Source organism: Ensifer sp. Root1252 (assembly GCF_001425885.1).
Taxonomy (GTDB): domain Bacteria; phylum Pseudomonadota; class Alphaproteobacteria; order Rhizobiales; family Rhizobiaceae; genus Ensifer; species Ensifer canadensis.
In genome coordinates this window covers 169,557-226,290 of sequence record NZ_LMDT01000006.1, presented here as the reverse complement: position 1 = coordinate 226,290, position 56,734 = coordinate 169,557, and the positions used below count along the sequence as shown (strand labels likewise).

Below are 56,734 nucleotides of genomic sequence, written 5' to 3'. Positions count from 1 at the left end.
CGGTCAAGATCGATGCCGAGCATGTCGGCAAGGTTCTCCCGCATCGCCTGGCGATGCGGCCCGACTTTCGGGGCCTCGGCAATCAGCGAAATATCGGCATTGGTGATCGTGCCGCCGCGCTGACGCACAATGTTTGCCGCATGTTCGAGGAAGATGCGCGATGCGGCACCCTTCCACTGCGGGTCGGACGGCGGGAAGTGATCGCCGATATCACCGGCACCGCAGGTAGCAAGCAGCGCATCTGTGAGCGCGTGCAAGGCAACGTCGGCATCGGAATGGCCGGAGAGCTTCTTGGTGTGCGGAATAAGGACGCCACAAAGCGTAACGCCATCACCTTCGACCAGCTGGTGTACGTCATAGCCATTGCCGGTGCGAACGTCCGGAATCAGATGTCGCTTGAGTTTTTCGTCGGCCATGGCGATGTCCCTTTTCAGTGTGAGCTTGACGTTGTCGACCGTGCCTTCGACGAGGGTAACAGGGATCCCCGCCCATTCGGCGATTGACGCGTCGTCGGTGAAATCTGTGCGGCCGCTTGTCGCTGCGGCTCGGTGGGCGTCGAGGATGGTCTTGAGGTCGAAGGTCTGCGGTGTCTGTGCCGCATGAAGGTGATTGCGCGGAACGGTTTCGGTCACCATGCCGGCGGCATCGGCGCGCTTGAGCGTATCGGAAACGGCAAGCGCCGGCAGCACGGCACGCGCTCCCCTTGTCAGCGCATCGGCACAGCGCGACAGCAGGGCGTGGTCGGCAAAGGGGCGCACGGCGTCGTGAATCATCACGTTGCGTGAGCCGGTTGCCGCTACGGCTTCAAGGCCTGCGAGAACCGATTGCTGTCGCGTTGCGCCGCCGTGGACCACGATCAACTCGCGCGCCAGCGATCGCCTGCGTGCCGCTGCCAGCAGATCCTCGTCATCGGGGTGGATGACAACCACGATCGGGCCGGTCCCCGGCCATGTCGCGAAAGTGTCAAGCGTATGGGCGATAACGGGCTTGTCGCCGATGGTGCGGTACTGCTTCGGCCCTTCGGCCGACTGTCCCGCGCGCTCGCCGCGCCCTGCTGCAACAATCACGACGCCGCAGGAAAGCTGTTCTTCAGGCTGCATCTTCTGTATGTGGTCCCGGATTTCGCCAATCTTCGCCGTGATGTACCGCGAAGGTCCGTGCTTTGCCAGCCGAGCAGGGAAATTTGCCCGACGCATCGAAATCGCTTGGCAAGCCAAAGAACAATGTCTAAAAATAGTGCAAGAACAACATGTGCCTGAAAGATATGCATTTGCCAGCTCCGGCTCTGTCAACACCGCTTCGGATCGGGAATATCGAAATCCGCAACCGGGTGGCGCTCGCCCCGATGTCTGGCGTCACGGACCTGCCATTCCGCACCTTTGCCTGGCGCTTCGGCGCAGGGTTCGTCGTGACGGAAATGGTGGCGAGCCGCGAACTGGTCGGCAACGCGTCGGAATCCTGGGCCAGGCTGAAGAACTCCGGCATCAAGCCGCATATTGTTCAGCTTGCCGGACGTGAGGCCCATTGGATGGCCGAGGCGGCAAAAATCGCTGCCGCTAATGGCGCCGACGTCATCGATATCAACATGGGCTGCCCGGCAAAGAAGGTGACGGGTGGCTATTCCGGCTCGGCGCTGATGCGCGATCCTGACCATGCTCTGTCCCTGGTCGAGGCAACGGTCAACGCCGTGGATGTACCGGTCACGCTGAAGATGCGGCTTGGCTGGGACGAAAACTCGATCAATGCGCCGCTGATTGCAAGATGGGCGCAGGAGGCCGGTGTCCAGGCGATTACCGTGCACGGCCGCACCCGGATGCAGTTCTACACCGGCAGGGCCGATTGGGATGCGATCCGCGCCGTGCGCGAGGTCATTTCCGTGCCGCTGGTTGCCAATGGCGACGTCGATACGGTGGCGGATGCCGAAGAGATCCTCAGGCGCTCCGGCGCCGACGCCGTCATGGCCGGGCGGTCTTCGCAGGGCCGTCCTTGGCATGTCGGCGTTCTCGCTGGCGCGTCAAGCCATCCCGACCAGGCTGAGATCGCCGACATTTTCGTGGAGCACTATGAGATGATGCTCGAATTTTACGGTGCCGACACGGGCCTGAGGCATGCACGCAAGCATGTCGGCTGGTATCTCGACCGTTTCGCACCTGATCTTGCCGGGGCAGAGAAGGGGGCGATCCTGACATCGACCGATGCCAGATCAGTCGCCGCGCGCGCATCCGATGCAATTCAAAGTTCGCTTGCGACCTTCTCTGGCGAAGGGATCGCCGCATGACCGAAAAACCCAATCCGGAAGCCTTGGCTGCTGCCAACGGGCTGTCGATGGCGGTGCTGAATGCCATTCAAAATCCGGTGATCCTTGTCGATGAGAACGGTCTCGTCGCCTTCGCCAACTGGGAAGCGGAGTCCTTTTTCGGTGCCAGCGCCAATCATCTGGCCCGGCACGATATCAGCGCCTTCATTCCGTTTGGCAGCCCACTTCTGACGTTGATCGAGCAGGTGCGCGAGCGCAGGGCCCCGGTCAACGAGTATCGCGTCGATCTCAGTTCGCCGCGGCTGGGCGCCGACAAGCTGGTTGATCTCTATGTGGCGCCAGTCATTTCGGAGCCCGGCTCCGTCGTGGTCGTCTTCCAGGAGCGGTCGATGGCCGACAAGATCGATCGCCAGCTGACACATCGGACGGCGGCGCGGTCGGTCACCGGCCTTGCCTCGATGTTGGCGCACGAGATCAAGAACCCGCTTTCCGGCATTCGAGGGGCCGCGCAATTGCTTGAGACTTCCGTCAACGACGAGGATCGGGCGCTGACGCGGTTGATCTGCGACGAGACCGACCGGATCGTCTCGCTGGTCGATCGGATGGAAGTGTTTTCCGACGAGAGACCCGTCGATCGCGTGCCGCTCAACATTCACTCGGTGCTCGATCATGTGAAGGCGATCGCCAAGGCGGGCTTTGCGCGCCGGATCAAGGTGACGGAGAATTACGATCCATCGCTTCCGTCGGTCTTTGCCAACCGCGACCAGCTCGTGCAGGTGTTTCTCAATCTCGTCAAGAACGCAGCGGAAGCGATCGGTGATCGCCACGAAGGCGAGATCATGCTGACGACCGCCTACAGGCCCGGTATCCGGCTTTCGGTCGCGGGCACCCGAGAAAAAATCTCGCTGCCGCTCGAATTCTGCGTGCATGACAATGGTCCCGGCGTTCCTTCTGACTTGCTGCCGCATCTGTTCGATCCGTTCATTACGACCAAGACCAATGGTTCGGGCCTCGGACTGGCGCTCGTCGCCAAAATCATCGGCGGCCATGGCGGCATCGTCGAATGCGACAGCCAGCAGAACCGCACGACTTTCCGCGTCCTGATGCCGGCCTCCAAGGGGCAGGCGGCGGACGAAGACGAACTGCCTATGACAAAAGGAAACATTGCATGACGGGTGCCACCATCCTCGTCGCGGATGACGACGCAGCCATTCGCACCGTGCTCAATCAGGCGCTGAGCCGCGCCGGCTACGATGTCCGGATCACGTCGAATGCGGCCACGCTCTGGCGCTGGATTTCCGCCGGCGATGGTGATCTTGTCGTCACCGACGTTGTCATGCCCGACGAGAATGCATTCGATCTGCTGCCGCGCATCAAGAAGGCGCGTCCCGATCTGCCGGTTCTTGTCATGAGCGCGCAGAACACGTTCATGACGGCGATCAAGGCCTCCGAAAAAGGCGCCTATGATTATCTGCCGAAGCCCTTTGACCTGACCGAGCTGATCGGCATCATCGGTCGGGCGCTGGCCGAACCGAAGCGCCGCCCGTCCAAGGTCGACGACGATTCGCAGGATGGCATGCCGCTCGTCGGTCGCTCGGCAGCGATGCAGGAAATCTACCGGGTTCTCGCCCGCCTGATGCAGACCGATCTGACGCTGATGATCACCGGCGAATCCGGCACGGGCAAGGAACTGGTGGCACGCGCACTGCATGACTACGGCAAGCGCCGCAACGGCCCCTTCGTTGCGATCAATATGGCGGCAATCCCGCGCGATCTGATCGAATCGGAATTGTTCGGTCACGAAAAGGGCGCCTTCACCGGCGCCCAGACGCGTTCGACCGGTCGTTTCGAGCAGGCCGAAGGCGGCACGCTGTTCCTCGACGAAATCGGTGACATGCCGATGGACGCACAGACGCGGTTGCTGCGTGTGCTGCAACAGGGCGAGTACACGACGGTTGGCGGTCGCACGCCGATCCGCTCCGATGTGCGCATCGTCGCGGCAACCAACAAGGACCTGAAGCAGTCGATCAACCAAGGTCTCTTCCGCGAGGACCTGTACTATCGGTTGAATGTGGTGCCGCTGCGCCTGCCGCCGCTGCGCGACCGCGCGGAAGACATTCCCGATCTTGTGCGCCACTTCGTGCAGCAGGCCGAGAAGGAAGGTCTGGACGTCAAGCGTTTCGATCAGGAAGCGCTCGAACTGATGAAGGCGCATCCGTGGCCGGGCAACGTGCGCGAGCTCGAAAACCTCGTGCGCCGACTGACTGCGCTTTACCCGCAGGACGTCATCACGCGGGAAATCATCGAAAACGAGTTGCGCTCGGAGATCCCCGACAGTCCGATTGGAAAAACACAGGCGCGCAGCGGTTCCCTTTCGATCTCGCAGGCGGTCGAGGAGAACATGCGGCAATATTTCGCCGGCTTCGGTGACGCGCTTCCACCGAGCGGTCTTTACGAGCGTGTGCTTGCCGAGATGGAGTATCCGCTGATTCTTGCGGCTTTGACGGCGACGCGCGGAAACCAGATCAAGGCGGCCGATCTGCTCGGGCTCAACCGCAACACGCTGCGCAAGAAGATCCGCGAACTCGGCGTGTCAGTCTATCGCAGTTCACGCACGGCTTGACTTGGTCACAGCCACCGTTGCATTTTCGCCACAATACGTTGCTTGAACGTGTTATGACCGCCGAGTCGAGCGGTGTTGCGCTGCTTTGCCTGGCCGTTGGAGCTGTGGCTCATGCGCAACAGCCCCGATTGACGGTCCGGTCAATACCTTGACCCGGAATGTGAGTGAGAATTGCCGGTGCCCACGGGCGTCGGTTGGGGGAATGTCTTTATATGGTGGACGCAATGGCCTTGCCGCTGGGGACAGATGACGGAGTCGCGGCGCAGGACCGCCGCGCGTCCTTTGCCCTGCCGGGCCTCATGCTGGCGATCGGTGCTCTGGTCTGCGCAACCCTGTCGCTGCTCGTTTTGCTTGGGCTGACGCCGATCAGACTGGAGCGCAACGTCTTCATCGCCTGCGCGGCGATCAACGGCCTGTTCGTGATCGGCCTGATCTACCTCATCGTTCGCGAGATCCTCAGATTGCTTCGCGCGCGTCGCAAGGGCCGCGCTGCCGCACGGCTTCACGTGCGCATCGTCGCGCTGTTTTCGATCGTCGCCATCACGCCTGCCATTCTGGTCGCGATCTTCGCCAGCATAACGCTGGATGTCGGCCTTGACCGCTGGTTCTCGCTGCGGACGCAAGCGATCGTTCGCTCGTCGATCAGCGTCGCCCAAGCCTATGTGCTGGAAAATGCCAGCTATCTGCAGGGCCAGACCGTGTCGATGGCGAACGATCTGGAGCGCAATCGGCAACTCTACAGCCTCGACCGAACCGGCTTTACCGAGCTGGTGACGCGCCAGGCGAGGGGCCGCGGCATGCTTGGCGCCTTCCTCGTCCGTGCCGATGGTAGCGCCATTCTCCAGGCCAATATCTCGACGGAGAAGCCCTTGCCGGCCATCCCGCCGGACGCGCTGAAAAGCTCGGTTTCCGGCCAGCCGACATTGATACCACCAGGGATTACCAACCTGGTGGGGGCGGTGATCCCGCTTGACGACATTCCCGGCACCTATCTCTACACCGTTCGTAACGTCGATCCGGAAGTGATGCGTTCGCTGCGGCTGATGGAAGAAAACACCGCCGAATATAAGACCCTAGAGGCGGGCCGCGCCTTCACGCAGATCGCCTTCGGCGTTCTCTACATCGGCTTTGCGCTGATCGTGCTGCTGGCGGCGATCTGGACGGCAATCGCGGTTGCCGACCGTATCGTTCGGCCGATCCGGCAACTGATCGGCGCCGCCGACAGCGTTGCCTCGGGCAATCTCGACGTCGTGGTGCCGGTGCGTGCCGTCGACGGCGACGTCGGCAATCTTTCGCGCACGTTCAACAAGATGGTCTCCGAAATCCGCACCCAGCAGGAGCAGATTCTGGAGGCCAAGGATGAGGTCGATCATCGGCGGCGGTTCATCGAGGCCGTGCTTTCAGGCGTGACGGCAGCTGTCATCGGCGTCGGCCGCGATCGGCAGATCACCATTGCCAACTCTTCTTCAGAAGAGTTTCTGAAAAAGACAGCGCCGGATCTGCTCGGTGCCGATCTGCGCGCGGTTGCGCCTGAGATCGAGGAAGTGCTGGTCGAAGCTGAAAGCCGGTACCGCAACAACTTCCGCAAGCAGATCAACATCATGCGCGGCGGAACCGAGCGCACGCTGAACGTCCAGGTGACGCGTGAAGAGGGCGGCGAGGCAAACGAATCCTACGTCATCACCATCGACGACATCACAGATCTCGTAATCGCACAGCGCTCGACCGCCTGGGCCGATGTCGCGCGCCGCATCGCACATGAAATCAAGAACCCGCTGACGCCGATCCAGCTTTCTGCCGAACGTCTGAAGCGTCGCTACGGCAAGCAGATCGACCAGGAAGACAGGGTCGTCTTCGATCAATGCACCGACACGATTGTCAGGCAGGTCGAGGATATCGGCCGAATGGTCGACGAGTTTTCTGCCTTTGCCCGCATGCCGAAGCCGACGAAGGAGAAGGTGGATCTGCGCGCCATCCTGAAGGACGCGGTCTTCCTGCGCGAAATGGGCAACAACCACATCAGCTTCATTCGCGATTTTGGCAACGAGCCGCTTGAGGGCATGTTCGATGGCCGCATGCTCGGCCAGGCTTTCGGCAATATCGTCAAGAATGCCGTGGAGTCGATCGAAGCGGTGCCGACGGACGCTGTCCGTGGCGAGCCGAAAGTGCACGTACGGAGCCAACGGGACGGAACCAGCGGCCGGTTTGTCGTCGATGTCATCGACAATGGCAAAGGCCTGCCGACCGAGAACCGGCATAGAATTTTAGAACCGTATATGACGATGCGCGAGAAGGGCACGGGCCTTGGCCTCGCCATCGTCAAGAAGATCATTGAGGACCATGGCGGACAACTGGAATTGCACGACGCACCGGCCGATTTCGATGGCGGCGTCGGAGCAATGATCCGCGTGATCCTGCCGCCCGCCGGAGAAGCCGGGGGCGAAGACACTTTGAAGGGTAAGGGTACGAGCGATGGCCGCTGACATTCTGGTTGTGGACGATGAGGAAGACATTCGCGAGATCGTATCCGGCATCTTGTCCGACGAGGGGCACGAGACCCGAACGGCTTTCGACAGCGACAGTGCGCTCGCAGCGATCAGCGACCGCGTGCCGCGGCTCGTCTTTCTCGATATCTGGATGCAGGGCAGCCGCCTCGACGGCCTCGCTTTGCTCGACGAGATCAAGGGACGCCATCCCGATTTGCCTGTTGTCATGATCTCGGGTCACGGCAACATCGAGACGGCCGTCAACGCCATCAAGCGCGGCGCCTATGATTTCATCGAGAAGCCGTTCAAGGCCGACCGTCTGATCCTGATCGCCGAGCGCGCGCTCGAGAACTCCAAGCTGAAGCGCGAAGTCTCGGAGCTGAAGAAGAAGTCGGGCGACCCGGTCGAGCTGATCGGTACCTCCGTTGCCGTTTCGCAACTCCGGCAGACCGTCGAAAAGGTCGCGCCGACCAACAGCCGCATCATGATCCAGGGACCGTCCGGCTCCGGCAAGGAGCTGGTGGCGCGCATGATCCACCGCAAGTCGACACGCTCGACCGGGCCGTTCGTGGCGTTGAACGCTGCGGCGATCACACCCGACAGGATGGAGATCGCGCTTTTCGGAACCGAGGGAACGCCGGGGCAGCCGCGCAGAACGGGTGCGCTCGAAGAGGCACATGGCGGCATCCTCTATCTCGACGAGGTCGGCGAAATGCCGCGTGAAACGCAAAACAAGATCCTGCGTGTTCTCGTCGATCAGCAGTTCGAACGGGTCGGCGGCACCAAGCGCGTCAAGGTCGATGTCCGCATCATCTCCTCGACAGCCTACAACCTCGAAAATATGATCTCCGAAGGTCTTTTCCGCGAAGATCTCTTCCACCGGCTCGCGGTCATCCCCGTGCGGGTGCCGGCGCTGGCCGAGCGCCGTGAGGACATTCCGTTTCTCGTCGATATGTTCATGCGCCAGGTCAGCGAGCAGGCGGGCATTCGCCCGCGCAAGATCGGCGACGATGCGCTTGCCGTGCTGCAGGCCCACGACTGGCCGGGCAACATTCGCCAGCTGCGCAACAATATCGAGCGCCTGATGATCCTTGCCCGCAGCGACGGTCCTGACACGCCGATCTCGGCCGACATGCTGCCGACCGAGGTTGGCGATACCTTGCCGAAGATCTCCGCGCAGGGCGACCAGCACATCATGACGCTGCCGCTGCGCGAGGCTCGCGAAATGTTCGAGCGCGATTATCTGATCGCTCAGATCAACCGATTCGGCGGCAATATTTCCCGCACCGCCGAATTCGTTGGAATGGAGCGGTCGGCGCTTCATCGCAAGCTAAAGTCGCTGGGCGTTTGAGCGGTAAACTTCTTCCGGCTGGTGGCCGCCTGTTCCTGGGTGAAAGAACGACATGAAGGTGATCATTTGTGGTGCGGGGCAGGTCGGCTACGGCATCGCCGAACGGCTTGCTCAGGAAGACAATGACGTCTCGGTGATCGACACCTCGGCGGCGTTGATTGCCAACATTACCGAAAGCCTCGATGTGCGCGGCTATGTTGGACACGGCGCCCATCCGGATGTGCTGGCAAAAGCCGGTGCCGACCAGGCCGACATGCTGATTGCGGTCACGCTGTTCGACGAAGTCAACATCGTCGCCTGCGAAGTGGCGCATGCGATCTTCAGCGTGCCGACCAAGGTCGCCCGTATCAGAGCGCAGAATTATCTGGCGCCGGAATACGCCAACCTGTTCTCCCGCGAGAACGTCCCGATCGATGTGACCATTTCGCCCGAGGTCGAAGTCGGGCGATTGGTGCTTCGGCGCATTTCGTTCCCCGGCGCTACGGATGTTGTGCGCTTTGCCGACGACCGTATTGCCATGGTGGCGATCGAGTGCATGGAAGACTGCCCGGTCGTCGACACGCCGCTGCAGCAGCTGAGCGAGCTGTTTCCCGATCTGCAGGCAACCGTGACCGGCATCTTCCGCAACGGCAAGCTGATCGTGCCGCATTCGACGGATCAATTGCAGACCGGCGACCTTGCCTATGTTGTCTGCGACCGGGATCATGCGCGCCGGACACTGTCTCTGTTCGGCCACGAAGAACAGGAAGCGCGTCGTATCGTCATCCTCGGCGGCGGCAATATCGGCTATTTCGTCGCCAAGGCGATCGAGGAAAACCAGCCGAGAACCCGCGTCAAGCTGATCGAAAGCGACCGCGACCGAGCCGTGATGATGGCTGACAAGCTCAGCAACACGGTCGTCCTCAACGGTTCGGCGATGGATCAGCGCATCCTGATGCAGGCCGACGTGCAGGACGCAGACCTGGTCGTGGCGCTGACCAACAACGACCAGATCAATATCCTCGGCAGCATGATGGCAAAACGCCTCGGTGCCAAATCGACACTCGTCCTGATCAACGAGCCGTCCTACCAGGACTTCGCGGGAACCGCCGGCGTTGATGCCTATATCAACCCGCGTGCGGTCACGATCTCGCGCGTTCTCCAGCATGTGCGCAAGGGGCGCATCCGCTCGGTCTATGCCGTCCAGAAGGGGATGGCGGAAGTGATCGAAGCAGAAGCGCTGGAGACGTCGCCGCTGGTCGGCAAGGCGCTACGCGAGCTGGATCTGCCCGACGGCATCCGCATCGGCGCCCTCTACCGGGACCAGACATTCATTCGCCCGCACGGTGACACCAAGATCAAGGCCAAGGACCGCGTGGTGCTCTTTGCGTCTGCCGATTCGGTGCGCCATGTCGAGCAGCTTTTCCGCGTCAGCATCCAGTTCTTCTGAGGTCAAACAAAAGCCATGCCGAGAATTGCCTATGTCAACGGCGCCTACGTGCCGCACGCCGATGCTGCCATCCACATCGAAGACCGCGGCTACCAGTTCGCCGACGGGGTCTACGAAGTCTGCGAGATCCGTCATGGCTTCATCGTCGATCTGACCCGGCATCTCGACCGCCTCAGCAGATCCTTAAGCGAACTTCGCATCGATTGGCCGATGAGCCGAGCCGCGCTGATCCACGTTATCCGCGAGGTGCTGCGCCGCAACCGGGTGCGAAACGGCCTGTTCTACATGCAGGTGACGCGTGGTACCGCGCGCCGCGATCACGTGTTTCCGGCAAAGGGTACTGTGCCGACCATCGTGGTGACGGCGAAACGCACCGATGCCGCAGTGATCGCCAGGAAAAATGCCGAAGGCATCTCCGCGATCACGGTTCCGGAGAACCGCTGGGATCGCGTCGAGATCAAGTCGGTCGGCTTGTTGCCGAACGTGCTTGCCCGCCAGAGGGCCAAGGAGGAGGGCGCCCACGAGGCGATCTTCGTCGACCCCGATGGTACGGTGAAAGAGGGCGCCGCCACCAACGTCTGGATCGTCGATCGCGACGGCGTGCTGCGCACGCGCCCGGCCGATCACGGTATCCTGAGAGGCATCACCCGCACGACCCTGATGGACGTCGCAGCACCTCTTGGCATCAGGATCGAGGAAAGAGCATTCACCGTCGACGACATGCTCGCAGCCCGCGAAGTCTTCATCACTGCCGCCACGAGCATCTGTTTTCCGGTCGTTTCCATCGACGGCAAACCGATCGGCAACGGTCATCCGGGAAGCATAGCACAGAATATTCGTGAAGCCTTTTTCGGCGTTGCGGAAAAGACATTGATTTGATACCAAACTGACAGAGGTGTCGGGGGAAGCGTACTTGTGACGCCTCTGATTGAAAAAATAGACAAAATGCACCGGCGCGAGACGTCGGCAAATAAGAAAGAATCGGCGCGATGGCGGAACGTTCTCAGAACTTGCAGGATCTTTTTCTCAATACGGTCCGCAAACAGAAGATTTCTCTGACAATTTTTCTTATCAATGGCGTCAAATTGACGGGCGTCGTCACGTCTTTTGACAATTTCTGTGTGTTGTTGCGCCGCGATGGTCATTCGCAGCTCGTCTACAAGCACGCGATCTCGACCATCATGCCGGGCCAGCCGCTGCAGATGTTCGAGAACGAAGAAGCCGCATCCTGACGGGACGTTAGGCACATTACCAAACGGGATTCAAAGTCGTCGTCGATCATTCCGGAGCTTGAAACGCTCCGCGACGACATGCGCGCGGTCGTGATCGTGCCGGTTCTGAAAAAGACCGGCAGGCAGGCGGCTGAAACTCTCTCTGCAACCAGCACCCGCACCGACGAAAGTCGGCTGGAGGAGGCGACTGGCCTGGCTCGGGCGATCGACCTGAACGTCGTTCATGGCGCCATCGTTTCAGTGGCTCAGCCAAAGCCGGGGACGCTGTTGGGCACCGGCAAGATCGAAGAGATTGGCCACATCCTCGTCGAACAGGATGCCGGCCTCGTCATCGTTGACCATCCGCTGACGCCCGTGCAGCAGCGCAACCTGGAAAAGGAATGGAACGCCAAGGTCATCGACCGGACGGGCCTGATCCTTGAAATCTTCGGGCGACGCGCTTCCACCAAGGAAGGCACGCTGCAGGTCGATCTGGCGCATCTCAATTATCAGAAGGGCCGGCTCGTGCGCAGCTGGACCCACCTTGAGCGTCAGCGCGGTGGTGGCGGCTTCATGGGCGGCCCCGGCGAAACTCAGATCGAGGCCGACCGGCGCCTGCTGCAGGACCGCATCGTCAAGCTCGAGCGCGAGCTGGAGCAGGTTCGCCGCACCCGGCAATTGCATCGCTCCAAGCGCAGGAAGGTTCCGCACCCGATCGTGGCGCTTGTCGGCTACACCAACGCCGGCAAATCGACGCTGTTCAACAGAATGACCGGAGCCGGCGTGCTGGCCGAGGACATGCTGTTTGCAACGCTCGACCCGACGCTGCGGCGGTTGAAACTGCCGCATGGCCGCATGGTGATCCTGTCCGACACAGTCGGCTTCATCTCCGACCTGCCGACGCATCTTGTCGCCGCCTTCCGTGCGACGCTCGAAGAGGTGCTCGAAGCCGACCTGATCCTGCATGTGCGCGATCTTTCCGATCCGGACAATCAGGCGCAGGCAAGTGACGTTCTGCGCATCCTTGCTGATCTCGGTATCGACGAGAAGGAAGCGGCAGCGAGGCTTGTCGAAGTCTGGAACAAGATCGACCGGCTTGAGCCGGAAGCGCGCGAAGCCCTGACGAACAAGGCTGCAAGCACTGATAACACCGTGGCGGTCTCGGCGATTACAGGCGAGGGCGTCGACGTGCTGCTTGCCGAGATCGGTCGTCGTCTGTCCGGCGTCTTGACAGAGTGCACCGTCGTTCTCGGCGTCGATCAGTTGCAGCTTCTGCCCTGGGTCTACGAACACGCGATCGTCGATGGTCGCGAAGATCTCGAGGACGGCACGGTCAGCCTCGATCTGCGCCTGACCGAAAACGAGGCTGTGGACCTGGAGCGGCGTCTCGGCAACGGGCCGAAGCCGGTCGCCGAAGACTGGTAAGATCTTCTGCCTGAGGCGCTATCGCCTCAGGCCAATTGCCGTTCGATCGCCTTGGCCGCTTGCCAGAGTTCTTCCATCCGTTCCAGCGTTGCCGCCTCGAGCGTTTCTCCGTGAGCTTCAAGCTCATGCTCGATATGGGCAAAACGGCGGCGGAACTTGGTGTTGGTGCCGCGCAGCGCCATTTCAGGGTCGGCGCCGACATGCCGGCCGATATTCACCACCGCAAAGATCAGGTCGCCGAGTTCATCGGCTACCTTCGCACGGTCCTTTTCCCGCAGCGCTTGGCGCAGCTCGCCGATCTCTTCCTCGATCTTGTCGAGGATCGGTTCAGGCTCCGACCAGTCGAAACCGACTTTGGCGGCGCGCTCCTGAAGCTTCAGCGCCTCGATAAGGGCCGGGAAGCTGCGCTGGATCGAGCCCAGATGACTGGCAGCGCCGTCGGATGGCAGGCCGCGTGTGGCGCGCCGCGCCTGGCGCTCGGCCTTTTCAGCCTGCTTGATCTTGTCCCACTGGGTCTTGACCGTTTCCGGCGTGTCGGCGTCCGAACGGGCGAAAACATGCGGGTGGCGGCGGATCATCTTGCGCGTAACGGCCTCGACGACATCGCCGAAGGCGAATTCGCCGGCCTCTTCGGCCATGCGGGCGTGAAAAACCACCTGCAGCAGCAGGTCGCCCAGCTCGTCGCAAAGGTCATGCATGTCGCCGCGCTCGATTGCGTCGGCAACTTCGTAGGCTTCCTCGATCGTATAGGGCTTGATCGTTTCGAACGTCTGGACGACGTCCCAGGGGCAGCCGGTCTCCGGCTGCCTGAGCGCCTGCATGATGTCGAGAAGGCCCTTGATGTCGCGTGATGGTTCCATGGGATCAGTTCAACGGAATGGCGTTGTCGTTTTTGCCCGACTGGTAGCTGTCGGACAGGTGCTGATAGCGCTCGCGGATGCGCGCGTCCTGGGCCGCAAGCTTCTCTCGCGTTGACTGGTCGGCGTCCTTTGCGACCGCTGCGATCGACGACGACGTCCAGAAGGCGTTGTTCTGCGCGTAGCCGCCGGGTTCAAGCAGGAACACTTCCTTCAGGATCTTCAGGTCGTGCGGAATGGAGAAGCTGTCGCGCGAATCTTCGTGGCTGAAGAAATAGTAGAAATTGTCAAAGCCCGCCCAGGTGATCGCCGACAGGCACATCGAGCAAGGCTCGTGCGTGGAAAGGAAGATCAGATCGCGCGTGTCAGGCTTTTCTGCCATCTCGTAGAAGCGCTTGAGCGTGTGCACTTCACCGTGCCAGAGCGGGTTTTCGGTCTCGTTGTTGGTCTCGGCGAGAACGAGAGAAAGGTCTGTTTTGCGCAGGATCGCGGCGCCGAACACCTTGTTGCCTGCGGCGACACCCTTTTCCGTCAGGGGCAGGATGTCCTGCTCGATCACGTTGAGCAGCCGTTCGGCCAGTTCGGATTGTGTCATGTCTTCAGTCTCCGGCAGATGTGTTGCGGCATTTAACGGAGGTTGCCCCTTTGGCGCAATGGCCACCGACAGCGCCACCGGCCGGCCCTTCCGGAGATATTTGCTCAAAATGCTGCATGGCCGAGCAAAACAATACGTGACCCGAAAGCCATTGAAATTTCTGTTTCTTCAATTGCCGTGGGCTATGCGGGATATTCAGCGGAGCCTGTAGTAGGAACCGATTGCAAGAACATGGTGCAGCAGCTCTCCGTCTTTCCCGCATTCTTTCGCGTCGCGCAAAAGCGCGTGGCGGTGTTCGGCAATGGCGACGAGGCCTTTGCAAAGGTGCGGTTGCTGCTCAACACCGAAGCTTCGATCGTCGTCTACGCGGACGCGCCCGAGGCAGACTTCGCGGCATACCTCGGCGAGCGCGTGATTGAAACCGTGCGCGATACCTTCGCTCCGCACCAGCTTGAAGGCGTCATCCTTGTGTTTGCCGCGACTGGCAATGCGGCCAAGGATCGCCAGATCGTCATTGCTGCACGCGAACAGAAAATCCCGGCAAATGCCGTCGACCAGCCCGACTACTGCGATTTCTTCACGCCGGCGCTCGTCAATCGCGCACCAGTTGCCGTTGCGATCGGCACCGAAGGCGCCGGCCCGGTGCTTGCCCAGATGATCCGGGCACAGATCGACCAGCTGCTGTCGCCGTCGCTGGGGCTCGTTGCGTCGCTCGCAGCCAGCTATCGTGATGCCGTCGATCGACTGGTGCCGCGCGGCGTTGCGCGCCGCCTGTACTGGCGCCGTTTCTTCCAGGGGCCGGTTGCGGACAAGGTTGCGCTGGGTGATGTCGCCGCCGCGCGCCGCGAGGCTTCTCGCCTGCTTGATGCCGCGCTTGCCACCGCGGGCCACGTCTGGCTCGTCGGCGCCGGTCCGGGCGCCGAAGACCTGCTGACGCTCAGGGCGCAGCGCGTGATGATGGAAGCCGATGCGATCGTCTATGATGCGCTGGTGCCGCAGGCGATCGTCGATATGGGTCGCCGCGATGCGGAAAGGCTCTCCGTCGGCAAGCGCAAGGGTTGCCACACGAAGTCGCAGGACGAGATCAACCAGCTGCTGGTGGAGCTCGCGGGTGAGGGCAAGCGCGTCGTTCGCCTGAAATCCGGCGATCCGCTTGTCTACGGCCGTGCTGGCGAAGAGATGGCAGCATTGCGCGATGCGGGCATTACCTATGAGATCGTGCCGGGCATCACTTCCGCCTTTGCCGCTGCTGCCGATTTCGAACTGCCGCTGACCCTGCGCGGCGTCGCGTCGTCACTGGTCTTTACAACCGGCCATGATCTGACCGGTGAAGTGCTGCCCGACTGGGCGCGGCTTGCCGTCTCCGGCGCCACGATCGCCGTCTATATGGGCCGCACTGTCGCTGCGTCGGTTGCCGGTCGCTTGATGCAGGCGGGCTTGCCCGCAGAAACCACCGTGGCTGTGATCGAGAACGCCAGCCGTGCCGATCGCCGGCTGATGCATGGCACGCTGAAGGACTTGCCGGACCTAGAGGGCCGCACGGAACTTTCCGGCCCGGTGATGGTCATTATCGGTGACGCTGTCGCCGGCGCGAATTTCGAGCGTTCCGAGCCTCTGGTGGCGGGCAAACGCACCAACAAGCAAACGAAGATCGAAGCTGCGGAGCGCAGCGAACAGATTCTGAACTAAGGGAAACGTCATGGTGAACAAGGTTTTGACGGCAAATCGGCTTTCGGATGGCATATCCGTCTGGCTGGATGCCTCGGGCAACTGGGTCGAATCGCTCCAGCAGGCCTTCATCGCCCGCCATGCCGAGGCGGTCACCGCACTGGAAGCGACAGGCAAGGTTGCCTTCGACGACAACAAGGTGGTCGATGCCAATGTCGTCGACGTCGAGGAAGTCAACGGCACCCTGCGGCCCTTGCGCATGCGCGAGCGTATCCGGGCCGAAGGCCCTTCGATCCCCTATGCCGCCGGATACAATGGCCTTGCCGGCCCGAACTTTGCTGCCTGAGGAACCGATACAACATGTACCGTTACGATGAATTCGATCATGCCTTCGTCTCCTCGCGCGTCGACCAGTTCCGCGATCAGGTCGAGCGCCGCCTGAGTGGCGAGTTGGCCGAAGACGCATTCAAGCCGCTGCGCCTGATGAATGGCGTATACCTGCAGTTGCACGCCTACATGCTGCGCGTTGCGATCCCCTATGGCACGCTGTCCAGCCGCCAGATGCGTATGCTCGCCCACATCGCCCGCAAGTATGACCGCGGCTATGGCCACTTCACCACCCGTCAGAACATCCAGTACAACTGGCCGCGCCTTTCCGACACGCCGGATATCCTGGATGAGCTGGCAAGCGTCGAGATGCACGCGTTGCAGACGTCGGGCAATTGCATTCGCAATGTGACGGCCGATCATTTCGCCGGCGCTGCTGCCGATGAAGTCGCTGATCCAAGGCCTTATGCCGAAATCCTCAGACAATGGTCGAGCGTTCACCCGGAATTCTCGTTCCTGCCGCGCAAGTTCAAGATTGCTGTCACAGGTGCTGAGCGCGACCGCGCCGCGATCCAGGTGCACGACATCGGCCTGCACCTGAAAAAGGATGAGGACGGCCGCATCGGCTTTGCCGTTTATGTCGGTGGCGGACAGGGCCGCACGCCGATGATTGCCAAGAAGATCCGGGACTTCCTGCCGGAAGAGGACCTGCTGTCCTACACGACGGCGATCATGCGCGTGTACAACCTGCATGGCCGTCGCGACAACAAGTACAAGGCGCGCATCAAGATCCTCGTCCACGAAACCGGTGCCGAAGAGCTTTCCCGTCAGGTCGAGGTCGAGTTCGCGGCGCTGAAGGATACGGAGCTGAAGCTTCCAGAAGCTGATATTCAGGCCATCTCCACCTATTTCGCGCCGCCAGCGCTGGAGCCGCGTGCCGAGGGCTGGGAAAGTCTGGCGCGCTGGAAGAAGACCGATCCGGAATTCTCACGCTGGGTTCACCAGAACGTGCAGCCGCACAAGCATCCGGACTACGGCATGGTGACGATCTCGCTGAAGCCGATCGGCGGCATTCCGGGGGACGCGACCGACGCGCAGATGGAGGCTGTTGCAGACATCGCCGAGGAGTATGCCTTCGACGAGATCCGTGTCAGCCACGAGCAGAACCTGATCCTGCCGCATGTGGCTCTGGCTGATCTGGAGCCGATCTACCGGGCGCTCGTCGTTGCCGGCCTGGCGACAGCCAATGCCGGACTGATCACCGATATCATTGCCTGTCCCGGGCTCGACTACTGCGCGCTTGCAAATGCGCGCTCCATCCCGGTGGCGCAGGAGATCTCGACGCGCTTCGGCGCGCCTGAACGTCAGGCTGAGATCGGCGAACTGAAGATCAAGATCTCCGGCTGCATCAATGCCTGCGGCCATCACCACGTTGGCCATATCGGCCTGCTCGGCGTAGAGAAGAAGGGGGCGGAACTCTATCAGATCACGCTCGGCGGCTCCGGCGACGAGAACACGTCGATCGGCGAGATCATCGGTCGCGGTTTCGAACCGGAAAAGGTGACCGACGCGATCGAAACGATCGTCGATACCTATCTCGGGCTGCGCAATGACAAGTCGGAGACGTTCCTCGAAGCGTACCGTCGCGTCGGCCCGCAACCCTTCAAGGACGCGCTCTACGGCGGCAGCGCACAGGAAGCCGCTTGAGGCGCAAGGAACGGACATGACAAAAATCTGGAAAGAAACCGGCTTTGTGAGCGACGATCCCTGGATCATCGAAAACGACGAGACCAAAGCGGGTTCCAACGAGAAGGCGATACTCGGCTTCGAGACGTTTCTCGCCAAGGTGGCTGAGACGGACGAGGTGGGTTTAGGCGTAGTCGTCGCTCCTGCAGATGACGTTGCCAAGCTACAACCCTATCTCGATCGTATTGCGCTGGTCGCGGTCGCGTTCCCGGCCTTCAATGACGGGCGGGCTTTCAGCCATGCGTCGCTGCTGCGCGCGCGGCTTGGTTTTGCCGGTGAGGTGAGGGCTGTCGGCGACGTTCTGATCGATCAGATCCCGTTGATGCTGCGTTGCGGCGTCGACAGTTTCGCGGTAACCAATGCCACGGCCCTGAAGCGTCTGACGGAAGGCCGGTTGCCCGGTATCGCCAACCACTATCAGCCGACCGCGAGACCCTCTGCTGACGCCAGGTCCTATAGCTGGCGGCGCGTTTCTTGAAGGCAGTGCTGACCGCGACAGTGTGAAGCACGCCGAAATGCGCGAAAGCGACTATATTTAGAAGGGAATTCCTTCCCGTTGAGTGCGGCTTGGAATATCCGCGTATTGTTGATAGACAGGGTCATCATTTACAGGACTGTAGCCACGATGAATGCTCCGGCAAAAACGGAAGATTTCGCGATCCAGGCACCCGCCGGTGTCTTCGTTGAAACGGTGACGAGCGTCACCCACTATACGGATCGGCTCTTCCGCTTCCGCATGACCCGTCCTGCGGAGTTCCGCTTCCGCTCCGGCGAGTTTGCGATGATTGGTTTGATGGTCGGCGACAAACCCGTCTACCGCGCCTACTCGATCGCAAGCCCGGCCTGGGACGAGGAACTCGAATTCTTCTCGATCAAGGTTCCTGATGGCCCGCTGACATCTCACCTGCAGGCGATCAAGCCAGGCGACAAGGTGCTGATGCGCAAGAAGCCGACCGGCACGCTGGTGCTCGACGCGCTGGTTCCCGGCCGCAGGCTCTACATGTTCTCGACCGGCACCGGCATTGCGCCTTTCGCCAGCCTGATCCGCGACCCCGAGACCTACGAGAAGTTTGAGGAAGTCATCCTCACGCACACCTGCCGCGATGTGGCCGAGCTGAAATACGGTTTCGACCTCGTCGAGGAAATTCGCAATCACGAATTCCTGAACGAGATCGTCGGCGACAAGCTTCGCCATTATGCGACGGTGACCCGCGAGGACTATCCCTTCAAGGGCCGTGTGACCGACCTGATGGTCAACGGCAAATTCTTTGCCGATCTCGGTCTGCCGCCGCTCGACCCAGCCATCGATCGCGGAATGATCTGCGGCTCGACGGCAATGTTGAAGGACACCAAGGAAATCCTCGAGGCCGCAGGCCTGACCGAGGGGTCCAACAACAAGCCGGCCGAGTTCGTCATCGAGCGCGCCTTTGTCGGCTAACTGACGACAAGATACGAAACATCGTCGCAGCATTTGGAGGGCGCATCATCGGGTGCGCCCTTTTTCGCATCTGTGCGACAGTCGCGACCGGAGCATGAGCTATGCGTTTCCGGCAGCCCCGATCTGAGCAATCAGCGTACCGGCAGCCTTTCGCAGACACTATCGTTCCCCAGCATTTTCATATGTCGCTCGACCGCGTCCATGCGGAACGAACGGCCAAGAAGGAGTCCCCGCCGGAGATCGCCGGCGACAGCGGATCTTGCAGGGAGTGGCCCATGAGCCTTGAGACCAGAATTCGCCGCAAATCGTTGCATGACCGGATCGTCACGCCGGAGGCGGCGGCGGCGCTCATCGAGGATGGCATGACGATCGGCATGAGCGGCTTTACCAAGGCAGGCGACGCCAAGGCGGTGCCGTTGGCCATGGCGCAGCGTGCGGCGCAGGAGAAGTTTCGCATCACCTTGATGACCGGGGCCTCGCTTGGGCACGACATCGACAAGATCCTGACGGAAGCGGGTGTTCTCGCACGCCGGCTTCCCTTCCAGTCCGATCCGGCCCTTCGCGCGGCGATCAACCGCGGCGAGGTCATGTTCATCGACCAGCATCTGTCTGAGACCGTCGAGCAACTCCGCTCCGGCCAGATCAGCCCGATCGACTATGCCGTCGTCGAGGCCGTGGCGATCACCGAGGATGGCGGCATCGTTCCTTCGACATCGGTCGGCAACTCCGCAAGTTTTGCGATCCTCGCCAAGAAAGTGATTGTCGAGCTCAATCTCAGCCACAGCCCGGAGCTTGAGGGGCTGCACGACATCTACATCCCGGCGAAACGCCCATCGCGCACGCCGATCCCGGTCGTTGCCTGCGACATTCGCGTCGGCTCGCCCTATATCCCTGTTGATCCGGACAAGATTGCCGCGATCGTCATCACCGAAAAGCAGGACAGTGCCGCGCGCATTTCGCCGCCCGATGCCGAGACCAATTCGATCGCGGGCCACCTGATCGGCTTTCTTCAGGACGAGGTGCGCAAGGGTAGGCTCGACATGACGTTGAACCCGTTGCAGGCGGGTATTGGCGTTATTGCGAATTCGGTTCTGAGCGGCCTCGTCGACAGCCCCTTTCATGATCTGCGCATGTACAGCGAAGTGCTGCAGGACAGCACCTTCGAGCTCTTTGAGGCCGGCAAGCTCAGCTTCGCCTCGGCGGCATCGATGACGCTGAGCAGCGCCTGGGCCGATCGCGTCTTTCGCAACATCCGCGCCTACAAGGACAGGGTGATCCTGCGGCCGCAGGAGGTCAGCAACCACCCGGAAATCATCCGGCGCCTGGGCGTCATCGGCATCAACACCGCGCTCGAGTTCGATATCTACGGCAACGTCAATTCGACCCATGTCGGCGGCACCGACATGATGAACGGCATCGGCGGTTCCGGCGATTTTGCCCGCAACGCCTTCCTGTCGATCTTCGTCGCCAAATCGGTGGCCAAGGGTGGGGCGATCTCGTCCGTGGTGCCGATGGTTTCCCATGTGGACCACACGGAGCATGACGTCGATATTCTGGTCACCGAGCACGGGCTTGCGGATCTCCGCGGGCTGGCGCCGCGCGAGCGCGCGCCGATCATCATCCGCAACTGTTGCCATCCCGCTTACCGCGAGTTGCTGGGGGATTACTTCAAGCGGGCTGTTGCAGCGCGTGCGGGGCAGACGCCGCATATCCTCGAGGAAGCCTTCGACTGGCATGTACGTCGGCTGAAGACGGGCAGCATGTTGCCGGGCGCCTGATGCCTCAATCCCGAGCCAGGTAGTCCATCAAGGCTGACATCGCCGCCGCGGCACCCTCGGCGTCGGCAAGCACGATGGCGTCGATCGCCTCGATGTGGCGGTCGACCGATCCGCGCATTCGCTCAACGGTTGCGTCGGCAAACCAGATGCGTCGAGCGTGCGTCTGCAGCGGGGCGAGGGCGGCCGTCAGGAACGTATTGGGGCAGGCCTCCTCCATCAGTTCATCGAAGACCTTGTCGGCCACGAGGAAGCCTTCGAGATCGCCGGCATCCGCGCATCGGCTCATCTCTGCGGCGCATCCCTTCATGGCTCGTCGTGCATCCGCGTCGGCATGCTCCGCCACCAGGCTTGCCGCCAGCGGTTCCAGCTTTTGACGGGTTTGCATCACATGCGCTCGATCGTCCGGCCCGATTGTCGTTATCTGCAGGCCGACACGCGGGCGAACCTCCATCAGTTCCTGCCAGGCGAGTTTCTGAATGGCTTCACGCACGGGCGTACGGCCATGACCGGCAAGCTCGATCAGCTGCTTTTCCGTCAGCAGCATGCCGGGCACAAGCTTGAGCGTGACGATCAGTCGCTCGAGGGCGAGATAGGCGAGGTGGGCCTGGGAGTGAACCGACATACGCATCCCACAGTTTCTGATATATCAGAACGTGGCACAGTTTCGTTTCGATGGCAAACGAACTGATGACCACTAATCAGGAAGGATTATGCTGGTCGAAGTAATCATTATGAGTCGGTAAAAGCTTCAGATTTCAATGGCCTGAATAAAAGTGCTCGTTCGGCCGTTCCAGCCTTGAATGGTGTTGACGAAGAGGAAACTGCTTGTCAGTCTTCTCTAAAAAGAACGTCGGACATCGACGTTGAGGGGCTTGGGCTGAAGGTGGGTGCGTTTCTGGTCTGGTCGCTGATTGTGTTTGCGGGGCTGCTTGCCGTCCCGGCGGTCAGCCATACGAACGCGCAGACGACGTTCTCGCTGATGGCGTCCTCGATGGCTTTCGTCGGAATGGCGATTGCGCAGTTCATGGCGGCACGTCCGCCCGTCATCGAACCGCTGTTCGGCGGGCTCGACCGCATCTATCACCTTCATCGCCGGATCGGCATCTCCGTGCTGATGCTCATTCTCGTCCATTATTTCCTGACGCCTGATTTCAAGGGGCTGTCGTTCACCAGCGGTTTGAACCAGCTTGCTGCCTCCGCCGGCAAGTATGGCTTCTACGGGCTGACGGCGCTGCTTGTTCTCAGCATCGTCAAGATCATCCCGAAGACCAGAATCGAGATACCCTATCACCTGTGGCGTTATACCCATCGGTTCATCGGGCTCTTGTTCGCGCTTGTCGCGTTCCACCAGATGTTCATCAAGCGCCCCTATGACAGCACGGCGCTGCTGGCGGTCTATCTCAATGCGTTCGCAGCACTCGGGATCCTCAGCTACGCCTATACGCAGCTTCTGCCGTGGCTGAGGACGCGATGCTACGAGGTTTCCGAGGTCGAAAAGCACGATGGTGCGACGATCATTTCGGCGCGTTCAAAGGGGCGCGCGCTGAGGGCCAAACCGGGGCAGTTCGGTTTCCTGCGTGTCCTGAAGGCTGGTCTGCGCGAGCCGCACCCCTTCACAATCGCCGACATCGATGGCAACGGCACGGTGCGCTTCGCCATCAAGCCGCTCGGCGACTATACGCAGGCGTTGCGCGATCAGATTGCTGTCGGCGACCGGTTGAAGCTCGAAGGCGGATACGGCCAGTTCAATCACCGACGCGGGGCGAAGAAGCAGATCTGGCTTGCCGGAGGTATCGGGGTCACGCCGTTTCTCGCCATGGCCAGCCATTTGAAGGGCGATGAGGACCAGGACATCCACATGGTCTATTGCGTGCGCGACCGAAAGGAAGCCATCGGCCTTGAAACCTTCGAGGCGCAGGCGGAAAAGCTCGGCAACTTCAGCTTCGTGCTGCACGATTCGGCCACAGACGGGCGGCTGGACGCGGCCAAACTGGCGGCGGGCAGCGTCATCGATCCGGGCGAGGCCGATCTTTGGTTCTGCGGTCCTGCGCCGCTGCGGGAGGCGATCGTCAAAGGGTTGAAAGAGCTTGGAAAGAAGCCGCGTCGCGTAGAGTTCGAACAGTTTCAGTTTCGATAGCAGTTTTATTGAAGATTTTTGGATTAAGGGAGTACGGCCATGCGCAGTCTGCGTGAAATGCGAGCGAACGTCTCGTCAGGTGCCGGCATCCGCAATAGGCACGCACTGGCTCTGGCCGCCGGTCTGCTGGCCGCCATGCTCTGTCCCGGCGTCGCATCGGTGCGCGACGCTTTCGCCGAGGACGCCTTCTCGACCTACAAGGCGAATGTCGAGAACGGCAAGTACATGTTCAACGCCGCTGGTTGTGGCGCCTGCCACGGGTCGGGCGACGAAACTGGACTGCTGTCCGGCGGCATGGAGATGAACACGGCGATCGGCACTTTCTACGCGCCGAACATTTCGCCCCATGCCAACGGCATCGGTGGCTGGAGCAACGCCCAGTTCCTCAACGCTGTCATGGTCGGGCTTGATCGTGACGGCAACAATCTCTACCCGGTCATGCCCTACACATCCTATGGCGGTATGAAGCCGGAGGACGTGCTCGATATCAAGGCTTACGTCGAGACCTTGCCGCAATCAGACGCCGTCTCGAAGGAACATGAGATCGCTTTTCCTTTTAGTCGGCAAACGACCATAACTCTCTGGAAACGCAGCAATTTCACAGTTCAAGCCTACCAGCCGCGCGAAGCGTCGCAGATGGAGCGTGGCCGTTACCTGGTCGAAAATGTCGGTGGCTGTGGCGACTGTCACACGCCGCGCACGACGACTTATGGGCTCGACCTTGAAAGAGCTTTTCACGGCGAGAAGGGGCTGACCGGTGCGGTCGCACCGGATATCGGCAAGGCGAAGATGGCGGGGCTCACTGCGCCGGAAGTGTTTACCACGGGCCTTATAGACGAAGGCAAGAAGCTTTCGGGCGCACCGATCAGCGACCCGGTCATGCGACGGATCGCCAAGGGACTTTCGATACTCAGCGACGACGATCGTCGCGCGATCTACGCGTTCCTGTCCGATCGCGAGGTGAAAGCACCGGCGCCGGTGGCGCAGTCTGTGACGGCAGTGTGCAAGGAGACCACGGCCTCGACGGCGCTGACCGGCGACAATGCCGAACTCGCCCAACAGGCCGATGCCTTCATCGGCAAGTATTGCCGCAACTGCCATGGGCCGGGTGAAAGCTCTCAAGGCAGCTACCCCGCCGGTGAGCTGACGTCGATCGCCGCCGATGCCAATTTCGTCACGCCGGGCAATGCTGCGAAATCGCGCCTCTTCACCTCGGTCACCAGCGGCCGCATGCCGCTTGGCAAGCGCCCGACGGACGAAGAGGTCAAGGTGCTCGAGGACTGGATCAATTCGCTCAGCGAAAAGAACCTGCCGCAGACGGCAGCCACCAAACCCGCCCGATCGCGCCCGATGCTGTCCCATGACCAGTTCGTCGAGGCGGCGCTCAAGGACATTTCCAAGGTCAGTGCGCTTGATCGTCAGCACATGCGCTATTTCTCCTACCGTGACCAGTATAACGGCATGATGGGTTGCGAAGACGACGCCACGTTCATGAAGCGCATGGACGTGCTGGCCGGTGGCTTCAAGAAGCTGCTGAATTCCTTGTCCTATGGCCCGAAGCTGGTGGTGCCGGCGGAGGTGGACGGCACCAATGGTCTGCTCGTCCGGGTCGATCTGCGCGAGCTGCAGTGGGATAACGCTGATTACGATTTCCTGATCAAGCGCTATTTCTACGGCGTTGATCCGACGAGCGATGCGTCGCTTCAGGCGCTTTCCACCGAGACGCATACGCAACTGCCGATCATGCGGATCGACTGGTTCATGAGCAATGGCGCCCGGCCGGAGGTCTATAACAGACTGATGAAGCTGCCGACGCATATTCGCGAGCTGGAAACGCGCTTCAAGATCGATGTCGACGACAACATAAGGCGGCGTAACGTTCTGCGTGCCGGCTTTGCTGACGGTTCGTCCGGCGTATCGGACCACAATCGCATGCTCGAGCGTCACGACATGCCGTTTGGCGGCTACTATTGGAAATCCTACGATTTCGCCGGCGATGTCGGCAAACAGGTGCTCAAGCGTTTTCCGCATGGACCCAAGGAGTTGGGTGCGCTCGATGCCGGCCTTGTGCCGTTCGAGCACGACGGTGGCGAGATGATCTTTTCACTGCCCAACGGCATGCAGGGTTATTATCTGTCGACCGCGGCAGGAAAACAGCTCGATGTCGGGCCGACGACCATCGTTTCGTTCCGTGACCGGCCGATCGGCAAGGGCGTGGAGATCGTCAATGCCCGCTCCTGCTTCGATTGCCACGCCGATGGCATTCTGTCGAAACGTGATCAGTTGCGCGAGCATATCGCCACGTCGACGCTGTTCAGCAAGGACCAGCAGGGCGTGCTGTTGGCCATGTACGTGAAGCAGGAGGAGCTGGACGAGGCCTACCGCAAGGACCGCGAACGCTTCGTCGAGGCTCTGCAAAAACTCGACGTAACCGAACCGACGCCGGATGGCGGGCTTCAGAGCAAGCACGCACCCGGCGACGCCGAGATCGTCACCTACTTTGCCGACAAGTATGAAGATGAGCTCGACTTCGATGCTCTGGCGGCGGAGTTCGACATGACGCCGCAGCAGTTTTCTGAGGCGATCAAGCGAGTAGCGGAAGTGGATGTCCTGCGTCTCGGGCTTGATTGGGTCACGACGCTCGAAGCTGGCGGGACTGTTCCGCGCAACGAGGTCGAACAGCAATATGCCCTGTTGCTGGAGCCGCTCGCCCAGCGGCGCCCGCTCGATACCAGCACGATCGTCGTTGCCGGCACCGAGCAGCAGTCGGAGGAAAAACCGCAATCCGTAGCCGCAGCCGCGCCTGACTATCGCAAGCAGGAGAAGGCTGGCGGCACCAAGCTTGAGCTTGCCTTGAAGGTGCCGACGACGACGGCCAAGGTCGGTGACCAGCTGTCGTTCGAACTCAGCGTCAATCAGGCCTGCGAACTGCAGATCCTCTATGTCGAGGAAAACGGCAATGTCGAAATCATCCCAGATGAGATGATCGGCCACACGACGCTGCAGCCCGGCGAAAGCAGGCTGATCCCGCAGCCGGGAACCGGCACGCTGACCTTCGATACGGCAGCGCCCGCCGAAACCATGCTGGCCTTCTGCCGGGTTGGCGGTCTGGCCGATCAAAGGCTCACGGTGGAGAAAGCGCGCGCATTCGTCGCCCAATCGAAGTTGCCGCCGACGCGCGGATTGGCGGTCAATCTCGCGAAGAAGGCGCAGGCCGACAACGGCGCCAGCAGCGTGCAGATGGTAACTTTCGAGATTAGAGAATAGCGGATGCGCGATGGATGAATTGATGAAAGGGTTGATCGTCGCATCCGCAATGCTTTTGCCGCCCGCTTACCCGGCGCGCGCCTGCGACGCGTTAGTGAAAACCTCGGAGGCTCTCAACAGGGGCGACGAGGTCGGGGCGCGGGCAGCGGCCGCGCCGGAGCGCACGAATGCATGTTCGAGTACCGAGGCAGCGCTTACCCGGCGTGTAGCGGCGCTAGCAACGTTCAATCGCATCGCCAACGCAGTCGGGGCCGGTGCCAGGCTCGATACTTTCGAGGGTGAGCTTGAAGCTGTGCTGAGCGACGTCGGTGGGCCTTGGCAGATCCTCGACGCGCTCGGCGACATCGACCGGGAGCGAAAGAACTATGAACGTGCGGCAACCTATTACCAGCAGGCACTTGAGGATGCGGCCAACGAGGAACTGACGCCCGAGTGGATGGCGCCGGACAAGGCTTACATTCTGCGCCTCGATCGGCTCGCCTCCGAGATGCGGCTTGCAGCAATCAAGCCGGTGAAGCTTGCGATGCGCGGCGCCTGCAAGTTCTCCTATCGCGGTGTCTCGATCAGAAAGAAGGCGACGCCGGTTCGCTATGTCTTCGGAACAGCCGAGTTCACGCCTGAAGGGTTGCAGTCGGCAAAGGATTTGTTCGAGTGCCTGAAATCGGCAAAGGCGGATGCAATTACCTTGATCGGCCATACTGATCCGATCGGCAGCGCTGAGGCGAACCTGAAACTGTCGTTGGCAAGGGCCGAGGCGCTTGCCAACTATCTTGTCGGTGCTGGCTACAAGGGCACCTGGACGACGATTGGCAAGGGCGAGGAGGAGCCGTTCAAACCGGATGATCCGGGTGCCTACGACGAAGCGATGCTACATCAGTTGGATCGCCGCGTCGAAGTTGATGTGGAGAAATAGGCTGTGCTGCGCAAGGCTCTGATTTCGTGCGCTTTCTTTAGTCTAGCGGGTCTGCCGGCGCTGGCGGCCACGTCGGCGCTTGTCGTCGGCGTCGACGTCTATCCGCATGAGGTCAGCCTCGATGGCGCGGTCAAGGATGCGCGCGACGTTGCCCAGGCACTGAAGACGGCGGACGTCGGCACCATCCGCGAATTCATCAACGAAAAGGCGACGAAGGACGCGATCCGCGCCGGCTGGCTGGAACTTGTCGGTGCCGCGACAAAAGGCGACATGATCATCTTCACTTATGCCGGTCACGGCGCCCAGATGCCGGAACTTGTCGCCGGCAGCGAGCCGGATGGGCTTGATGAGTTTCTGGAGTTGCCGGGATTCGATCGTAGCCGGGCCGAGGAGACGGCAAAGGAGATCATCGTCGACAATGAACTCAATGCCTGGTTCGCGGAAGCTGAGGCCAAGGGTGTCCAGGTGCTGTTTGTCTCCGACAGCTGTTATTCCGGCGGCATGAACCGATCGATCTCCGGCAAGACGCGGCTCGCACCGACGGTGCGGGCGCAGTTGCCGCCGCCGTCGCAAGAGGCGGTTTCCGGCGCGGCGGTGAAGGATGCGGACCTGTCGCAGGTGACTATCCTTGCCGCATCGCTTGAGAGCCAGCTGACACCGGAGGTGGTGATTGAAGGCGAGCCGCGCGGCGCGCTCAGTTGGAGTTTCGCCCGCGCGCTTGAGGGGGCCGCCGATCGCGATGGCGACGGGCTGATTTCGCGGGTCGAACTCGAGGATTACGTCTTCTCCAACGTCAAGCTCCAGTCCGAGGCGCTGCAGGTGCCGAACTTCACACCACAGGTGCCGCGATCGGACAGGGAGATCGTCCTGTCGCTGCCGAGAAGTGCGGCGCTGGCAGACGGCAATGGTGCAGCAGCAACAGGCCGGTCGTCAAAGCTGAAGCCCGCCCGAGACATGGGTTGGACAGGAACGCTGGCGCTCAGCGTCAACGGCACAGCGCCGACGCTTGAAAATGTCGGTGGCAGCGGTGTTCCCTATCGATGGGATGCCACGAGCGGCACATTCTACACGCCGAACGGCGACGTTGCCGGCGAACATGTCGCTGCCGACATGGTGCAGGGTGTGGTCGATAAATTCATCCTTCTTGATTTCCTGAAGGTGCTTGCCGCGCAGAACCCGGGCAAAGTCTCGCTGACGCCGGTCAAGGACATCTATTCATCAGGCGACCGCCTGAACTTCGACGCTCCGCAGTCCGGATACGCGAACATGCTGGTGTTCAATCTGGCTAATACCGGGGAAGTCCAGCTTCTCGATGCCCAGGTCTCGGGCTCCGGCAGCCATGTGTTCAAGCTCAGGGACCTGGAGGTGGTCAAACCTTTTGGCGCCGATCATCTTGTGGTCGTCTCGACAAACGCCCCGATCGATGCGGTGGTTGCTGCTTTATCCAGCCCAGGCGTCGAGGCATCCGAGTTTCTGCGCCTTCTGGAAGAGCGGCTGGACGGCACCGACAGTGCCGTCGCTATCCAACCGCTCTACACGCGGGAGCGCGGGCAATGACCGCGGACATCGGTGTCTGGCGTTTCCTGCTGCCGCTCATGGCGCTGGGGACCTGTTCGCCTGTCTTGGCTGCGGACCGGGCCTTGCTCATCGGGATAGGAAACTATCAGAACCTGCCGCCGAAGCTGTTCCTGCACGGCCCGAAAAACGACCTCGTTGCCATGGAAGGATTGCTGACAGGCACACTCGGCTTCGATCGTTCCGCGATCCGAGTACTGAAGGATGAGCAGGCGACGGGCGCGGCCATCCTGTCGTCGATCGAAGAATGGCTGGTCGCGGGCACGCAGCCCGGTGACCGGGCCTATCTCTATTATTCGGGTCACGGTCTTCAGGTGACGGATCTCGATGACGACGAGGACGACGGCATGGATGGGGCGCTGGCGCCATTCGATCTGGTCGCCAAGAACAAGGATTGGGATGGCGCCATCACTGATGACGAGCTCGATGCCATCCTCGAACGCTTGAAGGGCAGGGCGGTGACCCTGGTGATCGACGCCTGTCACTCTGGCACGATCTCGCGGTCGCTCTCCAACGATGTGTCCGCAGGCATCGACGGCGCGCGTTTCCTACCGCGCCCCGTGGCGAAACCGGTGGAGCAGGCACTGACGCGCGGGCTGCGGATCGATCTCGGCGTCGTCGACAAGCCGGCCCACGTCAACGAAAGCGGTACCGTTGCCTGGAGCGCAAGCGCGCCCTATCAGGTGGCCTGGGACGATGTGCGGCTGCCCGTCGAAAGCCGTCACGGTGTCTTCACCGCGGCCTATGTCGCCGGGCAGATGGGGGCGGCGGCGGACGCGAACGCCAATGGCCTGACCAGCAACGCCGAGCTTTTCGAATATGTCACGGTGCAATCTGCCGCTTACTGCGCCTCGCAGAAAAAATGCGAGACCCTCGACCCGCAACTGGAGACGAAGGCGCAGAACCTCGGTGCCAGTGCCATAGTGCCGGTACAGGCGCGTGCGGATGCGAAGGCTCGGTATCAGCCCGTTACCGGCAGCAGTACCGGCCAGGTAAGCTATCAGGATGCGAATGCAATCGATGCGGTCGGCGATATCGTCGGCAAGGCCGACGCTGGTGACGTGACCCTCGGCATCGACAGGCCAACGTCGATGAAGGCCGGTGACGTGTTCAAGCTGACGGTCGCAAGCAAGATTGCCGGGAGCCTCATCCTGCTCGACGTCAATGCAGAGGGCGCAGCAACCCAGATCTTTCCCAACGAGTTCGCGCAGAAGATTACCCCACTCAGCGCCAACGTGCCTTTGACACTGCCGGACGAATATTACGGCTTCGACTTCGAAGCATCGGGCGAAGGTGAGAGTGCGTTCGTTGCCCTGGTGGTCAACGATCCCGTTGATCTGGCGGCGGTCGCGCCGAAGGCACGGGGACTCAAGGTCGAGCTCCGCGCGCGCGAGACCTTGAGCGAAATAGTCTCGCGGTTGCAGAAGACCTGGACCGAGGACCTGGATAAGCGCGGCATCCGCTGGTCGGTCGGTATGCTGCGCTATCACGTCGAGTGACCGCATTTCACGACGGCCAGATAGCAAAAAAGCCCGCCGGAAAGGCGGGCTTTCTGTTTGAAGTCTAGCTCGGATGCCTAGTGCAGGATCTGGCTGAGGAAGAGCTTGGTGCGCTCATGCTGCGGATTGTCGAAGAACTCGGCAGGCGAGTTCTGTTCGACGATCTGGCCCTGGTCCATGAAGATCACGCGGTTGGCGACCTGGCGGGCAAAACCCATTTCGTGGGTCACGCACAGCATGGTCATGCCTTCTTCAGCAAGGCCGACCATCGTATCGAGCACTTCCTTGACCATTTCCGGGTCGAGCGCCGAAGTGGGCTCATCAAACAGCAGGATTTTTGGCTTCATGCACAGCGAGCGGGCGATCGCCACGCGCTGCTGCTGACCGCCCGAAAGCTGGCCTGGATATTTGAGGGCCTGCTCTGGGATCTTGACGCGCTTCAGGAAGTGCATCGCGATTTCTTCGGCCTGCTTCTTCGGCATCTTGCGAACCCAGATCGGTGCAAGCGTGCAGTTTTCCAGGATAGTCAGGTGCGGGAACAGGTTGAAGTGCTGGAACACCATGCCGACTTCGCGGCGCACTTCATCGATCTTCTTCAGGTCGTTGGTGAGCTCGATGCCGTCGACGACGATCTTGCCCTTCTGGTGCTCTTCCAGTCGGTTGATGCAGCGGATCATCGTCGATTTGCCGGAGCCCGACGGGCCGGCGATGACGATACGCTCGCCCTTCATGACCTTCAGGTTGATGTCACGGAGAACGTGGAAGTCCCCGTACCATTTGTTCATTCCGTTGATTTCGACCGCAACGTCGGTCGCGGATACGGTCATCTTGGAAGCAGTGGCTGTATTTGCCATGCGGTTCCCCCCTTTTATCGTTTATGGGCCGTGTCGAGCACACGTTCCATGAAGCCTGAATAGCGCGACATACCAAAGCAGAAAAGCCAGAATATGAAGCCTGCGAAAATTAGCCCGGAGATCGGCGTGACCGCCGAGGCCCAGTTGGCATCCGAGAAGTTCAGCCGGACGATGCCGAGCAGATCGAACATGCCGATGATCGAAACCAGCGACGTATCCTTGAACAGTCCGATGAAGGTGTTGACGATGCCGGGGATCACCAGCTTCAGCGCCTGCGGCAGCACGATGAGGTTCATCTTCTGCCAGTAGCTGAGGCCGAGCGAATCGGCACCCTCATACTGCCCCTTGCCGATCGCCTGCAGACCGCCGCGCACCACCTCGGCCATATAGGCGGAGGCGAAGAACGACACGCCGATCAGCGCGCGCAGGAACTTGTCGAAGGTCACACCCTGCGGCAGGAACAGCGGCAGCATGACACTGGCCATGAACAGAACGGTGATGAGCGGGATGCCGCGCACAACTTCGATGAAGAACGTGCACAGCATCTTGATCACCGGCATGGTCGATTTTCGGCCAAGCGCAAGCAGGATGCCTAGGGGCAGCGATACCGCGATGCCGACGAACGACAGCACCAGCGTCACCATCAGGCCGCCCCACAGTGGGGTTTCGACGAAGGTCAGACCAAACCAACCGCCTGGCAAAAGGATAAGCGACAGGATCGGTAGCACGACGAGAAGCAGGATCGCATTAATGTTCTTGTAGGGGACCTTCGGGATCAGCATCGGCGTCAGGAACAGGATGAACAGGATGCCGATGAGGGCCGGCCGCCAGCGCTCCTCGATCGGGTAACGCCCGAAGAGGAATTGGTCGAACTTGGCATTGACGAAGGCCCAGCACGCGCCGCTCCAGCCGTCCGGCTGCGAGCCGCCCTGTGCGACGGTGGCGCAGACCCCACGCCCGCCGCCCGTCCAGGCGGCATCGATGAAGAGCCATTGCACTGCCGGCGGTACGAGCCAGGCGAGCACGAGCAGGCTTATGATCGTAAGAATCGAATCCTTCGGCGTCGCAAAGAGGTTCTTGCGAAGCCAGTAGGCAAGGCCGCCCGTCAGTATGGGAGCGGGTGCAGCCTCGATCATCGAAGTGCGGACGAAATTTCCCTGGTGCGTGTTCATGATCTTACCTTTCCACCAGGGCCATGCGGGCATTGAACCAGTTCATCAGCAAGGACGTCGACAGGCTCAACGACAGGTAGACGATGATCCAGATCGACACGATCTCGACCGCTTGACCAGTCTGGTTGAGGATCGTTCCGCCGACGGCAACCAAGTCTGCGTAGCCGATGGCGATCGCCAGCGACGAGTTCTTGGTCAGGTTGAGATACTGGCTGGTGAGTGGCGGAATGATGATCCGCATCGCCTGCGGCACGACGACGAGGCGGGTCGTGAGACCGGGCCGGACGCCCAGCGCGTGGGCTGCCTCGGTCTGTCCCGTTGACACGCCACGGATACCTGCCCGAACGATTTCGGCGATAAAGGCTGCGGTATAGAAGGAAAGCGCCAGGAACAGCGACAGGAACTCCGGTCCGATGACCGAGCCGCCGGTGAGGTTGAACTTGCCGGCGACCGGCACGTCGAAGGTGATCGGCGAACCCGTTGCAAGGAAGACAAGGAGCGGGAGGCCGACGACGAGGCCTAGCACTATCCACAGAACCGGGAGGCGCTGTCCGGTTGCTTCCTGCTTGATGCGCGCATAGCGGGCCACGAAGAAGCTGGCGATGACGGCGATCACGAACGCGTAGAAGACATACTGCGAGCCGTCGCCGAAGACCGGCTTCGGAAAGGCAATGCCGCGGTTGTTGAGGAAGATGTTGAGCGGCAGCGCTGCCGATTCCCGCGGTTGCGGAAGCACGGCCAGAACGCCGCTGTACCAGAAGAAGATGACCAGCAGCGGCGGGATGTTGCGGAACACTTCGACATAGGCGAGTGACAGTTTCGCGATCAGCCAATTGTGCGAGAGCCGCCCGATGCCGACAATGAAGCCGATGATCGTTGCGGTGATGATGCCGGTCACGGCAACCAGCAGCGTATTGACGAAACCGACGACGAGCGCGCGCCCGTAGGTGGAATCGCTGGTATAGGCGATCAAGGACTGTCCGACGTCGAAACCGGCACGCCCCTTGAGGAAGCCGTAGCCGGACGCGATGTTCGCACGCTTGAGGTTTTCGATCGTGTTGTCCGCTATCCAATAGACGACGGCAACGAGGATAACGACGGTTATGACCTGGTAAAATATCCCGCGCACTTGCGGGTCGTTGATGAACGAGCCCGAAGGTTTGCTCTTCTCAGGCGTAGTTGTGACGCCAATCGCCATGCAATGCCTCTTTCCCCTTGTCACCCTTTTGGGTGTTTTTATCGTTGGGATGGGGAAGCGGCGTGCCGCTTCCCCCTTTCGTGTCGGGCCGTCTTAACGGACCGGAGGAGCGTACTGAATTCCGCCCTTGCTCCACAGCGCGTTGAGGCCGCGTTCGATCTTCAGCGGGCTGCCGGCGCCAATGTTACGGTCGAAGACTTCGCCGTAGTTGCCGACTGCCTTGATGACGTTGACGGCCCATTCGTTGGTGAGGCCGAGGTCGGTGCCGATCTTGCTGTCAGCTTCGACGCCGAGGAAGCGCTGAACGTCCGGGTTGGTGGACTTCTTCATTTCTTCGACGTTTGCCTGCGTGACGCCGAACTCTTCGGCCTGGATCAGCGCGTAGTGAACCCAGCTGACGATATCGAACCACTGGTCGTCACCCTGGCGGACGGCCGGACCAAGCGGCTCCTTCGAGATGATTTCCGGCAGGATCATGTGATCGTCGGGCTTGGAAAGCGTCAGGCGCAGCGAATAGAGGCCCGACTGGTCGGTGGTGTAGACGTCGCAACGACCGGCGTCATAGGCCGCGTTCACTTCGTCGAGCTTTTCGAAGACGACCGGGTTGTACTGCAGGTTGTTGGACTTGAAATAGTCGGCAAGGTTGAGCTCGGTGGTGGTGCCGGTCTGTACGCAGACGGCGGCGCCGGAGAGTTCGAGGGCCGACTTAACGTTCAGGCCCTTGCGGACCATGAAGCCCTGGCCGTCGTAATAGTTGACCGGGCGGAAGTTGAAGCCGAGAGCGGTGTCGCGGTTGATCGTCCACGTGGTGTTACGGGCAAGCACGTCGACTTCACCGGACTGCAGGGCCGGGAAACGTTCCTTGGCCGAAGTGGGTGTGTATTTTACCTTGGAGCCATCCGCGAAGATCGCGGCAGCGATCGCCTTGCAATAATCAATGTCGAATCCGCTCCAGTTGCCCGAAGCGTCCGGGGCAGCGAAGCCGGCGAGGCCGGTATTCACGCCGCATTGGACAAAGCCCTTGGCCTTCACGTCATCGAGTGTCGCAGCCGAAGCCGCATGTGCGCCAATCCCCATGACAGCAGCGCCAACGAGGGCTGTCAGAATTCTTCTTGCCATTTTTAGAACCTTTTTCTGTTGTCGTTCGTTCCCGTCTGCACCAGCGCGTCTCCCTGCGCGTGCAGCCTCCGCCACCCTCATGGCGCGAGTGCAATCTATCTCATGCTCAAAATCAATGAGGGTCAAGAGACGTCGCCGATTTTCTGAACTTGCGAGTAAAAAACCTGAAATAAGCCAGAAGTTTAGGCAGGTTTTGCAGAGAACGGGCAATTGCTGGGCGAAAATTCGTCAATGGCTGCTGCTTTCGGTCGCAAAGCGCCTTTGTCGGATTTTGCCACTTGACCGCGGTTGTAGGGCGTTCGAAGAGTTCCGGATCGGTTTTTCAACATCGGAATATTCAATGGCAGACAGCGGCAATGTGAATGGCAAGATGGGTATCAACACCCGACTGGCCCATACCGGAAACAAACCTTCCGACTATTTCGGTTTCGTCAATCCACCGGTCGTTCACGCGTCCACGGTGCTGTTCCCGAACGCCAGGGCGATGGAGACGCGCGAGCAGAAATACACCTACGGCACCCGTGGCACACCGACGACGGATGCGCTCTGTGACGCGATCAACGAGCTCGAGGGAGCTGCAGGCACGATCCTCGTTCCCTCGGGCCTTGCTGCCGTCACCGTGCCGTTCCTCGCCTATCTCTCGTCCGGCGACCATGCGCTCATCGTCGATTCGGTCTATTTCCCGACCCGGCATTTCTGCGACACGATGCTGAAGCGTCTCGGCGTTACCGTCGAATATTACGACCCGATGATTGGCGCTGCGATCGAAAGCCTGGTTCGCCCGAACACGCGCCTGGTTCATACGGAGGCGCCAGGCTCCAATACGTTCGAGATGCAGGATATCCGGGCGATAGCCGACGTCGCGCACCGCCACGGCTGCGTTGTCACCATGGACAACACCTGGGCGACACCGGTCTATTTCAAACCGCTCGACCATGGCGTCGACGTGTCGATCCATGCTTCCACCAAATATCCCTCAGGCCATTCCGACGTGCTGCTCGGCACGGTCTCCGCCAACGCCGCCCATTGGCCGGCGCTGACGGAAGCCATGGTCACGCTCGGCGTCTGCGTGTCTCCGGATGACAGCTACCAGATCCTGCGCGGGCTGCGCACCATGGGCATCCGCCTCGAGCGGCACCAGGAAAGCGCGCTGTCGCTCGCCACGTGGCTGGAAGGCCGTGATGAGGTTGCCCGCGTTCTGCATCCGGCGCTTCCGAGCTTCCCCGGCCACGACCTCTGGAAGCGCGATTTTACCGGGGCGAGCGGCATCTTTTCCTTCGTGCTGAAAGCTGAAAGCCCCGAGCGCTTCAAGGCGAAGGCGCACGCGTTCCTCGATGCGCTGTCGCTGTTCGGCCTTGGATATTCCTGGGGCGGCTTCGAAAGTCTGGCGCTTCACGTTGGCCTGTCGGATCGAAAGGTGGCGTTGGCGCCGACCGAGGGGCCGGTCCTTCGCCTGCAGATCGGTCTTGAGGATGTTGCCGATATTCGCCGGGATATCGAGGCGGGACTTGCCGCAGCAAGGGCAGTCTGACCGTTTTTAGCGTTCGGGAGCGCCGTAGCCGTAGAGCCAATCGAAATCGGCTGCGAGCGCTTCCGGACCCTTCATCGACAGGACGATATCTCGCCCGAGCCGGAACGGGCCGCGGGCGTGGTAGGCGAAGCGGTTGAAAGCGGCGCGGCGGCGCACTTGGGCGATGCGTGGCCGGCGTGTGGCCTCGAAGGCCCTCAGCGCTTCGCTGATGTCGTTTGCGCTGCTGAGGCAGGCTGCAAGTGCGTCTGCATCTTCGATCGCCATGGCAGCGCCTTGCGCCGCAAACGGCGTCATCGCATGGGCAGCGTCCCCGATCAGAACGATCTTTCGCCCATCCTGCCAAGCGCCGTCAGTCACTGTGCAAAGTGGCCAATAGGTCGGCGCGTCGGCGTTTTTCAGCAATGTTTGCAGGCCGTTGTTCCAGGTTGAGAAGGCGTCAAGGTAGTCGCGACGCCTGACTTCGGAATCCTTGCCGACCCAGACGCCGTCGGTTTCCTTGCCTTCGATGATCGCAACCAGGTTGAAGCCGCCAATTTCTCGCAGGGGATAGGCGACAAGATGCGCCCGTGCGCCAAGAAAGGCGGTAACGCGATCCGGCTGCAGAAGGTTGTCGACGGCAGCGCGCGTGACCGTCATGCGCCAGGCGACATTGCCCGAAAACTGGACGGTGCCAGCACCCGCAATCGCATTGCGCAGGCGCGACCAGATGCCATCGGCACCGATGATCAGCGCCGGCGTCCGCCCGGTAGTGGAGGCAATCGCCTGTTCGGCATCGCCTTCGATGCGGTGTCCCAGGTGGAGACGGCAGCGCGGCTCGGCCGTCACGGCGGCAATCAGGATTCGTTGAAGGCTTGCCCGGTGTAACACGCCGTAGGGCGCGCTCCAGCGGTCACGGGCAAAACGCCCCGAGGGAACGCGTGCAAGCGCGCGAAGCGACTTTCCATCGACGAGCGTGATCGCATCCGGCTCGGTCCAGACGGATTCGAGCGCGTCGAGCAAGCCGAGTTCGCTGAGGATGCGCGATGCATTCGGGGAAAGCTGAAGCCCGGCGCCGACTTCGGTCAGAACGGCCGCCTGTTCGATAATGTCGACGTCGAAGCCGCGATGCGCGAGGCACAGGGCCGCCGTGAGCCCGCCGATGCCGGCACCGACGATCGCGACCGCGGTTGACATCCGCGCGGGTATCAGGTCGCCTGGAAGGTGAAGAGACAGCCCGGCGGGTTGGTTTCGGTCGCCTTCAGCTTCGGATTGTAGCGATAGAGCGTCGAGCAGTAGGAGCAGACCTTTTCATTGTCGTCGCCCATGTCGATGAAGATGTGCGGGTGGTCGTAGGGAACGGACGCGCCGGTGCACATGAATTCCTTGACGCCGATCTCGATTGCCTGATGTCCGCCGTCATTCTGGAAATGGGGGATGCTGTGGCCGGCCATGTCATGCTCCGATGTATGCAAGTCTTTGAGGGTCGAATTTGCCGGCACCATAGTGAGCTTTGTTGCAAAAGTGTAGCGGCAAACACGCCGCACCTGTGGTTTTTGCCGGGCCGGGGTTCCCCTCTACGGGACGACAAATTAGGTTGCGCCAAACCGATGCCGCCTCAAGGACCAGAATGATGGATCTCAATCCGCCGCCATTTTCGCACTTCACGCATGAAGGGCTGGATATCGCCTTCTTCGACGAGGGCGATCCTTCCGGTGCGCCGATCCTGCTCGTTCACGGCTTTGCTTCGAGCGCCAACGTCAACTGGGTTTTTCCCGGCTGGCTGAAGACGCTTGGCGATGCCGGTTACCGGGTAATCGCGTTCGACAACCGTGGCCATGGCAAAAGTAGCAAGCCATACGATCCAGCCCTCTACCATCCCCAGCAGATGGCCGGCGATGCGGTCGCACTGCTCGGGCATCTCGGCATCGCAGAGGCGCATGTGATGGGCTATTCGATGGGCGCGCGCATCTCCGCATTCCTGGCGCTTGCCCATCCCGACCGCGTGCGCTCTCTGGTGTTCGGTGGCCTCGGTATGGGCATGGTCACCGGGGTCGGCGATTGGGACCCGATCGCCGACGCGCTGGTTGCGCCGTCGCTCGATGTGGTGACGCATGCACGCGGCCGCATGTTCCGCGCGTTTGCCGACCAGACCAAGAGCGATCGTCAGGCACTGGCCGCCTGCATATCGACGTCGCGTGACCTTCTGACCGCCGAGGATATGGGCCGCATCGACGCTCCGACCTTGATCGGCGTCGGCACAACGGACGATATCGCCGGCTCGCCGCAGGAACTTGCAGACCTGATGCCGAATGCCTGTGCGCTTGATATTCCGGGCAGGGACCATATGCTTGCGGTCGGTGATCGGGTGTTCAAGAAGGCGGTACTCGAATTTCTCGAAGAGGTGGGGCGAGCTTAGGTGTGTCTACGACCTCTGGTCGAACTGTGGCCCGGCCATTTATGTCCTGCCGGATTTCCCCTATATTGAAGGCATCGACCGATTAAGAAGGAGTGCGACGATGGTCGCGACGACCGAACTTCGTCAGACGGAATCCCTCAAGTTGATGGACCCGATCTGGAGCAGCCTGCGCGAGGAGGCCCGTCTTGCCGCCGAGCAGGATCCGATGCTGGCAGCGTTCCTCTATTCGACGGTCGTCAACCAGCATTCGCTGGAAGAAAGCGTCATCTACCGTATCTGCGAGCGCCTCGATCATCCCGATCTGCAGGCGAACCTGCTGCGGCAGACATTTGCCGAAATGCTGGAGGATTGGCCGGAATGGGCCGCGATCCTGCGCGTCGACATCCAGGCCGTCTACGATCGAGACCCGGCCTGCACCCGCTTCCTTGAGCCCGTGCTTTACTTCAAAGGCTTTCACGCGATCCAGACGCACCGTCTCGCCCATTGGCTCCTGAAGCGCGGGCGCCGGGATTTCGCGTTCTATCTGCAGAGCAGGGCATCCAGCGTCTACCAGACCGACATCAATCCGGCTGCCCGGATCGGCCGCGGTATCTTCCTCGATCACGCCACCGGGCTGGTGGTCGGCGAAACCGCTGTCATCGGCGACAACGTTTCAATCCTGCATGGGGTCACGCTTGGCGGCACCGGCAAGGAAGGCAGCGACCGTCATCCGAAGATCGCCGACGGCGTGCTGATCGGTGCAGGCGCCAAGATCCTCGGCAATATCCACATCGGCCACTGCTCGCGCATTGCTGCCGGCTCGGTCGTCCTCAAACCGGTGCCGCCGAAAACGACGGTTGCGGGCGTTCCCGCCAAGGTCGTCGGCGAAGCCGGGTGTTCCGAACCGTCGCGCCAGATGGACCAGATCCTGAGCAGCTTCGAAATTTGAACCATCGGGAACCGGTGCGTAGCTGCTTTCGAGGGGTTTACACCCGCCAATGCAGCGTGCGAGAAGCGCCGCACATCAAAAACGGCTACGGAGAAGACATTTGAAGCCCGAAGAAATCCGCAAGCTTGAAGCCTACCTCAAGCGCACGTTCAACCAGTCGATGGTCGTCAAGGCTCGCCCGAAGAAGGACGAGTCGGCTGAAGTCTATCTCGGTGACGAATTCCTCGGCGTCGTCTTCCGCGACGAAGAAGATGGCGAACTGTCCTACAACTTCTCCATGGCGATCCTTGACATCGACCTCTAAGTCGCTGATCGATGGTTTCAGGAAATGACCCGGTGGCGAGCGATCGCGCCGGGTTTTTCAATGCTTTCATGTTTTTTCAGGGCGTAAAGTCGAAGAATTTTGAACGTCGGCTGCGTTTTTTCATCAAGCTGTTGCAAGTATTGTGTTTTATTGCACTGCACGCTGGACTTGACTTTTTGTGCAGTGCACATAAACTAAAGCCTTCAGATCAGGCCGTCACTAAGGAGACACCCGATGTTCAACTTCGATGATGCAAACAAGAAAAGCAAAGAAGCCATTGACGTGGCTGTGAAAAGCTATTCCGCCTGGACCAAGGGCCTTCAGGCCATTGCGACCGAGGCTGCCGATTTTTCCAAGAAGTCCTTCGAAGACAGCGTTGCCCATGTGGAGAAGCTCTCCAGCGTCAAGAGCGTCGAGACGGCCTTCGAACTGCAGACCAATTTCCTGAAGTCGAGCTATGAAGGCTTCTTTGCCGAGGCAACCAAGATCGGCGAGATGTATGCCGACCTCGCCAAGGACGCCTACAAGCCGTACGAAGCGCCGGTTGCCAAGGCAACCGCAGCGGTCAAGGCTGCTGCTGCCGCGTAACGCAACGGATCATTGCCGTCATTTGGAAGGCCGGTCGCCGATACAGCGACCGGCCTTTTTGCTGTTTCGCGCACTTCGCGGTGGATCGAAGAAAGTTGATCAATCTTCTGCCTCTCCGTGCGATTATGATTGCAGTGCGTTGGTTCGGTCTTAAAATCTAGAAACGAACCATTAGATAAAGGGCAAGCACGCTGCGGCCACATCAGATGGATCCGCGGCTTGTACTAAGGAAAAGACACGAATGATCGCCATGCCGGTCCGGATGCAGCAAGGAAGCGACGACGAAGGAGGCGGAAGCAATCGCAGCACCTCCGTCATCACGCGCACCAAGCCGAAGACCAAGAAGCCGAGTTTGTATCGCGTTCTGCTTTTGAATGACGATTACACGCCAATGGAGTTTGTCATCCACATTCTGGAACGTTTTTTTCAGAAGAACCCGGAAGAGGCGACTCGCATTATGCTCCACGTCCACAATCACGGTGTGGGGGAGTGCGGCGTCTTTACGTACGAAGTCGCCGAAACGAAGGTGACGCAGGTGATGGATTTCGCCCGCCAGCATCAGCATCCGTTGCAATGCGTCATGGAAAAGAAATGAGGAACTAACGTGCCAACATTTTCGCCCAGCCTCGAAAAGGCGCTGCACCAGGCACTGACTTTTGCCAACGAGCGCCACCACGAATATGCGACGCTTGAGCATCTGCTTCTGGCATTGATCGACGATGCCGACGCAGCGGCCGTGATGGGCGCGTGCAACGTCAATCTCGAGACGCTGCGCAAGACCGTGACAGATTATGTCGACAACGAATTGTCGAACCTGATCACCGGCTATGACGAGGATTCGAAGCCGACCGCCGGTTTCCAGCGCGTCATCCAGCGCGCCGTCATTCATGTCCAATCGTCCGGACGCGAGGAAGTGACGGGGGCGAACGTTCTCGTTGCCATCTTCGCCGAGCGCGAGAGCCATGCCGCCTATTTCCTGCAGGAGCAGGAGATGACGCGCTACGACGCGGTCAACTTCATCTCGCACGGTATCGGCAAACGGCCGGGAAGCTCCGAGGCACGTCCGGTGCGCGGAGCTGAGGAACACGAATCCGAGCAGAAGCCTGCACGCGAAAACGAAGAGGCAAGCGCCAAAAAGCAGCAGGATGCCCTGACGGCCTATTGCGTCAATCTCAACGAAAAGGCGAAGTCCGGCAAGATCGATCCTCTGATCGGCCGCCACGCCGAGGTCAACCGCACGATCCAGGTTCTCTGCCGCCGTTCGAAGAACAACCCGCTCTATGTCGGCGACCCCGGCGTCGGCAAGACGGCGATCGCCGAGGGCCTTGCCAAGCGCATCATCGAAAAGAAGGTGCCGGAGGCGCTCCAGGACGCGACGATCTTTTCGCTCGACATGGGCACGCTGCTGGCCGGAACGCGCTATCGCGGCGATTTCGAAGAGCGCCTGAAGCAGGTCGTCAAGGAACTCGAGGACTACCCGGGTGCGGTGCTGTTCATCGATGAAATCCATACGGTCATCGGTGCCGGCGCCACCTCAGGCGGCGCTATGGATGCGTCGAACCTGTTGAAGCCTGCGCTTTCGTCGGGCGCGATCCGCTGCATCGGGTCGACCACCTACAAGGAATACCGGCAGTTCTTCGAAAAGGACCGCGCGCTGGTGCGCCGCTTCCAGAAGATCGACGTCAACGAGCCGACGATCGCCGATACCATCGAGATCATGAAAGGCCTGAAGCCCTACTTCGAGGATTATCATCATCTGAAATACTCGAACGAGGCGATCAAGGCGGCGGTCGAGCTTTCGGCCCGCTACATCAACGACCGCAAGCTGCCGGACAAGGCGATCGACGTGATCGACGAATCCGGTGCAGCCCAGATGTTGCTGCCGGTCAGCAAGCGCCGCAAGCTGATCACCGAGCGGGAGATCGAAGCCACCGTCGCGACAATGGCCCGCATTCCGCCGAAGACCGTCTCCAAGGACGACGAGGCGGTGCTGGCCAACCTCGAGAAGGAACTGCGTTCCGTCGTCTACGGCCAGGATCTGGCGATCGAGGCGCTTGCCTCGTCGATCAAGCTCGCCCGCGCGGGCCTGCGTGAACCGAACAAGCCGATCGGCTGCTACGTCTTCTCCGGTCCGACCGGCGTCGGCAAGACCGAAGTCGCCAAGCAGCTTGCGACGTCGCTCGGCGTCGAGCTCCTACGTTTCGATATGTCGGAATACATGGAGCGGCACACCGTATCGCGTCTGCTCGGTGCACCTCCCGGCTATGTCGGCTTCGACCAGGGCGGCCTTCTGACCGATGGCGTCGACCAGCATCCGCATTGCGTGCTGCTGCTTGACGAAATCGAGAAGGCGCATCCAGACCTGTTCAACATCCTGCTGCAGGTCATGGACCATGGCTCGCTCACGGATCACAACGGCAAGAAGATCGACTTCCGTAACGTCATCCTGATCATGACGACCAATGCGGGCGCTTCGGAAATGGCACGGGCCGCTATCGGCTTCGGGTCGTCCAAGCGCACCGGCGAGGACGAAGAAGCGTTGAACCGCCTGTTCACGCCCGAGTTCCGCAACCGTCTCGATGCGGTCATCCCGTTCGCATCGCTGCCGACGCCGGTAATCCATCAGGTCGTGCAGAAGTTCGTCATGCAGCTGGAAACCCAGTTGGCCGAACGCAACGTCACGTTCGATCTGGCGCCCGATGCCATCGCGTGGCTTGCCGAGAAGGGCTACGACGAGAAGATGGGTGCGCGGCCGCTCGCCCGCGTCATCCAGGAGCACATCAAGAAACCGCTCGCCGACGAGATTCTGTTCGGCAAGTTGAAGAAGGGCGGCGTACTGCGCGTGACGATCGGCACGAAGGCCGACGGAACCAAGGGGTTGCTGCTTGATGCCGTTCCGGAAACGGCGCCAATCAGGCCGAAGGCGGAAGTGACCCGCCCCGCGATGAAGAGCGCCAAACCGAAGAAGGCCGAGGAAAAGGAAGCCGTCGGCGCTGAACCGGCACCGAAGGCCAAGCCGAAGAAGGTAGCAACCAAGTCGTCTTCGGACGACGACGGTAAGGCTGCCGGCGAGGCGAGCCCACGAAAGGGCAAGACGGTGCCGAAGGTGCCACGCAAGAAGTAGCCCGATCGGGCATGATGTTTGGCGCTGCCGGATGGTCTCATCCGGCAGCGTTTCTCTGAATGAAAACAATCCCGGAATGACTGATGAAGAGTGATGAAAACGACCAGTCGTCGGTCGTCTGGTTTCTGACTGGGATGCGTGGCCTGTTCAGCCTTCCGGCCTTTATCCTGATGCTGTCCTTCGTCGGCTTCTGTTCCCTGACGGCTCAGGCTGGAATTCCGCCGGAGCAGGTCGTTTTCATGACCGGCATGGTGTGGGCACTGCCGGCCAAGGTCATTCTCGTCAGTTCGATGATGAGCGGTGCCAGTCTCGCGGCTGCTTTCCTCGCTGTGTCGCTTTCGTCTGTCCGGTTGATGCCGATGGTTGCAGCACTCATTCCGGAGCTGCGCACAGCGAAAACGCCGACATGGCTACTGCTGTTCTTGTCGCACTTTGTCGCGATCACCGCCTGGGTCTTTGCCATGGAAAAGGTGCAGGCGGTGCCACGCGAGAAGCGCGTTGCCTTCTTCGCCGGCTTTGGCATCACGCTCGTCGTCGCCAACATGGTGTTGGTCGCCATCGTCTATCACTTTGTCGCCGATTTTCCGCCGATTGTCGCCGGCTGCCTGTTCTTCCTGACGCCGATCTACTTCCTGGCTTCGATCTGGCATTCGGCACGTCATCCGGTGGTCTACATCGCGCTGCTCTTCGGTCTTATCGCCAGTCCGCTGTTCTATTGGCTCGCCCCTGAATTTGACATCCTGCTCGCAGGCGTTGGCGGCGGCACGCTGGCCTGGGCGGTGGAAGGGCTCTGGCGCCGTCGCCGGGAGATCGGCGCATGACCTGGCAGGACGGTTGGTGGGCCTACGCCTTCATCGCGATCGCCGGCTGGCTCGCGACCGACATCTGGCGCTGGCTGGGTGTTATCGCCGGAAACCGGCTGCGCGACGATTCCGAGGCATTGAACTGGGTGAGGGCGGTGGCGACTGCGCTCGTCGCAGCCGTCATTGCCAAGCTCATACTCTATCCGACAGGCGTTCTTGAGCAATCGCCGTTATGGCTGCGTCTGGGAGCCGTCGCGATAGGGGCAACGGCATTCTTCCTGCTTGGCCGCAAACCGGCAATCGGCATAGCAACAACGATCGCAACGTTGGCTGCAGGCCTATGGTGGCTGGGCTTCTAAAGTGCGTCGCGATCTTTCAGATTCACTTGATGCGCTTTAAGCTTTTGTTTTTGCGTATGTCGTTATCGCAAAACCGCTGAACACTTTTGCGGGACATACTTTAGGGGCTCAATACGCAGCCGGTGACGGCCGCTGGTGCGACCGTCAGATTCGCATTTAAAGTGCCTGGCGCACTTTCTCGGCGTTGGCGGCCAATACCGCGCCATCTTCCATCGTGCCGGAATGCGGCTTCAGCGGAATTCCGTCGCGCCGCGGGATAACGTGGAAGTGCAGGTGGAAGACGGACTGGCCGGCAGGAGCCTCGTTGAACTGCATGATCGTCACGCCGTCGGCGTCGAAGGCTTCCTTGGCTGCGACGGCGATTTTCTGAACGGCGGTGATCAGTGCCGGCAGGCTCGTAGCGTCGGCATCCAGCAGATTGCGGGAAGCGGCTTTGGGGACGACCAGTATGTGGCCTTCAGCCTGCGGCATCACATCCATGAAGGCGATCGTCGCATCGTCCTCGTAGACCCGGTGCGACGGGATCTCGCCCCGCAGGATCTTCGCGAAGATGTTGTTGGTGTCGTAAACGCTCATTGTATTTCCTCGTAGATTGGATCCGGCCAGCGCCGAGAGCGGTTCAATCGTCCTGGCGCTCACCTTTGCGGAAAGGGCCGTGTTCGGCAAGAAACTCAGCCGTCTCTTCCACATCCCTTCGTTCGCGAACGAGATAGTCCGAGACCGCCCGGGCGAGGCCGGGATGGCTGATGTAGTGCGCTGAATGCGTCGTGACCGGCATGTAGCCGCGGGCGAGCTTGTGCTCGCCCTGCGCGCCGGCTTCCACGCGTTTGAGGCACTTTGCGATGGCGAAATCGATGGCCTGGTGATAGCAGACTTCGAAATGCAGGAAGGGGTGCTCCTCGATGCAGCCCCAGTGGCGGCCATAGAGCGCGTCGCCGCCGATGAAGTTGATCGCGCCTGCGATATAGCGGCCGTTGCGCCGTGCCATCACCAGCACAATGTCGTCCGCCATGCGCTCGCCGATCAGCGAATAGAAGGCGCGGGTGAGATAGGGGCGCCCCCATTTGCGGTCGCCGGTGTCCATGTAGAACGTGAAGAACTGGTCCCAGATTGCTTCCGTCAGATCGCTGCCGGTCAACCAGTCGATCGTGATGCCGTTTTCGAGTGCGGCGCGACGCTCCTTCTTCAGGGCCTTGCGCTTTCTGGATGCCAGCGTTTCCAGGAATTCGCCGTGCGTGCCATAGCCTTCGTTCAGGAAATGGAACTGCTGGTCGGTTCGATGCAGGAAACCTGCCCGTTCGAATACCGGCATCTCGGCATCCGGGACGAAGGTCACATGCGCCGATGAGGCGTCATGCCGCCGTGCAAGCTCCTTCAGACCTGCCGCAAGCCCGTCCTGTACGGGCGAGCCGTCTTGGCCCGAAACCGTCAGGAGCCTCGGTCCGGTTGCGGGCGTGAAGGGAATGGAGCCTTGAAGTTTGGGGTAATAACGACCGCCGGCGCGCTCGAACGCATCCGCCCAGCCGTGGTCGAAGACATATTCGCCCTGGCTATGGTTTTTCAGATAGCAGACGAGCGCCCCAAGAAGCTCTCCGTCAGCGCCCTCCATCAGCAGGTGTTGGCCGAGCCAGCCGCTTTTGGCCGTGGCCGAACCCGATTCCTCCAGCGCCGAGAGATAGGCGTGCGAGACGAACGGGTTGTAGACCGCCCCGTCTCGTCCCTTCGCCGCGCCGGAAAGCATGTTCCAGCGCGCCGCCGGTATCTCGGAGAAGGATTGCTCTATGCGGATGGTGACGGCGTCGGACATGAGCTCAGGAAATCAATGCCTCCCGCGGGTCGAAACCCTCGAAGGTCATCTGATCGGCGTTGGCGTAGGTATATTCTTCAGCCTGCCTGTCGCGAACGGTCCAGGTGATGATCGTTCGGCCGAGCGTACGTTCCTTGGTGATGAACGAGTTCGGCAGATGGCCGTAGTGGTAGGAGATGAAGTCGAGGCCGAGTTGCATGGCCTCTTCATGCACGAAGAAGGTCTCCGGCCTTGCCCCCTCGGCGGTCAACCCGAGCGGATAGGGTGCATCGAGCGCTTTCAGATCCTTGAGCAACCAATGGTCGAAGCTCATGAGGGCGACATGGCCTTTGTAGCCTTCGAGCGTTTCCAGGACGGCGGCGGCAAACCCCTCGTCGTCGTCCTTGCGTCCCTTGAGCTCGATGATGAGCGGCACGCGCCCTTTGACGAGCCGAAGCATTTGCGACAGCGTTGGCACCCTGTCCTTCGTTCCGCCGATGGACATCAGGCCGAGCTCGCCGGCCGTCCTCGATCGCACGTCACCCTTGATGCCGCACAGCCGCTCGGTGTCGTCGTCGTGGAAGACGACCGGCACGCTGTCGGCGGTGTATTGCAGGTCGCATTCGATCGCAAAGCCGGCATCAACAGCGCGGGAAAACGCCGAAAGCGTGTTTTCCCAGACTTGCTTGTTCATGTCGTGATAGCCGCGATGGGCGATCGGTTGAGCTTTCAGCCAGGAAATATCTGTCATGCCCGGCACCCGATCACGCGATCTCGATGACCGCGTCGATCTCGACGGCGGCATTGAAGGGCAGGGCGGCCATGCCGACGGCAGCGCGCGCGTGCTTGCCGGCGTCGCCAAGGACGTTTGCAAGCAGGTTGGATGCGCCGTTGAGGACGAGATGCTGTTCGATGAACTCTGGTGTCGAGGCAACGAAGCCGTTGATCTTGACCAGCCGGCGGATGCGGCCGAGGTCGCCGCCAAGTGCGGATTTGGCTTGTGCCAGAATGTTGATCGCGCAGAGTTCGGCGGCGCGCTGGGCGCCCGCGACGTCAACGTCCTTGCCCACATGGCCGGTAACGGCGATCTTTCCGCCTTCCATTGGCAGCTGTCCGGAGATGTAGAGCATCGAGCCGCTGATGACGTAGGGCACATAGTTCGCCGCCGGGGCTGCAGCCTGGGGAAGGGTGACGCCGAGGTCCTTGAGGCGCGTTTCGATCTCTGCGGACATGGAAAGCTCCGTTGTTGTCTTTTGTGTTAAAATCCGGCATTCAGACCGGATCGCAGCGGGATGCGGCATTTAAATGTGGTGACGCCTCGCTTCTGCCGAAAGCTTGTTTATAGCATTGCCGGCGAGTCCAACAGGAGGAAACGGATGTTTCGTAAAGGCTTCGGTCTCGCCAGTTTAGGCAGCGCCTGCTTCGCGGTGATGACGGTTTCGGGCGTCGGTACGGCAAGCGCCAGTGTCCTCGTGCCACATCGGGCGGTCTACGATCTCGAACTCAAAGACGCTTCCGACCGCTCGGGTATCTCCGGCATGTACGGCCGCATGGTCTACGAGTTCAACGGATCGGCCTGCGAGGGGTATACGGTCAGCTTCCGTTTCGTGACGCAGGTGAATACCGGCGAAGAAACGCGCATGACCGACCAGCAGACGACCACCTATGAGGATCTGAAGTCGGGCAACTTCCGCTTTCTGACCCGCTCCTTCACCGACGAAAAGCTCGACAAGGAGGTGCGCGGCACGGCCCATGACGACAAGACCGGCGTCAAGGTCGAGCTGACCGCGCCGGACAAGCGCGAGGTCGAGCTGGCTGCAAGCCGGTTTCCGACCCAGCACATGGTCGAAGTCATCGATCGTGCCAAGAAGGGCGAGAGCTTTTTCGAGGCACGGATCTTCGATGGTTCCGATTCGGGCGACAAGACGCTGATCACCTCGACCTTCGTCGGCAAGTCGCGTAAACCGGCGCCCGATGAGCCGGATGCAGGCAAGGCCGGCAAGCTCGGCGCCGAGAATTATTGGCCGGTCACCATTTCCTATTTCAACGACGACAACAGCAGCGACGCGCTGCCGATCTACCGCATGTCGTTCAAACTCTACGAAAACGGCATCACCCGCGACCTGACGATGGATTACGGCGACTTCGTGCTGAGCGGCAAGCTTGCCGACCTCGAAGTCTTCAAATCGGAGGAATGCAAGTAGTCGATATGACAAAAACAGACTTCAAGTCTTGATTTGTCGGGCAGTAGCCGCTAAGGGGCTGCCCATTCCACACGTGAGGCATGGGATGTTCCGGGAGAAATCCGGATCGTTCCGCCGGTGGGCTTTTCGAAAGATGAGCTCGACGTCTCGCGGAGGTTCAACCGGAAAAGGAGAAAAGGCATGGCATTGCCTGATTTTAGCATGCGCCAGCTGCTTGAAGCTGGTGTTCACTTCGGCCACCAGACGCATCGCTGGAACCCGAAGATGAAGCCCTACATCTTCGGCGATCGTAACAACGTTCACATCATCGACCTCGCACAGACGGTTCCGATGCTGTCGCGCGCCCTGCAGATCGTAAGCGACACCGTCGCCAACGGCGGCCGCGTTCTGTTCGTCGGCACCAAGCGCCAGGCTTCGGAAATCATTGCTGACGCCGCCAAGCGTTCGGCCCAGTACTACGTCAATGCTCGCTGGCTCGGCGGCATGATGACCAACTGGAAGACGATTTCGAACTCGATCCAGCGCCTGCGCAAGCTCGACGAAATCCTCGCTTCGGAAGCTTCGGGCTTCACGAAGAAGGAGCGCCTGAACCTCGAGCGCGAACGCGAAAAGCTCAACCGCGCTCTCGGCGGTATCCGCGACATGGGCGGCACGCCGGACCTGATGTTCATCATCGACACCAACAAGGAATCGATTGCAATCGACGAAGCCAAGCGTCTTGGCATCCCGGTTGTTGCCGTTATCGACTCCAACTGCGATCCGGACCAGATCGACTACCCGATCCCGGGCAATGACGACGCCTCGCGTGCGATCGCTCTTTACTGCGATCTCATCGCTCGTGCAGCCATCGACGGCATTGCCCGTCAGCAGGGCGCATCGGGCCGCGATCTCGGCGCATCGGCTGAAGCTATGATCGAGCCGGCGCTCGACGAAGCCTCCGAAGCCTGATCGGAAGGCGCGGCGGGCATGAACCGCCGCACCAATCTAATGTCGGGGCGAGGCCGTTTGTGATGAAAAGTCTGAACGGCCTTGTTCTTTTCAGCGAGGGATGAAGCGGCTTGGGCCGGCGATCCGCGCCCCGGATATCATCGCGGTGGGCGCGTTCATCACGGTGTCACATACGCAAGCCATTCCCCTGCCACACCTCCTGGTGCCGCGCCACTTGCGGGCAGCGCGCCAGCCAAACAGACAAAGAGGCAAAAAGATGAGTGTAACTGCAGCAATGGTGAAGGAACTGCGCGAAAAGACCGGCGCAGGCATGATGGATTGCAAGAAGGCGCTCGCCGAAACCAACGGCGACATGGAAGCTGCGATCGACTGGCTGCGTGCCAAGGGCATCGCCAAGGCCGACAAGAAGTCGGGCCGCACGGCTGCTGAAGGCCTCATCGGTATTGTCAGCGGCGGCGTCAAGGCCGTTGTCGTCGAAGTCAACTCGGAGACCGACTTCGTTGCCCGCAACGAAGCCTTCCAGGAACTCGTTCGTGGCGTTGCCAACGTCGCGCTCGGCACCGACGGTTCTGTCGAAGCCATTGCCAATGCCAACTACCCGGCAACCGGCAAGTCGGTCGACGAGACGATCAAGGACGCGATTGCCACGATCGGCGAGAACATGACGCTTCGCCGCGCAGCCTTGCTCAAGGTCGAAGATGGCGTCGTTGCCACCTACATCCACAACGCTGCCGGCGACGGCATCGGCAAGCTCGGCGTTCTCGTTGCGCTGAAGTCGGTTGGCGACAAGGAAGTTCTGTTCTCGGTCGGTCGTCAGGTCGCCATGCACATTGCTGCCACCAACCCGCTGGCAATCCGCGCCGACGAAGTCGACGCCGCTGTCGCCGAGCGCGAGCGCAACGTGTTCATCGAACAGTCGCGCGCTTCGGGCAAGCCGGACAACATCATCGAAAAGATGGTCGAAGGCCGTATGCGCAAGTTCTTCGAAGAAGTCGCCCTGCTGTCGCAGGCCTTCGTCATGAACCCGGAAATCACCGTCGGTCAGGCCGTCAAGGACGCTGAAAAGCTCGCTGGCGCACCGATCGAAGTGACCGGCATGGCGCGCCTTCTGCTCGGCGAAGGCGTCGAGAAGGAAGAATCGGACTTCGCAGCCGAAGTTGCGGCTGTCGCCAAGGGCTGATTTCTTCACCCTTGTTTGGAAAACCTTGGGGCATCGCGTGACAACGCGGTGCCCTTCGTGTATCCGGCTTCGTCAATGCGCCGGACCCGCCGGAAAAAGCTCCGCAGCGGTTGAAACCGGGTAGCGCAATATGTCCTTATACGCAGCGCGCCGTTTTGTGCGCCCGCGTACCGATCTGTTCAGGAGCGATGATGTCGGCCGAGCCAATCTACAAGCGTGTTCTACTCAAAGCCTCCGGTGAAGCCCTGATGGGAAGCCAGGGCTTCGGTATCGATGTGGCGGTTGCCGACCGCATTGCCGCCGACATTGCCGAAGCACGCGCCATGGGCGTCGAAGTGGGCGTCGTCGTTGGCGGCGGCAACATCTTCCGCGGCGTGGCCGTTGCCTCCAAGGGCGGCGACCGGGTAACTGGCGACCATATGGGCATGCTGGCGACCGTCATCAACGCGCTGGCGCTGGCGACGTCTCTGCGCAAGCTCGACATCGACACGGTGGTGCTCTCGGCAATCGCAATGCCGGAAATCTGCGAGAGCTTCTCGCAGCGCGCAACGCTTTATCATCTGTCGCTCGGACGCGTTGTGATCTTTGCAGGCGGCACGGGCAATCCGTTCTTCACGACCGATTCTGCCGCTGCCTTGCGCGCCGCCGAAATGGGCGCACAGGCGATCTTCAAGGGCACGCAGGTCGACGGCATTTATTCCGCTGATCCGAAGAAGGATCCGACGGCCACACGCTTCGACCGCCTGACCCACAGCGCAGTCCTGGAAAAGGGCCTCGCGGTCATGGACGTGGCAGCGGTGGCGCTCGCACGCGAGAACGCCATTCCGATCGTCGTCTTCTCGATCCACGAGAAGGGTGGCTTCGCTGAAATATTGACGGGTGGCGGCCGCGCCACCATCGTTACCGACAATTAAGAGCTGCAAGACGGCTATCGGCCGATGAAAGACAGAACGGGAGTTTCCAGCCATGAGTGAAGGTGTAGACCTGAAGGAACTGAAGCGTCGCATGGACGGCGCTATCTCCGCATTCAAGAGCGATATCGCGTCGCTGCGCACCGGCCGCGCGTCGGCGAATGTTCTCGATCCGGTAACCGTTGAAGCCTACGGCTCGCGTGTTCCGCTCAATCAGGTGGCAAACATCACCGTGCCGGAACCGCGCATGCTGTCCGTTTCGGTATGGGACAAGCAGATGGTCGGCGCTGTCGACCGTGGCATCCGCGAATCGAACCTCGGCCTGAACCCGATCATCGACGGCCAGAACCTGCGCATCCCGCTGCCTGAACTCAACGAGGAGCGCCGCAAGTCGCTGGTCAAGGTGGCGCACGACTATGCCGAGAAGGCCAAGGTCGCGGTCCGCCATGTTCGGCGCGATGGTATGGACGACCTGAAAAAAGCCGAAAAGGATGGCGACATCGGACAGGATATTAGCCGTGCTCAGTCTGAGCGGGTGCAAAAGATGACCGATGAAACGATTTCCGATATCGACCGCTTGCTCGTCGATAAGGAAAAGGAAATCATGCAGGTCTGATCTGCTCTTGATCTGAGTCTCCTTTCGCGGACGCCTTATGCAAAATCTCATCCCGATCACCGTTCCGGAACACGTTGCCATCATCATGGATGGCAACGGGCGCTGGGCGAATGCGCGCGGTCTGCCGCGCACGATGGGACACCGCAAGGGTGTTGAAGCGGTTCGTGACGCGGTGAAGACGGCGGCTGAAGCGGGGATCCGTTACCTCACGCTGTTTGCCTTCTCGTCCGAAAACTGGAACAGGCCGCAGGCCGAAGTGACGGATCTGATGGGCTTGCTCAAGGCCTTCATTCGTCGCGACCTTGCCGACCTGCACCGCGAGAACGTTCGCATCCGCGTCATCGGGGAGCGATCGAACCTGCGCGGCGACATCCTGCCCCTGCTGATCGAGGCTGAGGAGACGACGAGCGGGAATACCGGCATTACGCTGGTGATCGCCTTCAACTATGGTGCGCGTGACGAGATGACGCGCGCCATGCGCCGCCTGGCAACTGAAGTTGCCGAAGGCCGTCTGCGGCCAGAGGACATAACGCCTGAGCGCATCGCCGCTTCGCTCGATACGGCCGGCATTCCCGATCCGGATCTCATTATTCGCACCAGCGGCGAAGAACGGCTTTCAAACTTTCTTCTTTGGCAGGGAGCCTATTCCGAACTGCTGTTCGTTCCGGAGCTTTGGCCAGACTTCACGCGTGAGACGTTTCTGTCTGCGCTCGAGAAATTCGCCTGCCGCGAGCGTCGCTTCGGCGGTCTGGCGCAGTCGACGTTAGCGGTTGGTTCGTAAATGCAAACAGAACTCAAGCTTCGCATCGCCTCGGGAGTGGTGCTCGCGGCGGTCGCACTCGGTGCGACCTGGTTCGGCGGCTTGGCCTTCCAGCTTCTTTCGGTCCTGATCGCACTGCTCGTTTACTACGAGTGGTCGACGATTACCGGGCTGCCGGAGCGCGATTTTCAAGGCAATGCCTTCGGTTGGCTGTCGCTGGCGATAATCGCCGCTCTCATTCTTCTCGGATATATCGGCTACAGTCTGCCGGCCTTGCTCATTGCTGTCGTTATCGCAGTGCTTTGGGTATCGCTCAAGAAAGGCAGCTGGTGGTTGCCCGGCGGCATCGTCTACGCAGGATTGACCGGCATCTCGCTGGCGGCCCTGCGCGGGGTTGACCAACCCGGCCTGATCGCGACCTTGTTCGTCTTCGCCGTCGTTTGGGGAACCGATATTCTTGCCTATTTCGTCGGTCGGGCGATCGGAGGCCCCAAGCTCGCGCCGCGCATTTCGCCCGGCAAGACCTGGTCGGGCGCCATTGGCGGGACGATTTCCGGCGTTGTGGCCGGCATTGCCGTTTTTATGGCATATTTTCCGCTGCAAGATCTGCGTGTCCCGGCTGTGGCGCTGGTTCTCTCCGTCGCGAGCCAGATCGGAGACCTCTTCGAATCCTTCATAAAGCGCCGATTCGGCGTCAAGGATTCGAGCCATCTCATTCCTGGGCATGGCGGGGTCATGGATCGGGTCGACGGATTGGTCTTTGCCTGCATCGCTACGCTGGTCCTGGTGCTGATACAGTATGTCCTCAGCGATGGGCGTCAGATCGCCTTTGGTTCGGTCTTGCTCGGCCTGTGATGCTGGTGGCAGGCTTAAGGAAAGTTCATGACATATCTGCTTGTTGGCCTGCAATTCGTGACCGGCTACATCGTACCCTTCCTGTTGGTGCTGACCCTTTTGGTCTTCGTGCATGAAATGGGACACTACCTCGTCGGCCGGTGGTCGGGCATTCGTATCCTGGCTTTTTCGGTCGGCTTCGGGCCGGAACTGCTCGGGTGGACCGATAAACACGGCACGAGGTGGAAGTTCTGTGCAATACCGCTGGGCGGCTACGTCAAGTTCTATGGCGACGAGGATGCGGCCAGTACGCCCGATTACAAGCGGCTGGAGGCGATCTCGCCTGAGGAACGGTCACGAACCTTCCTGGGCGCCAAGCTGTGGAAGCGTGCCGCGACCGTTGCGGCCGGTCCGATCGCCAACTTCATCCTTGCCATCGCCATTTTTGCCGTTCTCTTCGCCGTTTATGGGCGTTCGGTTGCGGACCCGGTCGTTGCCCAGGTGAAAGAGAACAGTGCTGCCGCCAAGGCAGGCATTCTTCCGCGCGATAGGTTGATCGCCATCGACGGAACGCCGGTCGCGACCTTCGACGACGTTCGCCGCTATGTCAGCGTGCGACCTGAACTGGAAATCAAGATCCGGATCCAGCGGGACGGTTCATTCCTGGATCTTCCGATGGTGCCTGAGCGAACCGAGATATCGGACCAGTTCGGCAACAAGATGGAGGTCGGAATCATCGGTATCGTCACCGATCAGGATGCGGGCAATTTCCGACTGGTGACTTACGGTCCGATCGAAGCCATAGGGCAGGGGGCGCTTCAGAGCTGGCACATTGTCACCGGCACGTTCGACTATCTGGCGAACCTCGTTACGGGACGTATGAAGGCGGATCAGCTTGGTGGTCCGATCCGTGTCGCTCAGGCCTCGGGCCAAATGGCGACACTGGGTGTGGCTGCCGTGCTGCAGCTTGCAGCCGTCCTGTCAGTTTCCATAGGATTGCTTAACCTCATGCCGGTTCCGGTGCTTGATGGCGGCCACCTGATGTTCTATGCGGTTGAGGCCTTGCGCGGAAAGCCGGTTGGAGCTGCTGCGCAGGACGTCGCTTATCGGATCGGCTTTGCCATGGTGCTGATGCTCATGGTTTTTGCGACCTGGAACGACATTTCGATGTTCTTCGGCTAGCGTTCGGCCGGCGAGCATCTGAGGCGGACGACGACCGATACTGTGAACGATTGGATTTCAATGGCTTGTCCAGCAAGGATTTGTTTACGATAACTCGAATCTGTAGTGGCCGTTAAGCCACGGTTCGAATTGAAGTAAACAGAAATTAACGAGCTGACTTGCTTGTATGGGAAAAGCGGGTAAAACGGCAACCGTGACCGGAGTCGGCACGAAATTGCCGCGCGACGTTGGGAAAAGGTAAGATTTGAACATGAAAGCTGGTTCAAGGTTTTTGAACGCGGTGTCGGCGTTTGCGCTGTCCACGAGTATGGTGGTTTCTGGCGCTGGTGTTGGATTGCTCGCAGGCGCTTCCGTCGCAGAGGCCGCGACCATTAGTCGTGTTGAAGTCCGCGGAGCCACGCGCGTCAGCGCTGAAACGGTTCGTGCGAACATCACGATTGTCCCTGGCAAGAGCTTCAGCAACGCCGATATCGATGCTTCCGTGAAGCGCCTTTACGCGACAGGCTATTTCTCCGATGTCAGCATCAATGTCGCTGGCGGCACGCTTGTCGTCACCGTCAGCGAGAACCAACTGGTCAACCAGGTCGTCTTCAACGGCAACCGCAAGATCAAGGACGACAAGCTTCAGCTCGCCGTCCGCACGCAGCCGCTCGGACCCTACAGCCAGGCGACGGTCGAAACGGATATCCAGTCGATCAAGGACGCCTATGCTGCGATCGGTCGCAGTGATGTCACTGTGACGACCCAGGTCGTCCCGATCGCTGAAGGTCGCGTCAATCTTGCTTTCGTCATCAACGAAGGCGAGCGCACCAAGATTGCGCAGATCAATTTTGTCGGCAACGAAGCCTATAGCGATGGTCGTCTGCAATCCATCATTGCGACGAAGGAATCAGGTATCTTCTCGTTCCTGACCCGCAAGGACGTCTACAACCCGGACAAGCTGCGCGCTGACGAAGAGTTGCTGCGTCAGTTCTACTACAACCGCGGTTATGCCGACTTCCAGGTCGTTTCGTCCGAGTCTTCTCTTAATGAGGCGACCAACGAATACACCGTGACGATCACCGTTGAAGAAGGTCCGCGCTACGACTTTGGTGCAGTGACTGTCGAATCGACGGTTGAAGGTGTGGATGCCGAATCGCTGAAGGGCGTCGTGCTTAGCCGCGAAGGCTCGGTCTACAAGGCCAGGGACATTCAGGAAACGATGAGCGAGATCTCGAGGCGCGTCGCTTCGGCTGGCTACCCGTTTGCCCGCGTGACGCCGCGCGGTAACCGCGACCTCAGCAATCATACGATTGCCGTCGACTATCTCGTCGATCAGGGCGAGCGCGCCTACGTCGAGCGTATCGAAATTCGCGG

At 60.7% G+C, this 56,734-nt stretch carries 53 protein-coding genes (2 of these 53 only partly in view); 39 read left to right on the top strand and 14 right to left on the bottom strand.

Features of this window, described 5'->3' with window-relative positions; all coding sequences use genetic code 11:
• On the bottom strand, positions 1-1,100 hold the 5' portion of the coding sequence (locus ASD02_RS09115) for a bifunctional 2-C-methyl-D-erythritol 4-phosphate cytidylyltransferase/2-C-methyl-D-erythritol 2,4-cyclodiphosphate synthase (RefSeq protein ID WP_107027692.1). 124 nt of this gene lie to the left of the window's left edge; only the first 1,100 of its 1,224 coding nucleotides appear in the window; the start codon lies at positions 1,098-1,100; its stop codon lies off the left edge, out of view.
• A 149-nt stretch (positions 1,101-1,249) separates the two neighbouring features.
• Here ASD02_RS09115 and dusB point away from each other — a divergent pair, with 149 nt between their 5' ends.
• The 9 genes from dusB to hflX all read left to right on the top strand — a co-directional run bounded on the left by dusB (position 1,250) and on the right by hflX (position 12,782).
• Positions 1,250-2,278 (top strand): tRNA dihydrouridine synthase DusB, encoded by a 1,029-nt coding sequence (gene dusB / locus ASD02_RS09110; protein WP_057220548.1) that lies wholly within the window; start codon positions 1,250-1,252, stop codon positions 2,276-2,278.
• Positions 2,275-3,429, top strand: coding sequence for a nitrogen regulation protein NR(II) (locus ASD02_RS09105; RefSeq protein ID WP_025426778.1), 1,155 nt, complete (start codon positions 2,275-2,277; stop codon positions 3,427-3,429). The genes dusB and ASD02_RS09105 overlap by 4 nt, the downstream gene beginning before the upstream one ends.
• Positions 3,426-4,880, top strand: coding sequence for a nitrogen regulation protein NR(I) (ntrC, locus tag ASD02_RS09100; RefSeq protein WP_025426779.1), 1,455 nt, complete (start codon positions 3,426-3,428; stop codon positions 4,878-4,880). The genes ASD02_RS09105 and ntrC overlap by 4 nt, the downstream gene beginning before the upstream one ends.
• Positions 4,881-5,092: 212 nt before the next feature.
• Entirely contained in the window at positions 5,093-7,363 is a 2,271-nt protein-coding gene (locus tag ASD02_RS09095; RefSeq protein WP_025426780.1) for a PAS domain-containing sensor histidine kinase, read from the top strand.
• Complete coding sequence (gene ntrX / locus ASD02_RS09090; protein ID WP_025426781.1) at positions 7,353-8,717, top strand: two-component system response regulator NtrX; 1,365 nt, start codon at positions 7,353-7,355, stop codon at positions 8,715-8,717. Before ASD02_RS09095 ends, ntrX begins: the two co-directional genes overlap by 11 nt.
• 52 nt (positions 8,718-8,769) lie before the next feature.
• Complete coding sequence (gene trkA / locus ASD02_RS09085; RefSeq protein WP_025426782.1) at positions 8,770-10,146, top strand: Trk system potassium transporter TrkA; 1,377 nt, start codon at positions 8,770-8,772, stop codon at positions 10,144-10,146.
• Between the two features lie 15 nt (positions 10,147-10,161).
• Positions 10,162-11,025: a D-amino-acid transaminase gene (locus ASD02_RS09080; RefSeq protein WP_057220547.1), complete on the top strand. Its 864-nt coding sequence runs from the start codon at positions 10,162-10,164 to the stop codon at positions 11,023-11,025.
• Between the two features lie 110 nt (positions 11,026-11,135).
• Positions 11,136-11,378 (top strand): RNA chaperone Hfq, encoded by a 243-nt coding sequence (hfq, locus tag ASD02_RS09075; protein WP_003535434.1) that lies wholly within the window; start codon positions 11,136-11,138, stop codon positions 11,376-11,378.
• 78 nt (positions 11,379-11,456) lie between these two features.
• Complete coding sequence (hflX, locus tag ASD02_RS09070; RefSeq protein ID WP_025426784.1) at positions 11,457-12,782, top strand: GTPase HflX; 1,326 nt, start codon at positions 11,457-11,459, stop codon at positions 12,780-12,782.
• A gap of 26 nt (positions 12,783-12,808) precedes the next feature.
• On the opposite strand, the gene mazG is transcribed toward hflX, so the two are convergent.
• Complete coding sequence (gene mazG, locus ASD02_RS09065; protein WP_025426785.1) at positions 12,809-13,642, bottom strand: nucleoside triphosphate pyrophosphohydrolase; 834 nt, start codon at positions 13,640-13,642, stop codon at positions 12,809-12,811.
• A 4-nt stretch (positions 13,643-13,646) separates the two neighbouring features.
• Positions 13,647-14,234, bottom strand: a complete 588-nt coding sequence (locus ASD02_RS09060) for a nucleoside deaminase (protein ID WP_025426786.1) — start codon at positions 14,232-14,234, stop codon at positions 13,647-13,649.
• Between the two features lie 231 nt (positions 14,235-14,465).
• Between ASD02_RS09060 and cysG the strand changes: the two genes are divergently transcribed.
• The 6 genes from cysG to ASD02_RS09030 all read left to right on the top strand — a co-directional run bounded on the left by cysG (position 14,466) and on the right by ASD02_RS09030 (position 21,191).
• Positions 14,466-15,923, top strand: a complete 1,458-nt coding sequence (cysG, locus tag ASD02_RS09055) for a siroheme synthase CysG (RefSeq protein WP_057220546.1) — start codon at positions 14,466-14,468, stop codon at positions 15,921-15,923.
• A 10-nt stretch (positions 15,924-15,933) separates the two neighbouring features.
• Positions 15,934-16,248: a DUF2849 domain-containing protein gene (locus ASD02_RS09050; RefSeq protein WP_025426788.1), complete on the top strand. Its 315-nt coding sequence runs from the start codon at positions 15,934-15,936 to the stop codon at positions 16,246-16,248.
• Positions 16,249-16,262: 14 nt separating this feature from the next.
• Complete coding sequence (locus ASD02_RS09045; protein WP_025426789.1) at positions 16,263-17,936, top strand: nitrite/sulfite reductase; 1,674 nt, start codon at positions 16,263-16,265, stop codon at positions 17,934-17,936.
• Positions 17,937-17,952: 16 nt separating this feature from the next.
• Positions 17,953-18,453, top strand: a complete 501-nt coding sequence (locus ASD02_RS09040) for a DUF934 domain-containing protein (RefSeq protein ID WP_025426790.1) — start codon at positions 17,953-17,955, stop codon at positions 18,451-18,453.
• 147 nt (positions 18,454-18,600) lie between these two features.
• On the top strand, positions 18,601-19,413 hold the full coding sequence (locus tag ASD02_RS09035) for a ferredoxin--NADP reductase (protein WP_025426791.1): 813 nt from the start codon (positions 18,601-18,603) through the stop codon (positions 19,411-19,413).
• Between the two features lie 275 nt (positions 19,414-19,688).
• Complete coding sequence (locus ASD02_RS09030) at positions 19,689-21,191, top strand: acetyl-CoA hydrolase/transferase family protein (protein WP_025426792.1); 1,503 nt, start codon at positions 19,689-19,691, stop codon at positions 21,189-21,191.
• 4 nt (positions 21,192-21,195) lie between these two features.
• On the opposite strand, the gene ASD02_RS09025 is transcribed toward ASD02_RS09030, so the two are convergent.
• Positions 21,196-21,813, bottom strand: a complete 618-nt coding sequence (locus ASD02_RS09025; protein ID WP_025426793.1) for a GntR family transcriptional regulator — start codon at positions 21,811-21,813, stop codon at positions 21,196-21,198.
• A gap of 261 nt (positions 21,814-22,074) precedes the next feature.
• Here ASD02_RS09025 and ASD02_RS09020 point away from each other — a divergent pair, with 261 nt between their 5' ends.
• Genes ASD02_RS09020 through ASD02_RS09000 form a run of 5 tightly spaced genes read left to right on the top strand, consistent with a single transcriptional unit; the run spans position 22,075 to position 30,582 of the window.
• Positions 22,075-23,328 (top strand): ferric reductase-like transmembrane domain-containing protein, encoded by a 1,254-nt coding sequence (locus ASD02_RS09020; RefSeq protein ID WP_025426794.1) that lies wholly within the window; start codon positions 22,075-22,077, stop codon positions 23,326-23,328.
• A gap of 39 nt (positions 23,329-23,367) precedes the next feature.
• On the top strand, positions 23,368-26,595 hold the full coding sequence (locus ASD02_RS09015; RefSeq protein WP_057220545.1) for a c-type cytochrome: 3,228 nt from the start codon (positions 23,368-23,370) through the stop codon (positions 26,593-26,595).
• A gap of 22 nt (positions 26,596-26,617) precedes the next feature.
• Positions 26,618-27,508 carry an OmpA family protein gene (locus ASD02_RS09010; RefSeq protein WP_158407844.1) on the top strand — a complete coding sequence of 297 codons (891 nt, stop codon included), beginning with the start codon at positions 26,618-26,620 and terminating at the stop codon, positions 27,506-27,508.
• Positions 27,509-27,511: 3 nt separating this feature from the next.
• Positions 27,512-29,065: a caspase family protein gene (locus tag ASD02_RS09005; RefSeq protein ID WP_025426797.1), complete on the top strand. Its 1,554-nt coding sequence runs from the start codon at positions 27,512-27,514 to the stop codon at positions 29,063-29,065.
• Complete coding sequence (locus tag ASD02_RS09000; RefSeq protein WP_057220544.1) at positions 29,062-30,582, top strand: caspase family protein; 1,521 nt, start codon at positions 29,062-29,064, stop codon at positions 30,580-30,582. The genes ASD02_RS09005 and ASD02_RS09000 overlap by 4 nt, the downstream gene beginning before the upstream one ends.
• 77 nt (positions 30,583-30,659) lie before the next feature.
• Here the strand turns inward: ASD02_RS09000 and ASD02_RS08995 are convergent, their stop codons facing one another.
• The 4 genes from ASD02_RS08995 to ASD02_RS08980 all read right to left on the bottom strand — a co-directional run bounded on the left by ASD02_RS08995 (position 30,660) and on the right by ASD02_RS08980 (position 34,925).
• Entirely contained in the window at positions 30,660-31,436 is a 777-nt protein-coding gene (locus ASD02_RS08995; RefSeq protein WP_025426799.1) for an amino acid ABC transporter ATP-binding protein, read from the bottom strand.
• A gap of 14 nt (positions 31,437-31,450) precedes the next feature.
• Positions 31,451-32,608, bottom strand: coding sequence for an amino acid ABC transporter permease (locus ASD02_RS08990; protein ID WP_025426800.1), 1,158 nt, complete (start codon positions 32,606-32,608; stop codon positions 31,451-31,453).
• Between the two features lie 4 nt (positions 32,609-32,612).
• Entirely contained in the window at positions 32,613-33,806 is a 1,194-nt protein-coding gene (locus tag ASD02_RS08985; protein WP_025426801.1) for an amino acid ABC transporter permease, read from the bottom strand.
• Positions 33,807-33,899: 93 nt separating this feature from the next.
• Complete coding sequence (locus ASD02_RS08980; protein WP_025426802.1) at positions 33,900-34,925, bottom strand: amino acid ABC transporter substrate-binding protein; 1,026 nt, start codon at positions 34,923-34,925, stop codon at positions 33,900-33,902.
• A 340-nt stretch (positions 34,926-35,265) separates the two neighbouring features.
• Here ASD02_RS08980 and ASD02_RS08975 point away from each other — a divergent pair, with 340 nt between their 5' ends.
• Positions 35,266-36,456 (top strand): cystathionine beta-lyase, encoded by a 1,191-nt coding sequence (locus tag ASD02_RS08975; protein ID WP_025426803.1) that lies wholly within the window; start codon positions 35,266-35,268, stop codon positions 36,454-36,456.
• 6 nt (positions 36,457-36,462) lie between these two features.
• On the opposite strand, the gene ASD02_RS08970 is transcribed toward ASD02_RS08975, so the two are convergent.
• Both ASD02_RS08970 and ASD02_RS08965 read right to left on the bottom strand, forming a co-directional pair.
• A complete protein-coding gene (locus ASD02_RS08970) occupies positions 36,463-37,629 on the bottom strand; it encodes an FAD-dependent monooxygenase (protein ID WP_057220543.1) in 1,167 nt (388 codons plus the stop codon).
• Positions 37,630-37,640: 11 nt separating this feature from the next.
• Positions 37,641-37,886: a zinc-finger domain-containing protein gene (locus ASD02_RS08965; protein ID WP_025426805.1), complete on the bottom strand. Its 246-nt coding sequence runs from the start codon at positions 37,884-37,886 to the stop codon at positions 37,641-37,643.
• A 179-nt stretch (positions 37,887-38,065) separates the two neighbouring features.
• On the opposite strand from ASD02_RS08965, the gene ASD02_RS08960 reads away from it, so the two are divergent.
• The 9 genes from ASD02_RS08960 to ASD02_RS08925 all read left to right on the top strand — a co-directional run bounded on the left by ASD02_RS08960 (position 38,066) and on the right by ASD02_RS08925 (position 44,957).
• Positions 38,066-38,851 carry an alpha/beta hydrolase gene (locus ASD02_RS08960; protein ID WP_025426806.1) on the top strand — a complete coding sequence of 262 codons (786 nt, stop codon included), beginning with the start codon at positions 38,066-38,068 and terminating at the stop codon, positions 38,849-38,851.
• Between the two features lie 100 nt (positions 38,852-38,951).
• On the top strand, positions 38,952-39,779 hold the full coding sequence (cysE, locus tag ASD02_RS08955) for a serine O-acetyltransferase (protein ID WP_057220542.1): 828 nt from the start codon (positions 38,952-38,954) through the stop codon (positions 39,777-39,779).
• A 100-nt stretch (positions 39,780-39,879) separates the two neighbouring features.
• A complete protein-coding gene (locus ASD02_RS08950) occupies positions 39,880-40,083 on the top strand; it encodes a DUF3126 family protein (RefSeq protein ID WP_003535016.1) in 204 nt (67 codons plus the stop codon).
• Between the two features lie 32 nt (positions 40,084-40,115).
• A complete protein-coding gene (locus tag ASD02_RS38050) occupies positions 40,116-40,334 on the top strand; it encodes a hypothetical protein (protein WP_128090394.1) in 219 nt (72 codons plus the stop codon).
• Positions 40,318-40,671 (top strand): phasin family protein, encoded by a 354-nt coding sequence (locus tag ASD02_RS08945; RefSeq protein WP_025426808.1) that lies wholly within the window; start codon positions 40,318-40,320, stop codon positions 40,669-40,671. Before ASD02_RS38050 ends, ASD02_RS08945 begins: the two co-directional genes overlap by 17 nt.
• 241 nt (positions 40,672-40,912) lie before the next feature.
• Entirely contained in the window at positions 40,913-41,266 is a 354-nt protein-coding gene (gene clpS, locus ASD02_RS08940) for an ATP-dependent Clp protease adapter ClpS (protein ID WP_025426809.1), read from the top strand.
• Positions 41,267-41,275: 9 nt separating this feature from the next.
• Positions 41,276-43,795 carry an ATP-dependent Clp protease ATP-binding subunit ClpA gene (gene clpA, locus ASD02_RS08935; protein ID WP_025426810.1) on the top strand — a complete coding sequence of 840 codons (2,520 nt, stop codon included), beginning with the start codon at positions 41,276-41,278 and terminating at the stop codon, positions 43,793-43,795.
• 83 nt (positions 43,796-43,878) lie between these two features.
• Entirely contained in the window at positions 43,879-44,616 is a 738-nt protein-coding gene (locus ASD02_RS08930; RefSeq protein WP_025426811.1) for an AzlC family ABC transporter permease, read from the top strand.
• On the top strand, positions 44,613-44,957 hold the full coding sequence (locus ASD02_RS08925; protein ID WP_038576042.1) for an AzlD domain-containing protein: 345 nt from the start codon (positions 44,613-44,615) through the stop codon (positions 44,955-44,957). The genes ASD02_RS08930 and ASD02_RS08925 overlap by 4 nt, the downstream gene beginning before the upstream one ends.
• Before the next feature lie 156 nt (positions 44,958-45,113).
• On the opposite strand, the gene ASD02_RS08920 is transcribed toward ASD02_RS08925, so the two are convergent.
• From ASD02_RS08920 to ASD02_RS08905, 4 genes are read right to left on the bottom strand one after another with little or no spacing between them, the layout of a single operon-like run.
• Entirely contained in the window at positions 45,114-45,533 is a 420-nt protein-coding gene (locus ASD02_RS08920; RefSeq protein WP_025426813.1) for an HIT family protein, read from the bottom strand.
• A gap of 43 nt (positions 45,534-45,576) precedes the next feature.
• Positions 45,577-46,764 carry a GNAT family N-acetyltransferase gene (locus ASD02_RS08915; protein ID WP_057205064.1) on the bottom strand — a complete coding sequence of 396 codons (1,188 nt, stop codon included), beginning with the start codon at positions 46,762-46,764 and terminating at the stop codon, positions 45,577-45,579.
• Positions 46,765-46,768: 4 nt separating this feature from the next.
• A complete protein-coding gene (locus ASD02_RS08910) occupies positions 46,769-47,494 on the bottom strand; it encodes a glycerophosphodiester phosphodiesterase (RefSeq protein WP_057205061.1) in 726 nt (241 codons plus the stop codon).
• A 13-nt stretch (positions 47,495-47,507) separates the two neighbouring features.
• Positions 47,508-47,975, bottom strand: a complete 468-nt coding sequence (locus ASD02_RS08905) for a RidA family protein (RefSeq protein ID WP_025426816.1) — start codon at positions 47,973-47,975, stop codon at positions 47,508-47,510.
• A 144-nt stretch (positions 47,976-48,119) separates the two neighbouring features.
• Here ASD02_RS08905 and ASD02_RS08900 point away from each other — a divergent pair, with 144 nt between their 5' ends.
• From ASD02_RS08900 to bamA, 9 genes are all read left to right on the top strand, one after another.
• On the top strand, positions 48,120-48,947 hold the full coding sequence (locus tag ASD02_RS08900) for a cell envelope integrity EipB family protein (RefSeq protein WP_025426817.1): 828 nt from the start codon (positions 48,120-48,122) through the stop codon (positions 48,945-48,947).
• A gap of 180 nt (positions 48,948-49,127) precedes the next feature.
• The gene (gene rpsB / locus ASD02_RS08895; protein WP_038576045.1) at positions 49,128-49,895 is read left to right on the top strand and encodes a 30S ribosomal protein S2; all 768 of its coding nucleotides are present in this window, start codon (positions 49,128-49,130) and stop codon (positions 49,893-49,895) included.
• Positions 49,896-50,151: 256 nt separating this feature from the next.
• A complete protein-coding gene (gene tsf / locus ASD02_RS08890) occupies positions 50,152-51,075 on the top strand; it encodes a translation elongation factor Ts (protein ID WP_025426819.1) in 924 nt (307 codons plus the stop codon).
• 191 nt (positions 51,076-51,266) lie between these two features.
• On the top strand, positions 51,267-51,989 hold the full coding sequence (pyrH, locus tag ASD02_RS08885) for a UMP kinase (RefSeq protein ID WP_025426820.1): 723 nt from the start codon (positions 51,267-51,269) through the stop codon (positions 51,987-51,989).
• Positions 51,990-52,041: 52 nt separating this feature from the next.
• Positions 52,042-52,602 (top strand): ribosome recycling factor, encoded by a 561-nt coding sequence (gene frr / locus ASD02_RS08880; RefSeq protein WP_025426821.1) that lies wholly within the window; start codon positions 52,042-52,044, stop codon positions 52,600-52,602.
• Positions 52,603-52,639: 37 nt separating this feature from the next.
• The gene (locus ASD02_RS08875) at positions 52,640-53,383 is read left to right on the top strand and encodes an isoprenyl transferase (RefSeq protein WP_057220541.1); all 744 of its coding nucleotides are present in this window, start codon (positions 52,640-52,642) and stop codon (positions 53,381-53,383) included.
• Positions 53,384-54,217, top strand: a complete 834-nt coding sequence (locus ASD02_RS08870) for a phosphatidate cytidylyltransferase (protein ID WP_025426823.1) — start codon at positions 53,384-53,386, stop codon at positions 54,215-54,217.
• A gap of 27 nt (positions 54,218-54,244) precedes the next feature.
• A complete protein-coding gene (gene rseP, locus ASD02_RS08865) occupies positions 54,245-55,378 on the top strand; it encodes an RIP metalloprotease RseP (protein WP_025426824.1) in 1,134 nt (377 codons plus the stop codon).
• Between the two features lie 250 nt (positions 55,379-55,628).
• On the top strand, positions 55,629-56,734 hold the beginning of the coding sequence (gene bamA / locus ASD02_RS08860; protein WP_025426825.1) for an outer membrane protein assembly factor BamA. 1,228 nt of this gene lie beyond the right edge of the window; the window shows 1,106 of its 2,334 coding nt (coding positions 1-1,106); the start codon lies at positions 55,629-55,631; the stop codon falls past the right edge of the window.

What these genes read in the sequence shown, in the direction of transcription:
- mazG (WP_025426785.1), bottom strand. Translation starts at nt 13,642, where the DNA reads ATGGAACCATCACGCGACATCAAGGGCCTTCTCGACATCATGCAGGCG.
- hfq (WP_003535434.1), top strand. Translation starts at nt 11,136, where the DNA reads ATGGCGGAACGTTCTCAGAACTTGCAGGATCTTTTTCTCAATACGGTC.
- ntrC (WP_025426779.1), top strand. Translation starts at nt 3,426, where the DNA reads ATGACGGGTGCCACCATCCTCGTCGCGGATGACGACGCAGCCATTCGC.
- ASD02_RS08910 (WP_057205061.1), bottom strand. Translation starts at nt 47,494, where the DNA reads ATGACAGATATTTCCTGGCTGAAAGCTCAACCGATCGCCCATCGCGGC.
- ASD02_RS09050 (WP_025426788.1), top strand. Translation starts at nt 15,934, where the DNA reads ATGGTGAACAAGGTTTTGACGGCAAATCGGCTTTCGGATGGCATATCC.
- ASD02_RS08925 (WP_038576042.1), top strand. Translation starts at nt 44,613, where the DNA reads ATGACCTGGCAGGACGGTTGGTGGGCCTACGCCTTCATCGCGATCGCC.
- ASD02_RS09060 (WP_025426786.1), bottom strand. Translation starts at nt 14,234, where the DNA reads ATGACACAATCCGAACTGGCCGAACGGCTGCTCAACGTGATCGAGCAG.
- ASD02_RS09080 (WP_057220547.1), top strand. Translation starts at nt 10,162, where the DNA reads ATGCCGAGAATTGCCTATGTCAACGGCGCCTACGTGCCGCACGCCGAT.
- ASD02_RS08985 (WP_025426801.1), bottom strand. Translation starts at nt 33,806, where the DNA reads ATGGCGATTGGCGTCACAACTACGCCTGAGAAGAGCAAACCTTCGGGC.
- ASD02_RS09030 (WP_025426792.1), top strand. Translation starts at nt 19,689, where the DNA reads ATGAGCCTTGAGACCAGAATTCGCCGCAAATCGTTGCATGACCGGATC.
- cysE (WP_057220542.1), top strand. Translation starts at nt 38,952, where the DNA reads ATGGTCGCGACGACCGAACTTCGTCAGACGGAATCCCTCAAGTTGATG.
- rseP (WP_025426824.1), top strand. Translation starts at nt 54,245, where the DNA reads ATGACATATCTGCTTGTTGGCCTGCAATTCGTGACCGGCTACATCGTA.
- ASD02_RS08900 (WP_025426817.1), top strand. Translation starts at nt 48,120, where the DNA reads ATGTTTCGTAAAGGCTTCGGTCTCGCCAGTTTAGGCAGCGCCTGCTTC.
- pyrH (WP_025426820.1), top strand. Translation starts at nt 51,267, where the DNA reads ATGTCGGCCGAGCCAATCTACAAGCGTGTTCTACTCAAAGCCTCCGGT.
- dusB (WP_057220548.1), top strand. Translation starts at nt 1,250, where the DNA reads ATGTGCCTGAAAGATATGCATTTGCCAGCTCCGGCTCTGTCAACACCG.
- ASD02_RS08870 (WP_025426823.1), top strand. Translation starts at nt 53,384, where the DNA reads ATGCAAACAGAACTCAAGCTTCGCATCGCCTCGGGAGTGGTGCTCGCG.
- ASD02_RS09045 (WP_025426789.1), top strand. Translation starts at nt 16,263, where the DNA reads ATGTACCGTTACGATGAATTCGATCATGCCTTCGTCTCCTCGCGCGTC.
- trkA (WP_025426782.1), top strand. Translation starts at nt 8,770, where the DNA reads ATGAAGGTGATCATTTGTGGTGCGGGGCAGGTCGGCTACGGCATCGCC.
- ASD02_RS09010 (WP_158407844.1), top strand. Translation starts at nt 26,618, where the DNA reads ATGAAAGGGTTGATCGTCGCATCCGCAATGCTTTTGCCGCCCGCTTAC.
- ntrX (WP_025426781.1), top strand. Translation starts at nt 7,353, where the DNA reads ATGGCCGCTGACATTCTGGTTGTGGACGATGAGGAAGACATTCGCGAG.
- ASD02_RS09035 (WP_025426791.1), top strand. Translation starts at nt 18,601, where the DNA reads ATGAATGCTCCGGCAAAAACGGAAGATTTCGCGATCCAGGCACCCGCC.
- ASD02_RS09040 (WP_025426790.1), top strand. Translation starts at nt 17,953, where the DNA reads ATGACAAAAATCTGGAAAGAAACCGGCTTTGTGAGCGACGATCCCTGG.
- hflX (WP_025426784.1), top strand. Translation starts at nt 11,457, where the DNA reads ATGCGCGCGGTCGTGATCGTGCCGGTTCTGAAAAAGACCGGCAGGCAG.
- rpsB (WP_038576045.1), top strand. Translation starts at nt 49,128, where the DNA reads ATGGCATTGCCTGATTTTAGCATGCGCCAGCTGCTTGAAGCTGGTGTT.
- ASD02_RS08970 (WP_057220543.1), bottom strand. Translation starts at nt 37,629, where the DNA reads ATGTCAACCGCGGTCGCGATCGTCGGTGCCGGCATCGGCGGGCTCACG.
- ASD02_RS08945 (WP_025426808.1), top strand. Translation starts at nt 40,318, where the DNA reads ATGTTCAACTTCGATGATGCAAACAAGAAAAGCAAAGAAGCCATTGAC.
- cysG (WP_057220546.1), top strand. Translation starts at nt 14,466, where the DNA reads ATGGTGCAGCAGCTCTCCGTCTTTCCCGCATTCTTTCGCGTCGCGCAA.
- ASD02_RS08990 (WP_025426800.1), bottom strand. Translation starts at nt 32,608, where the DNA reads ATGAACACGCACCAGGGAAATTTCGTCCGCACTTCGATGATCGAGGCT.
- ASD02_RS08905 (WP_025426816.1), bottom strand. Translation starts at nt 47,975, where the DNA reads ATGTCCGCAGAGATCGAAACGCGCCTCAAGGACCTCGGCGTCACCCTT.
- ASD02_RS08920 (WP_025426813.1), bottom strand. Translation starts at nt 45,533, where the DNA reads ATGAGCGTTTACGACACCAACAACATCTTCGCGAAGATCCTGCGGGGC.
- ASD02_RS08875 (WP_057220541.1), top strand. Translation starts at nt 52,640, where the DNA reads ATGCAAAATCTCATCCCGATCACCGTTCCGGAACACGTTGCCATCATC.
- ASD02_RS09015 (WP_057220545.1), top strand. Translation starts at nt 23,368, where the DNA reads ATGCGCAGTCTGCGTGAAATGCGAGCGAACGTCTCGTCAGGTGCCGGC.
- ASD02_RS08975 (WP_025426803.1), top strand. Translation starts at nt 35,266, where the DNA reads ATGGCAGACAGCGGCAATGTGAATGGCAAGATGGGTATCAACACCCGA.
- ASD02_RS08960 (WP_025426806.1), top strand. Translation starts at nt 38,066, where the DNA reads ATGGATCTCAATCCGCCGCCATTTTCGCACTTCACGCATGAAGGGCTG.
- ASD02_RS08965 (WP_025426805.1), bottom strand. Translation starts at nt 37,886, where the DNA reads ATGGCCGGCCACAGCATCCCCCATTTCCAGAATGACGGCGGACATCAG.
- ASD02_RS09025 (WP_025426793.1), bottom strand. Translation starts at nt 21,813, where the DNA reads ATGTCGGTTCACTCCCAGGCCCACCTCGCCTATCTCGCCCTCGAGCGA.
- ASD02_RS09000 (WP_057220544.1), top strand. Translation starts at nt 29,062, where the DNA reads ATGACCGCGGACATCGGTGTCTGGCGTTTCCTGCTGCCGCTCATGGCG.
- tsf (WP_025426819.1), top strand. Translation starts at nt 50,152, where the DNA reads ATGAGTGTAACTGCAGCAATGGTGAAGGAACTGCGCGAAAAGACCGGC.
- ASD02_RS09105 (WP_025426778.1), top strand. Translation starts at nt 2,275, where the DNA reads ATGACCGAAAAACCCAATCCGGAAGCCTTGGCTGCTGCCAACGGGCTG.
- frr (WP_025426821.1), top strand. Translation starts at nt 52,042, where the DNA reads ATGAGTGAAGGTGTAGACCTGAAGGAACTGAAGCGTCGCATGGACGGC.
- ASD02_RS09095 (WP_025426780.1), top strand. Translation starts at nt 5,093, where the DNA reads ATGGTGGACGCAATGGCCTTGCCGCTGGGGACAGATGACGGAGTCGCG.
- ASD02_RS08915 (WP_057205064.1), bottom strand. Translation starts at nt 46,764, where the DNA reads ATGTCCGACGCCGTCACCATCCGCATAGAGCAATCCTTCTCCGAGATA.
- ASD02_RS08980 (WP_025426802.1), bottom strand. Translation starts at nt 34,925, where the DNA reads ATGGCAAGAAGAATTCTGACAGCCCTCGTTGGCGCTGCTGTCATGGGG.
- ASD02_RS08995 (WP_025426799.1), bottom strand. Translation starts at nt 31,436, where the DNA reads ATGGCAAATACAGCCACTGCTTCCAAGATGACCGTATCCGCGACCGAC.
- clpS (WP_025426809.1), top strand. Translation starts at nt 40,913, where the DNA reads ATGATCGCCATGCCGGTCCGGATGCAGCAAGGAAGCGACGACGAAGGA.
- ASD02_RS08930 (WP_025426811.1), top strand. Translation starts at nt 43,879, where the DNA reads ATGAAGAGTGATGAAAACGACCAGTCGTCGGTCGTCTGGTTTCTGACT.